At 28.9% G+C, this 57671-nt stretch carries 55 protein-coding genes, 1 tRNA gene and 1 pseudogene (1 of these 57 running past the window's edge); 32 read left to right on the top strand and 25 right to left on the bottom strand.

Annotated elements, in window-relative coordinates:
- The 6 genes from Q0733_RS03975 to Q0733_RS03950 form a co-directional block, all read right to left on the bottom strand.
- Positions 1-515: the 5' portion of a tetratricopeptide repeat protein gene (locus Q0733_RS03975; protein ID WP_298779255.1), read on the bottom strand. It extends 313 nt beyond the left edge of the window; the window shows 515 of its 828 coding nt (coding positions 1-515); it begins with the start codon at positions 513-515; its stop codon lies beyond the left edge, outside the window.
- Between the two features lie 3 nt (positions 516-518).
- Positions 519-1565 carry a VWA domain-containing protein gene (locus Q0733_RS03970; RefSeq protein WP_298779253.1) on the bottom strand — a complete coding sequence of 349 codons (1047 nt, stop codon included), beginning with the start codon at positions 1563-1565 and terminating at the stop codon, positions 519-521.
- Between the two features lie 8 nt (positions 1566-1573).
- A complete protein-coding gene (locus Q0733_RS03965; RefSeq protein ID WP_298779902.1) occupies positions 1574-2581 on the bottom strand; it encodes a VWA domain-containing protein in 1008 nt (335 codons plus the stop codon).
- Complete coding sequence (locus Q0733_RS03960; protein ID WP_298779251.1) at positions 2568-3485, bottom strand: BatD family protein; 918 nt, start codon at positions 3483-3485, stop codon at positions 2568-2570. Before Q0733_RS03960 ends, Q0733_RS03965 begins: the two co-directional genes overlap by 14 nt.
- 5 nt (positions 3486-3490) lie before the next feature.
- A complete protein-coding gene (locus tag Q0733_RS03955; RefSeq protein ID WP_298779249.1) occupies positions 3491-4360 on the bottom strand; it encodes a DUF58 domain-containing protein in 870 nt (289 codons plus the stop codon).
- Positions 4361-4444: 84 nt separating this feature from the next.
- Positions 4445-5434 carry a MoxR family ATPase gene (locus tag Q0733_RS03950; protein ID WP_298779246.1) on the bottom strand — a complete coding sequence of 330 codons (990 nt, stop codon included), beginning with the start codon at positions 5432-5434 and terminating at the stop codon, positions 4445-4447.
- A gap of 232 nt (positions 5435-5666) precedes the next feature.
- On the opposite strand from Q0733_RS03950, the gene Q0733_RS03945 reads away from it, so the two are divergent.
- Together Q0733_RS03945 and Q0733_RS03940 are read left to right on the top strand one after the other, a co-directional pair.
- Positions 5667-8516: a TonB-dependent receptor gene (locus Q0733_RS03945; RefSeq protein ID WP_298779243.1), complete on the top strand. Its 2850-nt coding sequence runs from the start codon at positions 5667-5669 to the stop codon at positions 8514-8516.
- A gap of 129 nt (positions 8517-8645) precedes the next feature.
- Positions 8646-9182: a GNAT family N-acetyltransferase gene (locus Q0733_RS03940; protein ID WP_298779241.1), complete on the top strand. Its 537-nt coding sequence runs from the start codon at positions 8646-8648 to the stop codon at positions 9180-9182.
- On the opposite strand, the gene Q0733_RS03935 is transcribed toward Q0733_RS03940, so the two are convergent.
- The 5 genes from Q0733_RS03935 to Q0733_RS03915 form a co-directional block, all read right to left on the bottom strand.
- A complete protein-coding gene (locus Q0733_RS03935; protein ID WP_298779239.1) occupies positions 9179-9940 on the bottom strand; it encodes a UDP-2,3-diacylglucosamine diphosphatase in 762 nt (253 codons plus the stop codon). The two genes, Q0733_RS03940 and Q0733_RS03935, sit on opposite strands and share 4 nt — an antisense overlap.
- 15 nt (positions 9941-9955) lie before the next feature.
- Entirely contained in the window at positions 9956-11527 is a 1572-nt protein-coding gene (locus Q0733_RS03930) for a S41 family peptidase (RefSeq protein ID WP_298779237.1), read from the bottom strand.
- Complete coding sequence (locus tag Q0733_RS03925; RefSeq protein ID WP_298779235.1) at positions 11520-11945, bottom strand: dCMP deaminase family protein; 426 nt, start codon at positions 11943-11945, stop codon at positions 11520-11522. Before Q0733_RS03925 ends, Q0733_RS03930 begins: the two co-directional genes overlap by 8 nt.
- A gap of 43 nt (positions 11946-11988) precedes the next feature.
- Complete coding sequence (locus Q0733_RS03920) at positions 11989-12570, bottom strand: HupE/UreJ family protein (RefSeq protein ID WP_298779233.1); 582 nt, start codon at positions 12568-12570, stop codon at positions 11989-11991.
- A 131-nt stretch (positions 12571-12701) separates the two neighbouring features.
- A tRNA-Leu gene (locus Q0733_RS03915) sits at positions 12702-12783 on the bottom strand.
- 116 nt (positions 12784-12899) lie between these two features.
- Here Q0733_RS03915 and Q0733_RS03910 point away from each other — a divergent pair.
- The 3 genes from Q0733_RS03910 to pth all read left to right on the top strand — a co-directional run bounded on the left by Q0733_RS03910 (position 12900) and on the right by pth (position 15184).
- Positions 12900-13841 (top strand): ribose-phosphate pyrophosphokinase, encoded by a 942-nt coding sequence (locus tag Q0733_RS03910; RefSeq protein WP_298779230.1) that lies wholly within the window; start codon positions 12900-12902, stop codon positions 13839-13841.
- A 19-nt stretch (positions 13842-13860) separates the two neighbouring features.
- Positions 13861-14457 (top strand): 50S ribosomal protein L25/general stress protein Ctc, encoded by a 597-nt coding sequence (locus Q0733_RS03905; RefSeq protein ID WP_298779228.1) that lies wholly within the window; start codon positions 13861-13863, stop codon positions 14455-14457.
- A gap of 97 nt (positions 14458-14554) precedes the next feature.
- On the top strand, positions 14555-15184 hold the full coding sequence (pth, locus tag Q0733_RS03900; protein ID WP_298779226.1) for an aminoacyl-tRNA hydrolase: 630 nt from the start codon (positions 14555-14557) through the stop codon (positions 15182-15184).
- Between the two features lie 57 nt (positions 15185-15241).
- Here the strand turns inward: pth and Q0733_RS03895 are convergent, their stop codons facing one another.
- The 8 genes from Q0733_RS03895 to Q0733_RS03860 all read right to left on the bottom strand — a co-directional run bounded on the left by Q0733_RS03895 (position 15242) and on the right by Q0733_RS03860 (position 21887).
- The gene (locus tag Q0733_RS03895) at positions 15242-15790 is read right to left on the bottom strand and encodes a hypothetical protein (RefSeq protein WP_298779223.1); all 549 of its coding nucleotides are present in this window, start codon (positions 15788-15790) and stop codon (positions 15242-15244) included.
- 75 nt (positions 15791-15865) lie between these two features.
- Positions 15866-16315 (bottom strand): 6-carboxytetrahydropterin synthase, encoded by a 450-nt coding sequence (locus tag Q0733_RS03890; RefSeq protein WP_298779221.1) that lies wholly within the window; start codon positions 16313-16315, stop codon positions 15866-15868.
- Between the two features lie 104 nt (positions 16316-16419).
- Positions 16420-17916, bottom strand: a complete 1497-nt coding sequence (locus Q0733_RS03885) for a GH3 auxin-responsive promoter family protein (RefSeq protein WP_298779218.1) — start codon at positions 17914-17916, stop codon at positions 16420-16422.
- Positions 17916-18782, bottom strand: a complete 867-nt coding sequence (locus tag Q0733_RS03880; protein ID WP_298779216.1) for a M23 family metallopeptidase — start codon at positions 18780-18782, stop codon at positions 17916-17918. The genes Q0733_RS03885 and Q0733_RS03880 overlap by 1 nt, the downstream gene beginning before the upstream one ends.
- A gap of 47 nt (positions 18783-18829) precedes the next feature.
- A complete protein-coding gene (nadD, locus tag Q0733_RS03875) occupies positions 18830-19414 on the bottom strand; it encodes a nicotinate (nicotinamide) nucleotide adenylyltransferase (protein ID WP_298779214.1) in 585 nt (194 codons plus the stop codon).
- A gap of 82 nt (positions 19415-19496) precedes the next feature.
- Positions 19497-20084 (bottom strand): guanylate kinase, encoded by a 588-nt coding sequence (gmk, locus tag Q0733_RS03870; protein ID WP_298779212.1) that lies wholly within the window; start codon positions 20082-20084, stop codon positions 19497-19499.
- Positions 20085-20939: a DUF1732 domain-containing protein gene (locus Q0733_RS03865; RefSeq protein ID WP_298779899.1), complete on the bottom strand. Its 855-nt coding sequence runs from the start codon at positions 20937-20939 to the stop codon at positions 20085-20087.
- A 51-nt stretch (positions 20940-20990) separates the two neighbouring features.
- Complete coding sequence (locus Q0733_RS03860) at positions 20991-21887, bottom strand: DMT family transporter (RefSeq protein WP_298779209.1); 897 nt, start codon at positions 21885-21887, stop codon at positions 20991-20993.
- 150 nt (positions 21888-22037) lie between these two features.
- On the opposite strand from Q0733_RS03860, the gene upp reads away from it, so the two are divergent.
- Positions 22038-22691 (top strand): uracil phosphoribosyltransferase, encoded by a 654-nt coding sequence (gene upp, locus Q0733_RS03855; RefSeq protein ID WP_298779207.1) that lies wholly within the window; start codon positions 22038-22040, stop codon positions 22689-22691.
- On the opposite strand, the gene Q0733_RS03850 is transcribed toward upp, so the two are convergent.
- Positions 22686-23615, bottom strand: coding sequence for a DUF6427 family protein (locus Q0733_RS03850; RefSeq protein WP_298779205.1), 930 nt, complete (start codon positions 23613-23615; stop codon positions 22686-22688). The genes upp and Q0733_RS03850 overlap by 6 nt on opposite strands.
- 41 nt (positions 23616-23656) lie before the next feature.
- Between Q0733_RS03850 and Q0733_RS03845 the strand changes: the two genes are divergently transcribed.
- The 17 genes from Q0733_RS03845 to Q0733_RS03765 all read left to right on the top strand — a co-directional run bounded on the left by Q0733_RS03845 (position 23657) and on the right by Q0733_RS03765 (position 39794).
- Positions 23657-23878 carry a hypothetical protein gene (locus Q0733_RS03845; RefSeq protein ID WP_298779202.1) on the top strand — a complete coding sequence of 74 codons (222 nt, stop codon included), beginning with the start codon at positions 23657-23659 and terminating at the stop codon, positions 23876-23878.
- A gap of 9 nt (positions 23879-23887) precedes the next feature.
- On the top strand, positions 23888-24559 hold the full coding sequence (gene trmB, locus Q0733_RS03840; RefSeq protein WP_298779200.1) for a tRNA (guanosine(46)-N7)-methyltransferase TrmB: 672 nt from the start codon (positions 23888-23890) through the stop codon (positions 24557-24559).
- Positions 24560-24582: 23 nt separating this feature from the next.
- Entirely contained in the window at positions 24583-24915 is a 333-nt protein-coding gene (locus Q0733_RS03835; RefSeq protein ID WP_298779198.1) for an MGMT family protein, read from the top strand.
- Between the two features lie 165 nt (positions 24916-25080).
- Positions 25081-26220: an Mrp/NBP35 family ATP-binding protein gene (locus Q0733_RS03830; protein WP_298779196.1), complete on the top strand. Its 1140-nt coding sequence runs from the start codon at positions 25081-25083 to the stop codon at positions 26218-26220.
- 5 nt (positions 26221-26225) lie between these two features.
- A complete protein-coding gene (locus tag Q0733_RS03825) occupies positions 26226-26462 on the top strand; it encodes a NifU family protein (protein ID WP_298779194.1) in 237 nt (78 codons plus the stop codon).
- A gap of 19 nt (positions 26463-26481) precedes the next feature.
- A complete protein-coding gene (locus Q0733_RS03820; protein ID WP_298779192.1) occupies positions 26482-26817 on the top strand; it encodes a hypothetical protein in 336 nt (111 codons plus the stop codon).
- Between the two features lie 168 nt (positions 26818-26985).
- Positions 26986-28143 carry a homogentisate 1,2-dioxygenase gene (locus Q0733_RS03815; RefSeq protein WP_298779190.1) on the top strand — a complete coding sequence of 386 codons (1158 nt, stop codon included), beginning with the start codon at positions 26986-26988 and terminating at the stop codon, positions 28141-28143.
- Between the two features lie 36 nt (positions 28144-28179).
- Positions 28180-28539 carry a four helix bundle protein gene (locus tag Q0733_RS03810; RefSeq protein ID WP_298779187.1) on the top strand — a complete coding sequence of 120 codons (360 nt, stop codon included), beginning with the start codon at positions 28180-28182 and terminating at the stop codon, positions 28537-28539.
- A gap of 48 nt (positions 28540-28587) precedes the next feature.
- Positions 28588-29751 carry a 4-hydroxyphenylpyruvate dioxygenase gene (gene hppD, locus Q0733_RS03805; protein ID WP_298779184.1) on the top strand — a complete coding sequence of 388 codons (1164 nt, stop codon included), beginning with the start codon at positions 28588-28590 and terminating at the stop codon, positions 29749-29751.
- 235 nt (positions 29752-29986) lie between these two features.
- On the top strand, positions 29987-30904 hold the full coding sequence (locus tag Q0733_RS03800; RefSeq protein WP_298779181.1) for a tryptophan 2,3-dioxygenase family protein: 918 nt from the start codon (positions 29987-29989) through the stop codon (positions 30902-30904).
- Positions 30905-31036: 132 nt separating this feature from the next.
- Complete coding sequence (locus Q0733_RS03795) at positions 31037-31807, top strand: DUF3108 domain-containing protein (RefSeq protein WP_298779179.1); 771 nt, start codon at positions 31037-31039, stop codon at positions 31805-31807.
- A gap of 101 nt (positions 31808-31908) precedes the next feature.
- Positions 31909-33174 (top strand): peptidoglycan DD-metalloendopeptidase family protein, encoded by a 1266-nt coding sequence (locus tag Q0733_RS03790; RefSeq protein ID WP_298779176.1) that lies wholly within the window; start codon positions 31909-31911, stop codon positions 33172-33174.
- Positions 33175-33177: 3 nt separating this feature from the next.
- The gene (gene pgi / locus Q0733_RS03785) at positions 33178-34743 is read left to right on the top strand and encodes a glucose-6-phosphate isomerase (RefSeq protein WP_298779173.1); all 1566 of its coding nucleotides are present in this window, start codon (positions 33178-33180) and stop codon (positions 34741-34743) included.
- Between the two features lie 196 nt (positions 34744-34939).
- On the top strand, positions 34940-37549 hold the full coding sequence (locus Q0733_RS03780; RefSeq protein WP_298779167.1) for a carboxypeptidase-like regulatory domain-containing protein: 2610 nt from the start codon (positions 34940-34942) through the stop codon (positions 37547-37549).
- Between the two features lie 107 nt (positions 37550-37656).
- On the top strand, positions 37657-38079 hold the full coding sequence (locus Q0733_RS03775) for a hypothetical protein (protein WP_298779163.1): 423 nt from the start codon (positions 37657-37659) through the stop codon (positions 38077-38079).
- Position 38080: 1 nt separating this feature from the next.
- Positions 38081-38809 (top strand): 1-acyl-sn-glycerol-3-phosphate acyltransferase, encoded by a 729-nt coding sequence (locus Q0733_RS03770; RefSeq protein WP_298779160.1) that lies wholly within the window; start codon positions 38081-38083, stop codon positions 38807-38809.
- 4 nt (positions 38810-38813) lie between these two features.
- Positions 38814-39794 carry an acyl-ACP desaturase gene (locus Q0733_RS03765; protein ID WP_298779157.1) on the top strand — a complete coding sequence of 327 codons (981 nt, stop codon included), beginning with the start codon at positions 38814-38816 and terminating at the stop codon, positions 39792-39794.
- Positions 39795-40012: 218 nt separating this feature from the next.
- On the opposite strand, the gene Q0733_RS03760 is transcribed toward Q0733_RS03765, so the two are convergent.
- Positions 40013-40792, bottom strand: a complete 780-nt coding sequence (locus Q0733_RS03760) for an amidohydrolase (protein WP_298779155.1) — start codon at positions 40790-40792, stop codon at positions 40013-40015.
- A gap of 82 nt (positions 40793-40874) precedes the next feature.
- Between Q0733_RS03760 and Q0733_RS03755 the strand changes: the two genes are divergently transcribed.
- The 4 genes from Q0733_RS03755 (at position 40875) to Q0733_RS03740 (ending at position 48163) form a co-directional block, all read left to right on the top strand.
- Positions 40875-43628: a PD-(D/E)XK nuclease family protein gene (locus Q0733_RS03755; protein ID WP_298779152.1), complete on the top strand. Its 2754-nt coding sequence runs from the start codon at positions 40875-40877 to the stop codon at positions 43626-43628.
- A 707-nt stretch (positions 43629-44335) separates the two neighbouring features.
- Positions 44336-45664, top strand: coding sequence for an MATE family efflux transporter (locus tag Q0733_RS03750; protein WP_298779149.1), 1329 nt, complete (start codon positions 44336-44338; stop codon positions 45662-45664).
- Positions 45665-45957: 293 nt separating this feature from the next.
- Entirely contained in the window at positions 45958-47367 is a 1410-nt protein-coding gene (locus Q0733_RS03745) for an ATP-binding protein (protein WP_298779146.1), read from the top strand.
- Positions 47368-47380: 13 nt separating this feature from the next.
- On the top strand, positions 47381-48163 hold the full coding sequence (locus Q0733_RS03740) for an enoyl-CoA hydratase-related protein (RefSeq protein WP_298779144.1): 783 nt from the start codon (positions 47381-47383) through the stop codon (positions 48161-48163).
- A gap of 90 nt (positions 48164-48253) precedes the next feature.
- On the opposite strand, the gene Q0733_RS03735 is transcribed toward Q0733_RS03740, so the two are convergent.
- Entirely contained in the window at positions 48254-48835 is a 582-nt protein-coding gene (locus Q0733_RS03735) for a hypothetical protein (RefSeq protein WP_298779142.1), read from the bottom strand.
- A 431-nt stretch (positions 48836-49266) separates the two neighbouring features.
- A complete protein-coding gene (locus Q0733_RS03730; protein WP_298779138.1) occupies positions 49267-49848 on the bottom strand; it encodes a hypothetical protein in 582 nt (193 codons plus the stop codon).
- Positions 49849-50043: 195 nt separating this feature from the next.
- Here Q0733_RS03730 and Q0733_RS03725 point away from each other — a divergent pair, with 195 nt between their 5' ends.
- Both Q0733_RS03725 and Q0733_RS03720 read left to right on the top strand, forming a co-directional pair.
- Positions 50044-50916, top strand: a complete 873-nt coding sequence (locus tag Q0733_RS03725) for an AraC family transcriptional regulator (protein WP_298779135.1) — start codon at positions 50044-50046, stop codon at positions 50914-50916.
- A 2-nt stretch (positions 50917-50918) separates the two neighbouring features.
- Positions 50919-51104 (top strand): hypothetical protein, encoded by a 186-nt coding sequence (locus tag Q0733_RS03720; RefSeq protein ID WP_298779133.1) that lies wholly within the window; start codon positions 50919-50921, stop codon positions 51102-51104.
- A gap of 2 nt (positions 51105-51106) precedes the next feature.
- Here Q0733_RS03720 and Q0733_RS03715 read toward each other — a convergent pair whose 3' ends face one another.
- Both Q0733_RS03715 and Q0733_RS03710 read right to left on the bottom strand, forming a co-directional pair.
- Positions 51107-51766, bottom strand: coding sequence for an HD domain-containing protein (locus Q0733_RS03715; protein WP_298779130.1), 660 nt, complete (start codon positions 51764-51766; stop codon positions 51107-51109).
- Between the two features lie 340 nt (positions 51767-52106).
- The gene (locus Q0733_RS03710; RefSeq protein ID WP_265726901.1) at positions 52107-52517 is read right to left on the bottom strand and encodes a BrxA/BrxB family bacilliredoxin; all 411 of its coding nucleotides are present in this window, start codon (positions 52515-52517) and stop codon (positions 52107-52109) included.
- A 160-nt stretch (positions 52518-52677) separates the two neighbouring features.
- On the opposite strand from Q0733_RS03710, the gene Q0733_RS03705 reads away from it, so the two are divergent.
- The 3 genes and pseudogenes from Q0733_RS03705 to Q0733_RS03695 form a co-directional block, all read left to right on the top strand.
- Positions 52678-53442: a TerB family tellurite resistance protein gene (locus tag Q0733_RS03705; protein ID WP_298779116.1), complete on the top strand. Its 765-nt coding sequence runs from the start codon at positions 52678-52680 to the stop codon at positions 53440-53442.
- A gap of 100 nt (positions 53443-53542) precedes the next feature.
- Entirely contained in the window at positions 53543-55966 is a 2424-nt protein-coding gene (locus tag Q0733_RS03700) for a DUF11 domain-containing protein (protein WP_298779113.1), read from the top strand.
- 325 nt (positions 55967-56291) lie between these two features.
- Positions 56292-57671: pseudogene (locus Q0733_RS03695) on the top strand (hypothetical protein); the annotation flags it as partial.

Raw genomic sequence — 57671 nt, 5'->3', positions numbered from 1 at the left:
TTATCCTTATCGTCTTTTTTGTCGTCCTTTTTATCGTCTTTGTTTTGCTGATTTTCTTTTTTTAATAAATCTTGAGCAACTGCTAAATTATAACGAGTTTCATCGTCATTAGGGTTGTTTCTTAAAGAGTTTTTATATGCATCTACAGCGCCTTGATAGTTTTTTTGTTCCATCATTGCATTACCAATATTGTGGTAAGCCTCTGCTTTTGTTTTTTTGTTTTCAGCTGTTTTTGCTGTTAATTCATATTGAGGTACGGCTTCTTTAAAATTTTTATTTTGATAAAAAGCATTCCCTAAATTATAACTTGCTTTATCATAATAAGAACTTTTATCTAAGGCTTTTCTATAAGCAACAGAAGCATCTGCATATTGTTTTTGAGCGTATAATTGATTTCCTTGTCTTACCATTTTTCTGGCATTACGTTGCGCTACAATAGAATCTTTTTGAGCTAAAATTTCTTTGGATGAAAATAGCATCAAACAGAAAATAAGAATGTTTAGTAATAATTTCATTTTTTATTTTTTTGCTTTTTCTTCGTTAAATAAATCTACTTTTCTTAACCATTTTGTTTTCTTGTCGAATAAGAAAATATCTAAGACTAAAAATAGAATTCCGATGGCTAAAAACCATTGGAATTGGTCTTTATAATCAGAAAATTGTGTGGTTTCAAATTCGCTTTTTTGCGCATTTGCAATAATTTCTGAAATTTCTTTTACAGGATTTTCAGTAACATTACCATCAATATATTTTCCATCAGCAGCATCTGCTATGTCTTTTAAAACTTCTGGTTTACGTTGTGTAATTACAGTTTCGCCTTTATTGTCTTTTTTGTAGCCAATCATAGAGCCATTTAAACGCATAGGAATTGGGCCACCTTTTTCTGTACCCACACCAATTGTGTAAATTTTTACACCATCGTTTGTTAAATTTTGTGCTACTTGTTTTGTTTCTTCTTGATGATCTTCTCCATCAGAAATAATAATTAAATATCTGTTAGTTTGCTCATCATTATTATAATAGGTTTTTGCCAATTCTAAGGCTTCATTTATTGCCGTACCTTGGCTAGAAACTAAATCTGGATTAGCATTTTGCAAAAACATATTTGCAGCGGCATGATCTGTTGTAATTGGTAAAAGTGGATAAGAATTACCTGCATAAATTATAATACCAACCCTGTCTGAACCTAGTTTATTAATAATTTTAGAGATAATTTGTTTTGCTTTTTCTAATCTATTTGGCGCAATATCTTCTGCCAACATACTTCTAGAAACATCTAATGCAAAAACAATATCTACACCTTCTCTTTTTACAGTTTTTAGTTTAGATCCCATTTTTGGATTTACCAAAGAAATTACCAAAAACGCAATTCCTAATAACAACATAATCAATTTTAATATCGATTTAAATGTTGATGAGTTTGGTGCTAATTTTTCTAATAAATCAGGATTTGAGAATTTACGTTGCGTTCTTTTTTTCCACCATAAAACCAATAGAAAAATAACAATCATTATAGGAATAATTGCTAGTAAATAAAAATAAATTGGTTCTTCTAATCTATACATTTCTTAATTTATATAAAACTTTTAAATAATGTGTTTCTTAATAAAAATTCTAATACTAATAAACCTAAAGCTAAAAAGACTAAAGACCTATACATTTCTTGATAATTGTAATATTTAAATTCTTCAATTTTTGTTTTTTCGAGTTTATCAATTTCATTATAAATTTCTTTTAATGATGTATTGTTTGTAGCTCTAAAATACTTTCCGTTTGTTTCTTTAGCAATTTCTTTTAACAAAGCTTCGTCAATTTCTACTTGTTGTTGCCTAAAGTTTAATTTACCAGTTCTTGGGTCTTTACTCCAAGGAAAATCGGCCATTCCGTTTGTTCCAATTCCTATTGTGTATACTTTAATATTTAATTCTTTTGCAAGTTCTGTTGCTGTTCTTGGATCTATATTTCCTGAATTGTTTACACCATCCGTTAATAAAATAATTACTTTACTTTTTGCCTTACTTTCTTTTAATCTGTTTACACCAGAACCTAAACCCATTCCAATAGCTGTTCCGCCTTCTAATTGCCCCCATTTTAATTCAGAAATTGTACGCTTTACAATGCCTTTATCACTTGTTATAGGTGTTTGGGTAAAACTTTCTCCGGCATAAACTACAATACCAATTCTATCATTAGGTCTTCTATCAATAAAATTTACAGCTACTTTTTTTAGTGCTTCTAATCTGTTTGGTTTTAAATCTCTGGCTAACATACTAGCAGAAACATCAATTGCCATTACAATATCAATTCCTTTATTTGATTTAGTTTTTTTACTTACGGAAACGTTTCTTGGTCTTGCTAGAGCAACAATTACTGCGGCTAAAGCAAGTAATCTTAAAAGATATAAAAGTGGTTTTAATTTTGATAAAAAAGATTTTTCTGCTTTAAAGCCTTTAACACTTGGCATTGTTAAAATTGCTGCGTCTTTTTTACGCATAAAAAAATGCCAAATTGCTAACAAAGGAATTACGGCTAGCAACCAAAAAAACTCTGGATTTAGAAATTCAAAATTACTCCAATTCATCATCTTCAATAGCTGGTTTAGGTTTTAAATTACTAACAATATCTTCAGCATCTTTTCTATCTTCTTCAATTTCTAAAGCTAAAGGTTTCGATTTTGCAAACTTCACTAAATCTGCTTCTTGTAATAAATCTTTTAACTTTTTAATAGTTTCATTTGATGTTAATATTGTGTTTGATGTATTAAAATCGGTTAAAGTTTCTATAATCTCATCGGTTGTTTTTTCTAAAGCAGGCACATGTAATTCTCTTTCAATATAACCTCTTAGAATGTCTGTAAGTTCACTATAATATTCTTTTGTTTTGTTGTTTTGCCACAACAGTTTTTCGTCTAATTCATTTAATTTAAACATAGCTTCATCATAAGGCGGTAAGGCTTTATAAGTTGGTATATCCTCTTCAATTTTACGCTTTCTAAAAACGAAATAATAAATCCAAAATCCAATTATTATTAAAGCTGCAATAAGAATGTAGATGTACATTTTAAAATCATCAAAAACATAAGGTTCTGCTTTGATTGCTTTAATAGGAAATTTCTTAATTTTTGTTGTATCTATAGGTACTGTAACAACATTTATTAATAAAGAATCTGTAAGATATGCTTGGTTTTTTACAAATATTTGTTGTTGCGGAATGTAATATGCGCCGCTATCAAAACCAGTTATAATATACTTTTGAATAAGCACATTATTAAGTGTATCAACCTTTGAAGAATCGATAACTTCTAATCCTTTTAATTCTAATTTAGGTAAAATTACATTTTCAGTTTCATTTACAGTAACACTTAAATTAAATTGTTCTCCAATTCTAATTTGTGAGGTTTCTGATTGCATTTTTACCATGGAATTTTGGGCAAATGCAATAGATGAAATTAATAATAAAAAGATATGTAGAATATATTTTCTCATTTTGTTTACCTTCCTTTATGTTTAAAATATCCTAATAATTTTTTCACGTAGCTTTCATCAACTCTTGTATTGATGGTTCCTGCACCACTTCTTTTAAAGGTATTTGTGTAATAATCAGAAAGTCTTAAAGCATTTGCTTTGTAATTTTTTCTGGTTGATTTTGATGATGTATTTACTACCTGTACAGTTCCTGTTTCTGCATCTAACATTGGTACCATTCCTAAATTAGGAATTTCTTCATCATGTTTATCATAGACTCTAATCCCTGTTAAATCGTGCTTTTTACCAGCAATTTTTAATGTTTTTTCATAATCATCGTCCATAAAATCAGACAGCATAAAAACAATGGCTTTCTTTTTCATCACACTAGATAAAAATTTTAAAGCAGCTGCAATATTAGTCTTTTTACTTTTGGGTTTAAATTCAATTAGTTCTCTAATGATTCTTAAAACATGGCTTTTTCCTTTTTTGGGAGGAATATATAGTTCTACATCATCAGAAAATAAAACTAAACCCACTTTATCGTTATTTTGAGTTGCCGAAAAGGCAAGTGTTGCAGCAATTTCTGTAACTGTATCTTTTTTAAATTGTGTTGATGTTCCAAAAAGTTCTGAACCAGAAACATCTACCATTAACAACATTGTTAATTCACGTTCTTCTTCAAAAACTTTTATGTAAGGTTCGTTATATCGTGCAGTAACATTCCAATCTATTGCTCTTACATCATCTCCAAATTGGTACTGGCGAACTTCAGAAAAAGTCATACCACGTCCTTTGAATGATGAATGGTATTCTCCTCCAAAAATATGATCAGACAAACGCCTTGTCTTAATCTCTATTTTACGAACTTTTTTAAGTATTTCTTTTGTTTCCAAAGTTTAATCGTTTAATTGTGTATTTGTTTAATTGCTTGTTTACCTGCCTTTCAACAGTTAAACAATTCCACGATTTAACAATTTTTAAGGTACTTCAACCTCATTAATAATAGAATTAATAATATCTACAGAAGTTACATTTTCTGCTTCGGCTTCATAAGTAATTCCAATTCTGTGACGTAAAACATCTGTAACTACAGCCCTAACGTCTTCTGGAATTACATATCCTCTTCTTTTAATAAAAGCGTAACATTTTGCTGCTTTTGCTAAATTGATACTTCCACGAGGTGAAGCTCCAAAACTGATTAAATCTTTTAAATTTGACAAATTATATTTCTCTGGATAACGTGTTGCAAAAATGATATCTAGAATGTATTTTTCAATTTTTTCATCCATATAAACCTCAGCAGCCACTTCTCTAGCTTTTATAATCTGATCTACAGTAATTACAGGGTTTACTTTTTCATATCCTCCACTTAAATTCTGACGCATAATAACTTGCTCGTCTTGTAGTTTAGGATAATCAATAACCACTTTTAGCATAAATCTATCAACTTGTGCTTCTGGCAAAGGGTATGTTCCTTCTTGTTCTACAGGATTTTGAGTTGCCATTACTAAAAAAGGCTCATCTAATTTAAAAGTAGTGTCGCCAATTGTAATTTGACGCTCTTGCATAGCTTCTAATAATGCAGATTGTACTTTTGCCGGTGCTCTGTTTATTTCATCAGCTAAAACAAAATTTGCAAAAATTGGGCCTTTTTTAATAGAAAAATCATTGTCTTTCATGTTGTAAATCATAGTTCCAACAACATCGGCAGGTAATAAATCTGGAGTAAACTGAACTCTACTAAAACTGCCTTGTACAGCTTTAGATAAAGTATTGATTGCCAAAGTTTTTGCTAAACCCGGTACACCTTCTAATAAAATATGTCCATTACCAAGTAGACCAATTAACAAACTTTCTATCATTTGTTTTTGTCCAACAATTACCTTATTCATTTCTAAGGTTAGTATGTCTATAAAGGCACTTTCTCTTTCAATTTTTTCATTAATAGCTCTAACATCTACATCCATTATATCTGATAATTAATTAATAATTTGTTCTACTTACAAAGCTACAATTTTAACATTTTTTTTTTTGTTAAAAGAAGGTTAAAGATATTAATAATTTAAAATGTAATTTAATTGTTAAATGATTGATATATTTATTTTTTTTAGGTTTTTTTCTTAATAAAATGTTAAAATTATTTGCCTTATTCAAATAAAACCTTAATATTTGTTTTTATAAACAAAAAATATTTAATATATGAAACAAAAAAACGTATTTAAAATTTTAGCAGTTTTTTTATTGTTCTTACCAATTTCATTGGCAGCGCAAACAATAAAGGGGAAAGTTACAGACACTTCTGGTGAGGTTATACCTTATATGAATGTGATACAAAAAGGTACAAGTAATGGTGCTACTACGGATGATAATGGAGAGTTTAACTTAACAGTAAAAAGTTTACCAGTTACTATTGTAGTTTCTTCTATTGGTTATAAAACTAAGGAAGTAAGTATAACTTCTAACGCAGCAGTAACAATTGTTGTTGAAGAAGGAAGTGAATCTTTAGATGAAATAGTTATTACAGGTTCTAGAACTCCTCAAAGAAGTAATACAAAAAGCCCTTTACCAATAGATGTTGTTTCTGCAAAGGATTTAATATCAACTGGTCAAACAACTTTTGATAAGGCTTTACAATATAAGATTCCATCATTTAACACTGTACAAACACCAGTTAACGATGCAACTTCTTTATTAGACCCTTATGAAATTAGAAATATGGGACCAAGTAGAACCTTAATTTTAATTAATGGTAAGCGTAAAAATTTAAGTGCTTTATTGTATACACAAACTTCTCCAGGTAGAGGAGAAACAGGTTCAGATATTTCTGGTATTCCTACAGATGCTATTAAAACAGTTGAAGTATTAAGAGATGGGGCTTCTGCACAGTATGGTTCTGATGCAATTGCGGGTGTAATAAACATTATTTTAAAAGATACACCAAAAGGAGGTTCTGCTACGTTAAGAACAGGTATAACATCTGAAGGAGATGGAGAAATGTTTGGAGTTAGTATAAATAATGGTTCTTCAATTGGTGATGATAAAGGGTTTATAAACTATACAGTAGATTTTTCTAAAACTAGTTTATCAAACAGACCAGGAACTGTAAACGCAGTAGCTGAGGCTGATGGTGATTTAGGTTTTGGTGCTGATTTAGCTTTTGTACAAGAGTTTTTAACAAGAAATCCTGATGCTGGGAATATTAACGGTTCACCAGAAACTGCTGCCGCTAAATTTTTAGTGAATGGTGAATATAAATTAAGTGAAGAATCTAAACTGTATTTTAATGCTGCTTTTATAAATAAAAAAGTAAATAGTTATGCAAATTATAGAACTCCGTATTGGAGAACAGTAGAGGATATGCCATATTTAGCAGATTTTTTCCCAGGAGATAATCCAACTACAGATGGAGGTTATGATGGATATGTGCCTACTTTTGAAGGAGATTTAAATGATTATAATGCAACCATAGGTTTTAAAACGGTTAAAAATGAATGGAATATTGATGCTAGTTTTACTACTGGTGGAAATTCTCAAACATATAAAATTAATGATTCTCATAATAGAAACCTTGTATATTCTCCTTCTACTTGGGTAGATGCTGATGGTGATGGCATTGTTGATGATGGAGAAATTACCGAAGGGTCTCAATTATATAGAGAAAATAGTAAAAAATCTTTTGATCCAGGAGGAACTGCTTTTTCTCACAATGTTGGTAATATGGATATTTCTAAAATACTTTCTGATAATTTAAGTGTTGCTTTTGGTACGGAGTTTAGATATGAAACTTTTGAAGTTATTGAAGGAGAATTAGCATCTTATGATGGTGGTGGTGCAGATTCATTTTCAGGAAACAGTCCTGAAAATTCAGGAAAGTTTACACGTTACAACTTTGGTGGTTATGCATCATTAAACTGGAACCCTTCTGAAAACTTAACTTTGGACGGTACTATTAGGTCTGAAAATTATTCTGATTTTGGAAATGCTTTTGTTTGGAAAGCAAGTGGAGCATATACAATAAACGACAAGTATACATTAAGAAGTTCTTTATCTACAGGGTTTAGAGCACCAACTTTACATCAAATTTATACTCAAAAAGCGCAATATAGTTTTGTGCCTGGACAAGGAATTCAAGTAGGTGGTTTGGTAAATAACGTATCTACACAAGCAGGTTTATTAGGTTTAGATAAATTAGATGCTGAAACTTCAACAAACTTTACATTAGGTTTTGGAGGTAAAGTTAATAGACATTTAAGTTTTACTTTTGATTACTACAACATTGTTGTTAAAGATAGAATTGTTTTAGGTTCTGAAATTACAGGAACGGCTTTTGATAGTGAAGGTGTTAATATTGGTACTACACCACTTGATGATATTTTAAGAGATAATAATTTATCTGATTTAAGTTTTTTCTCTAATGCAATAGATACTAAAACTTCGGGAATAGATGTAGTAATTGGTTATCAAGGTATTGAAGTTGGTAATGGAAAATTAGGCTTTAACTTATCTGGTAATTATACAATTCAAAATGAAAGAGATGGAGATGTTAAGAATCCAACTCTAGTTTCTGATGCAGGACAATCTGTTGTTAATGATACTCAAGAAGCATTATTTTTTACTTCTAGGCCTCAAACAAAATGGATTTTAGGCACTAACTATGATATTGGTAAATGGGGATTGTCATTAAATAATACATATTTTGGAAAAACAACATTTAAGCAACAAGGTTTAGATTCTAATTTAAGAACAGAATTTACACCTAAGGTTGTAACAGATTTAGGTATTAACTTTAATGCAACAGAAAAACTTACAATTGCATTAAATGTAAATAATTTATTAAATGTATTACCAGAGTGGGCATTTAAAGCTGAAAATGCTACAGGACAAGCTATTATTGATAGTACAGCAATTACTTCTACTGGTCAAACTGAAATTCAAAACCAGTCTGATTTAATTACATTTAACCAACGTTATTCTCAAATGACTTATGATGGTTACCACTTTAGTCAATTAGGAACTATGTTTAACTTATCATTAAACTACAGATTCTAATCAATAATTAAAATTATATATTAGTAAAATGCTACTTTTTCAAGTAGCATTTTTTTATCTTTATTTTTTAATAATTATGGATTATGAATCTACTTTAAAACGGGTATTTACTAAAAACGAAAGGGAGCTATGATAACTTATAAAAAATCTTCTACTAAATCAGAATTAGAGCAAATTTTAAAACTGCAAAAAATTAATTTATATCAAAATCTATCAGAAAAAGAAAGGGTAGAACAAGGTTTTGTAACAGTAGAACATTCATTTGAAATTTTAAAAAAAATGAATGATAAATGTGAACATACAATTGCAATATGTGATAATAAAGTAATTGGTTTTGCACTATCAATGACCTTAGATTTTGCAAATGATATTCCTGTTTTAAAACCAATGTTTAATGAAATGTCAAGTATAATTTCTGATGAAAATTATATTGTAATGGGGCAAATTTGCATTGATAAAAATTACAGAGGCAAAGGTGTTTTTAAGGGATTATATCAATTTATGAAGACTGATGTATGTGCTAATGGGCAATTTAAGTTAATTGTTACAGAAATTGATGTTAAAAATAGTAGGTCTTTAAATGCTCATCAATCTGTTGGATTTATCAAATTGAAAGATTATAATTTTGAAAATAAAATGTGGAGAATTGTTTCTTTAGAGGTTTAATATTTTTTCAATAAAAACTCTTTTTCATCAAATTTACCATACGTAAAATACTGAATCCAATCTCCTAAATTAATGTATTTTGAGTTTTCTTGTAGTTCTATTTCTAAAGGCAAATGTCTATGACCGAATACAAAATAATCATAGTGTTCTTGTGTTAGTTTTTGCTTGCAATATTGCACTAACCATTCATTTTCATCTCCTAAATATTTAGCATCTTCATCACCAGAAATTAGTTTGTTTTTTACAGACATATATTGCCCTAGTTTAACACCTAAATCTGGATGAAGCCATCTAAACATCCATTTAAATAAAGGGAATGTAAACACTTTTTTCATGCGTTTAAAACCTTTGTCTCCAGGTCCTAAACCATCTCCATGACCAATTAAAAACTTTTTATTGTTGATGATAAATTCTTGAGGTTTATGATATACGGGAATATTTAATTCTTTTTCAAAATAATCGTTCATCCATAAATCATGATTACCAACAAAAAAATAAATAGGAATTCCTGAATCTCTAATTTCAGCAAGTTTTCCTAAAACTCTAACAAATCCTTTAGGAACAACCGTTTTATATTCGTGCCAAAAATCGAACAAATCACCTAATAAAAAAATTGCTTCTGCATCTTTTTTAACTTCGTCTAACCAGGCTACAAACTTTTTTTCGCGAGGTAAACTAGCTTCTGGAGTTGGTGCTCCTAAATGTTGATCTGAAGCAAAATAGACTTTTTTGTTTTTAGAGGTAGTGATAGTAATCATTGTTACAAAGAAACGTTATTCCTCTATACTTTCCAACTCTAATACTTTTTGAAGCATTTTATCATCTTTATGGATAATTCTGTAAAACCCAACATCACCAAATAATACATTTGCAATTGATGCCTTTAAGTATTTTTTAATGTTTTGTTTGGTTTTAAAAGATGGAGTTACTTTGTCTTTTTGTTGTTTTAAATAAGTATCAAAAATAGTTTCATCTGCATCAAAATCAGCAATAAAATTATCTACATTCCATTTTTTTAGCTTTTTTCTATTATTGTCAACATAATCAAAAGCAAAGTCGTTTATGGTGTTAAAATAAAATGGAGACATGTAGGAAGTTGTATCCATAGCTACAAAAACATCAGGTACAATGCCTCCACCTCCAAAAACTATTTTACCTTTTGGAGTTGTATATTTTAATGAATCTACTACAGGAATACTGTCTTTGTTCAATAATTCACCATTTGTAAATCTTTTTTGATATTCTTTATAGTAATCTTTGTTATTCTCACCAGAATAAGGTTTTTGAATTGAGCGCCCTGTTGGAGTATAATAGCGTGCAGTTGTTAAACGCACTGCAGAGCCATCTCCTAAATCCATTTCTACTTGCACTAATCCTTTTCCAAAAGAACGACGTCCAATAATGGTTCCTTTGTCATTGTCTTGTAAAGCACCAGCTACAATTTCGGAAGCAGAGGCGGAATTTTCATCAATTAAAACATATAAACCTCCTTTTTCAAAAGCTCCTTTTGAAGTTGCAAAAGATTTTTCTATGTAACCTTTATTGTTTTTTGTGAAAACCATTAGTTTATCGTCTTCTAAAAATTCATCAATAATACTATTGGCAATGTGAATAAAACCACCGCCATTTCCTCTTAAATCTAGTACTAGATCAGACATTCCGTTCTTAATTAAAGAATTTAAAGAGGTTTTAAATTCAGTAAAAGTATTATTTGCAAAACGATCTAATTTAATATAGCCAACGGAATCGTTAATCATATAAGCTAAATCTACACTTTTAATGTTTACTTTTCCTCGGATAATGTTTACTGTAAATAGTGAGTCGTTTGTTTTTCTATAAATTTGAAGTTTAACGTTTGTATTAGGCTTTCCTTTTAAATATTTTGGTACTTTATTACTTCTTATTCTTTTTCCAAAAAGAGTGTCTTTATCAGCGATTAAAATTCTGTCTCCAGCTTTTATTCCAGCTTTAATACTTGGCCCACCTTTTATAGGTTGAATTACGGTTATAGAATCGTTTATCATTCTAAATTGTACACCAATTCCAACAAAATTACCTTGCATATTTTCAGTAACTGCTTGTAAGTTTTCTTTAGGAATATAAACAGAGTGTGGGTCTAATTTACCCAACATTTGCGTAATTGCACCATCTAAAAGATTGTCTGTATTTACAGTATCTACATAATCTTTTTCGATAAAGTTAATTAACTTTTTAATTTTTTGTTCTTGTGATGTATTTTTAGAAAGAGATAATATATTATTAGAACTTCCGCCAAAAAAAGTACCAATTAAGATTCCTAAAATTACTGCAAAAGCAAAATACAAGGGTAAGTTATTTTTATTCATAAGGTAAATGCATTATTTCTACACCTGCTTTTTCTAAGAAATCTAATCCCGAAGAATCTTTATATTTTCTGGCATATACAACACGTTTAATACCTGCTTGATGTATGAGTTTGCTGCATTGTTTGCAGGGTGATAATGTAATATATAAAGTAGCGTTTTTTGCAGATTGAGTGGATGATGCAACTTTTAAAATTGCGTTTGCTTCTGCGTGTAAAACTTCCCACTTAGTTATCCCTTCTTCGTCTTCGCAACAATTATCAAAACCTGTTGGAGTTCCATTAAAACCATCAGAAATAATCATTCTATCTTTTACAATTAAAGCGCCTACTTGTTTGCGTTTGCAATGAGATAATTTACCCCATTCAAAAGCCATTTTAAGATAGGCTTTATCATATTTTAGCTGCTTTTGCTTTGTCATAAAACGAATGTAAAAATATTTGTAAGATTAAGGCGTTAATTTTTTACCAAAAGACTCTTTCAATCATCATTTGGATAGAAATTAATATAACAATTGATGAACAAATAGCAATCCAATATTTTCTACTGTTTTTTATTAATTTTTGAATGATGCTACCAACTATCAAAATTGTTAAAACAATAATTACTTGCGCAAGTTCTATACCTAATGCAAATTCTATTAAAGGTAAAAATTTACTTTCTTCTTCTCCAATCATCAATTTAAAATAATTAGAAAAACCAAGGCCATGGATTAAACCAAAAAAGAACGCGAAAATTAAGTTGATATTTTCTTTTTCATTAATTTTTCCTTTTAGGTTTATAATATTAATTACTCCTGTAATAAATATTGTTAAAGGAATTAAAAACTCAATAATATTAACTTTAAATTTAATGATTTCATAGGCAGATAATGCCAATGTAATTGAATGACCAATAGTAAAAAGTGTTACTAACCACAATACTTTTTTCCATTGTTTATATGTAAAAACTACTGCTAATACAATTAAAAAAAGAATATGGTCGTAGGCAAAAAAATCTAAAACATGGGTTAATCCCATTTTTATATATAATAAAAAATCATCCATTTTTATAGCTAAAAAATTTCCTCAAAGGTATTAAAAAAGAGAAGGTTTTACAAAGGTTAGCAGTATGGGTGTTTTTTACATTTTATTGTGTTCAAAAAAACCTCAACTTTTAAAGTTAAGGTTTTTATCTGTACTCAAGGTGGGAATCGAACCCACACTCCCGAAAGAACTGGATTTTGAATCCAGCGCGTCTACCAATTCCGCCACTTGAGCAAGTAAATAATAGCAATGCAAAGCTAATAAATATTTTTAGTTTTAATATCGAATTTTTCATTCAAACTCATTAAATAATTTATATTTTTGTGGCAACAACAACAAAATACAACTAAATGTCTATAAATCAACTTACACCCAAGCTTTTTGCTTGTTCACAAAGTACTGCTTTAGGAGCAAAGATAGCTAAAGAATATGGTGCAGAATTAGGAAATGTAATTACAACACATTTTAGCGATGGTGAATTTCAACCAGCTTTTGAAGAATCTGTTAGAGGAAGAAGAGTTTTTTTAATTGGTTCAACATTTCCAACAGCAGATAATTTAATGGAAATGTTATTAATGATAGATGCAGCAAAAAGAGCATCTGCAAGACATATTACTGCAGTAATGCCATATTTTGGTTGGGCAAGACAAGACAGAAAAGATAAACCAAGAGTAGCTATTGGCGCTAAATTAGTGGCAAATTTACTACAAGTAGCAGGTGCTACTAGAATTATGACAATGGATTTACATGCAGATCAGATTCAAGGTTTTTTTGAAAAACCAGTAGATCATCTATATGCTTCAACAATTTTTATGCCTTATATAGAGAGTTTAAAACTTGAAAACTTAACAATTGCATCACCAGATATGGGAGGTTCTAAAAGAGCGTATGCCTATTCAAAACATTTACTTTCGGATGTTGTAATTTGTTATAAACAGCGTAAAAAAGCCAATGTAATAGGGCATATGGAATTAATTGGTGATGTAAATGGTAAAAATGTAATTTTGGTTGATGATATGATTGATACAGGTGGAACCTTAGCTCACGCTGCAGATCTAATGATTGAAAGAGGGGCGTTAAGCGTTAGAGCAATTTGTACACACCCAATTTTATCTGGAGGAGCCTATGATAAAATAGAAAAATCAGGATTAACAGAATTAATTGTTTCTGATACAATTCCTCTAAAAAAGGAGACATCTAAAATTAAAGTTGTATCTTGCGCGCCATTATTTGCGGATGTTATGCATAAAGTGCAAGAAAACACTTCAATTAGTGGACAATTTTTAATGTAACAAAATTAATAAAAAAGTAATGAAATCAATTACAATTAAAGGATCAAAAAGAGAAAGCGTAGGAAAGGTAGCAACCAAAGCCTTACGTAATGCTGGTATGGTTCCTTGCGTTATTTACGGAGGAGATAAACCAGTGCATTTTTCTGCAGAAGAAAAAGCATTTAAAAGTTTAGTATATACTCCAAATGTATATACCGCAACAATTAATGTTGATGGAGAAAAAATACTAACAATTTTACAAGACATTCAGTTTCATCCAGTAACTGATAAAATTTTACATGTAGATTTTTATCAATTATTTGATGATAAAGAAGTTACAATGAATATTCCTGTAAAATTAACAGGAACTTCACCAGGTGTATTAAATGGTGGATCTTTACGTTTTACAAACCGTAAATTAAAAATTAAAGCATTACCAGCAAATCTTCCAGATTTTGTTACTGCTGATATATCTGGCTTAAAGATTGGAAGTAAATTAGTTTTATCATCTTTATTTAATGATGATTATACATTTATGCACCCAGAAAATACAGTTGTAGTACAAGTTAGAACTTCTAGAAATGCAACTGTTGCAGCAGATGAAGAAGAAACTGAAGCTACACCAGCTGCAGAATAATTTTATATTCTAAATAAATTATAAAAAGCGTTACTGTTTTAGTAACGCTTTTTTATTGTCTAGAATTTATTTCAGTAACTTATAGTATTTTTGCTAAATGAACTTAAAAGAATTCTTTTATAAAATATTTAGAATTAAAGTTGAAACTAAAGAAGAATTGATGAAGAAATTTTTAATTGTTGGTTTAGGTAATATTGGTGAAAAATACACAAATACACGTCATAATATAGGTTTTAAAATTCTTGATGAAGTTGCAAAAGAACACAATGCTACTTTTGAAACTGAAAAGCTAGGAGATGTTGCTAATTTTAGATTTAAAGGAAGAACTTTTATTTTGTTAAAGCCAAGTACGTTTATGAATTTAAGTGGAAAAGCAGTTAAATATTGGATGCAGCAAGAGAAAATTGCTATTGAAAATATTTTAATTATTACAGATGATATAAATATCGATTTTGGTACCATAAGATTAAAAGCAAAAGGTTCTGCTGGTGGTCATAATGGTTTAAAAGATATTCAAGAGAAATTAAATACCCAACAATATGCTCGTTTTAGATTTGGAGTTGGTGGTAATTATAGTAGAGGAAAACAAGTAGATTTTGTTTTAGGAGAATGGAATAAGGAAGAAACTAGCCAATTAATAGAGCGTTTACCAATATCAGCAAAAGTAATAACTTCTTTTGGTACGGCTGGCTTAGCTAACACCATGAATACTTTTAATGGAAAATAAAAAAAGCTATTTTAATTTAATAAAAACAGCTTTTTAAAATATAGTATATTTTGTAAATTATTGTCTTACAAATTTAACTTCGCCATTAGCTTTAGTTGTAATTGGTTCAATAGTTTTTTCGGCTTCTTGGGTAATCGTAAAAGAAGTTTCATTAAAAACGGTAACATTAAAAGTTTTATCTAAATACTCGTTTCCTAAGAAATCATCTTGAGATGAGTTAAAAGTAATTGTGTTTTCGGTTGCATTCACACTAAATGTTCCAGAATCAGTAAAACTAACAATTGAAGAATCTTCTGTGCTAGTACCACCAACTACACTTGTTGTTGTTGTAACACTATATTGCCCTGAAACAGTGTAAGAACCACTAGAATTTAAAACAAAATCAATCTGAAAAATATCCCCAATAATTTTTATTGTAGAAAATGTTGCAGATACACCTGTAGTTACTTCTGTAGATAAATCTACATCAACATTAAAGCTATTCATATTATAAGTACCCGCAATATTAGATGTTGATAATGTGTAAATAGGTGTTTCATCACTATCACTACAACTTATAAGTGTTAAAGATAAAAATAAAAAGAAAGTAATTTTAAGAAATTTCATGATAAATATTTTTTTGTAAAATATAACTTATTAAAAGTCAAGATATTGTTAGTAATTTGGTTTTTAGATAAATTTTTAATTTTCACTAGCATACCATTCTGCAAAAGAAGTATCTGTTTCTTGTAATTTTATAGAATGCAGCTTAATGTTTTTTGGTAATCTACTTTTAATTTTTTTTGCAAAATCTATTACCATCATTTCACTAGTTGGCTGATAATCAACTAAAATAACATGATGATCTCTTGCTTTTAATTCTTTTGCTAGCTCAATATGAGGCGTGTTTTTATTAAAAACAGTTGCATGATCAAACAAATCAACAATTTCTTCTTTTACAATTTTTTTTAGGTCAGAAAAATCGATAACCATTCCAAATTTTACGTTAGTATTATCTGTAATTGGTTTGCCAGAAACGGTTACAGATAGCTTGTAAGAATGACCGTGAACGTTTTTACACTTGCCATCATATCCGTATAATGCATGCCCAGTTTCAAAGTTGAATTGTTTTGTAATTCTAATAGTACTCATTAACGTCTGTTTCTAAATTTGTTATAAAAATAGACAATAACTAATACTATTGCTAAAACTAAAAATAAATAATCTCCTCCCATTTTTTATAATTTTAAATATAATTAATCAACTAAAAATTTTTGTAAAACATCAGCAATTTTTCTGTTGTCAGATAATTGCGGAATTTTATTTTGCCCACCAAATTTACCAATAGACTTCATATATTCATGAAAACCACCTTTTTTTACCTTACTTATTTTAAGAGGGCGCAGTACTTTTCCTTCAATTAAATCGAAATAATAAATATTTTGTTGCTGCATAGAAGCATCAATTTTTGATGCAAATTCTTCTAAATTTTCTGGTTCATTTTCAAATTCTATAAACCACTCATGATAAGGTAAACCACTTTCTGGATTTACTTGAGGTGCTACTGTAAACTCACTAATATTGGTTGCTGTTCCTAAAATGGAATCATTCAATGCTTTTTCTACTTCTTTACCAATAACGTGCTCGCCAAAGGCAGATATAAAATGTTTTATTCTTCCAGTAACTTTTATTCTGTAAGGTTTTGTAGATGTAAATTCTACTGTATCACCAATATTGTAACCCCATAAACCAGCTGTTGTGTTTAAAATGATTACATAATTAACGCCTACTTTTACATCTTTTAAAGAAATTCTTGTAGGATTTTCATCATAAAATTCTGTTGCAGGAATAAATTCATAAAAGATTCCAGAATTTAATTGCAACAACATTCCTTTTGCTGTTTGCGAATCTTGATAAGCTATAAAACCTTCTGAAGCTGGATACAATTCTATATAATCTATTTTTTTACCAATTAAGGCTTCAAACTTGTTTTTATATGGTTCAAAATTTACACCACCATAAATGAAGAAGTTAAAATTTGGAAAAATTTCTGTAATACTTTTGCCAGTTTTTTCGATTAATTTTTCAAAATACATTTGTACCCAAGATGGAATTCCGCTAATTACAGACATGTCTTCGTTGATTGTTTCATCAACAATTGCATTTACTTTGGTATCCCAATCTTCAATACAGTTGGTTTCCCAACTTGGTAATCTGTTTTTTAATAAATATTTAGGTACGTAATGAGCAACAATACCACTTAATCTTCCTAAGTTAACACCATTTTTATCTTCTAAAATTGGACTTCCTTGTAAAAAAATCATTTTTCCATTTACAAAACTTGCATCATTTTTTTCAAGAATATAAAACAACAAAGCATTTCTTGCAGCTTTAATATGTGTTGGCATAGATTCTTTAGTAATCGGAATAAATTTTGCTCCAGAAGTTGTGCCAGAAGTTTTGGCATAATAGAGTGGTTTTCCTGTCCAAAGAATATCAGATTCTCCAGCAACCATTCTATCAATATAAGGTCTTAAACCCTCGTAATCATTTACTTTTACATTATTTTTAAAATCTTCATAAGAAGAAATATTTTTAAAATTATGGTCTTTTCCAAAAGCTGTATTTTTAGCTTTAGAAATTAGATTTTTAAAAACTTTATCTTGAGTTTTTAATGGATTATTTGCCCATTTAAAAACACGTTTTGTAGCAATTTTTGCAAACGGAATTGCAAATATAGATTTTATGCTCATTATTTAAAATTGATCAAATTTGTTGGATTTATTGCATAACCACCACTCCAAAGTTCAAAATGCAAATGTGGTCCAGTTGTTAAAACTCCTGTAGAACCAACGCTGGCAATTACTTCTCCAGATTTTACAAAATCTCCTTGTTGTTTTAGTAAATTACCATTGTGTTTGTACACAGAAATATAATCTTTGGCGTGTTTTAATATAATAACATATCCGGTTTCTGTGGTCCAGCCAGAAAAAATAACGGTTCCATCTGCAATTGCTTTAATTGGAGAGTTTATTTTAGCAACAATATCTACAGCTAAATGTTTAGAAGTAGCATCGTAATTTTGAGAAATATTTCCTTTTAATGGTGCAAAAAACACAATTTTAACTTTATCACTTGTGTTATTTAAGATTGGAAAACTCTCTTCGCTTTCAATTTTTTCTCTAAATAAAGATTCTTCTTTTGATGCGTTTAATAAGCTATCTTGAACACTAAATTTTTTAGCATCAATTTGAATAGAATCTATAAAACCTGCTTCAATTTCACCTGTTAAAACTGGTTGAATAATTTTAGTATAGTTATTTAAAAGCGTTAATTTTCTTTTTAAGGAATCTGTTTGAAATGCTAATTTTGTTGCTTTTATTTTTAATTCTGTAGATGAATATCCAGGTATAAAGTGCTTTACAGGTGTAAATGTGATAAATGCTGTGGTAAGTAAAATTAACAGGAATGTTAAAATTCCGCCCAGCACAAAAACATTCAACATAGATAGTTTTAAAGAAAAACGTTCTTCAAAAGTTTCTTCATTAAGTACTACTAACCTGTATTTATCAGTTAGTTTTTCTTTTAATTTTCCTTTTTTTTTGTTTTGATGCTCCACAAAATGGGTTTAAAATGCTATAATTAGACAACGTAAAAATAGCGAAACTATTTTTTATAAAAATTCATTTCATCAATGTATTCCCAAACTTCTTTGGTTAACATAGGTTGGATATTCTTTTTTTGTTGAATTCCATTTCTTATCATAGTTGATGAAATTTCAACAACGGGTGCATTAACTAGATGTATTTTTGGATGATTTTCAAATTGAGTTTCTACTTTTCCTACAGAAATTCTTGGATATACATAAATGTGATGATGCTCTAAAATTGTCTCAAAATTTTTCCATTTATGAAAACTTTTCAAATTATCTTCTCCCATAATCAAACAAAATTCTTTATCAGAATACATATCAGAAATATGTGCTAAGGTATGAACAGTATAGTTTGGTTGAGGCAATTTAAATTCAATATTAGATGGTTTCATTTTAGGATAATTCTCTGTTGCTCTGTAAACCAACTCAAAACGATGGTGGTTTTCTAGTAAAGAACTTTTCTTTTTAAAAGGATTATGAGGTGTAACTACCATCCAAATTTCGTCTAAGTCAGAATTTTCAACCATATGATTTGCAATAATTAAATGCCCTACATGAATTGGGTTGAAAGTACCAAAATATAAACCTATTTTACTCATATTTTTAAATTAGAATATAGAGAAGAGTTGAAAGAAAATAGACTTTAAAAACCAACTCTTATTCTTTTATCTTATTTTTTGCCTAATTTTCATTTAACTCCAAAAAACTAGTAACTAAATCTTCTGCTTCTTTTAAGGCAACATCTAATTCGTAGTTTTTAATAATTTTATCAAATTGAGGTGCAGTAGCTAATTCTACAGAAGCTTTTGCAATTCTCATATTTATTTTTTCTTCACTTTCAGTTTTACGTTTTTTTAGCCTAATTTTTAGCTCATCAACACTAGGTGGTTTTACAAAAACCGATAATGTTTGATCTGGAAATTTCTTTTTAATTCGAAGGCCACCAACAACATCAATGTCAAAAATAACATGTTTTTTTAGAGCCCAAATACGTTCTATTTCATTTTTTAAAGTGCCGTAAAAATTATCTCTATATACTTCTTCCCATTCTAAAAAATCATCATTTTTAATATGATTCTTAAAATCTTTTAAAGAGATAAAATAATAATCAACTCCATTTTTTTCAAAACCTCTTGGTTCTCTAGATGTTGCAGAAATTGAAAACTCTAAATTAAATTTTTCTTGCTTTAGTAAATGACGTACAATTGTTGTTTTACCTGAACCAGAAGGTGCAGAAAACACAAATAATTTTCCTTTAAAATCTGACATTTATAATACGTTTAATATCTGTTCTTTAATTTGTTCTAATTCGTTTTTCATTTGAATTACTGCTTTTTGCATCGGTGCAAAATTAGCTTTAGAACCGGTTGTGTTAATCTCCCTTCCCATTTCTTGAACAATAAATCCTAATTTTTTCCCATTAGAATCTGGTGTTTCTAAAGTTTCTAAGAAATAATCTAAATGATTTGCCAAACGCACTTTTTCTTCATTAATATCTAATTTTTCTAGATAATAAATAAGTTCTTGTTCAAAACGATTTTCATCTGTATCAACCTTTAAATCATCAATTGCTTTTTGCAAACGTGTTTTTACGTTTTCAATTCTATCAGCATCTAAAGCTTTTACTTCTTCTAAATATTTTTTGATGTTTGTAATTCTTTCTTTAAAATCAATTTCTAAAGAAGCAGCTTCATCAATTCTATATTGTACAATTTCTTTAATGGCTTCATCTATGTTTTGATTGATAAGATTCCACTCATTTTCATCTAATTCTTCTCGTTCAGTTTTTAACGCATCTGGCATTGAAATAGCCATTTTTAAAAGCTCAACATCTTGGTCAGAACCTACAAAAAGTGTGTTTCTTAATTGTTCAACATATTGTTTAACAACAGCTTTATTAACGGTTGTAGAAGTTTCATCGGCAGTCATTTCAACATAAATTGAAAAATCTACTTTTCCTCTAACTAAAGAACTAGCTAATTTTTTACGAACAGAAAGTTCTTTTTCTTTGTAGTAAGAAGGAATTCTAACGTTTAAATCTAAATTTTTACTATTTAAAGATTTTATTTCTATGGTTACTTTTTTGGTTGGCAATTGCAACACGGTTTTTCCATAACCAGTCATAGATTGAATCATACAATCAATTGTTTTTAAATGAGCAGCAAATATACCTTTTTATTTGGAGGATTTTGGTGCTTGTTTGGTAACAATAAATACTCCTAAAAAAATTAATAGTGCAGCTATTATTTTGGTTTTGTTTAAAGAATCGCTACCAACAATTAATGCATATATAGTAGCAATTAAAGGTTGTAAGTAAATAAAAACACTTACAGAAGTTGGTTTTAATTTAGAAAGTGCAAAAAGATTAAATAAATAAGTTATACAGGTAGTAAATAAAACTATAAAACCTGCTTTTAAATAAATTGATGTTGGCATAATTGCCCAAGAAACTTCGGTTAGTTCTATCAATCCAAAAGGGGTTACAAAAAGTAAACCAAATAAATAAAGCCATTTAATAAACACAATAGGATTGTATTTTGCTATTAGTTTTTTTACCAAAACCAAATACAAACCATAAGAAGCTGCATTAATAAAAACTAAAAAATTACCAAGGTTAGAACTATTTTGATCTGTACTCTGATTACTACCGTAAACAATTAAAATAATGGTACCAATTAAACCAATGATTACTCCAATTATTTTTCTTCTAACAAGTTTTTCTTTCAATAATAAACTAGAAAAAAGTAAAACTAACATTGGTGATGTTACCATCATTACAGAGGCACTTATTGGAGATGTCAAACTTAAACCTTTAAAAAAAGTTAACATATTTAAGCCTACACCAAAAAAAGCGGCTAGTAAGATTTTTTTATAATCGCCCTTTTCTATTTTTTTTGATGTTACAAACAAGCCTAAAAACCAAAATACAGCAGTTGCTCCAATAACTCTTAGCAAAATAAGACCATAAGGTTTTATATATAATGGCATAATATCTTTAGCAATCGTATATGTTACCCCATAAATTAAAGTAGCAATAGAAACTGTAATTAGTGCTAAAACTCTTGTATTCATTGTTTATTTAATGAGACGCAAAGTTGATGATATTTTTCTGATAAGCACAAAAAAAGAGTTTCAAAAAAAAGAAACTCTTTAACTTTTGTTTATTAACAACAAACAACATTATATTGTATTGTGCTACATTTGTAAGAATAACTTACCAAAATGAAAATACATCACTTAGCAAAATCAAATTCTATTTTAAACACTTTTATATCAGAAATTAGAGATTCTAATATTCAGAAAGATTCTTTACGTTTTCGTAGAAATATTGAAAGAATTGGAGAAATTTTAAGTTATGAAATCAGTAAAAAATTAAATTACAATCTAATTAATGTTCAAACCCCTTTAGGAAACAAAAAAGTGAATGTATTTAATAACGACGTTGTTTTATGTTCCATTTTAAGAGCCGGTTTGCCTTTACATCAAGGATTGTTAAATTATTTTGATAAAGCAGAAAATGCTTTTATATCTGCTTACAGGCATCACCCAAATAATAATGAAGAATTTGAAATAGTTGTTGAGTATTTTGCATCTCCATCAATAAAAGGTAAAACCTTGTTATTGGCAGATCCAATGTTGGCAACTGGTCAATCTTTAGTTGCAGTTTATCAAGCTATAAAAAAACATGGTATTGCAAAGGAAATTCATATTGTAGCCGTTATTGGTTCTGAAGAAGGAATCGAATTTATCAAAAATAATTTTCCAGAAAACACCCATTTATGGATTGCAGATATTGATGCTAACTTGAATGATAAAGGTTATATAATTCCTGGTTTAGGTGATGCTGGAGATTTGGCTTTTGGTCAAAAACTATAGCAAAAAATAGATTATAAAGATACTTGCTAAAAACAAATATAAAACTCCATTTTTAATCAGTTTTTTGTTGATTAATTCAATACCATTTGCAATAATAACTGATGTTGGAAAAAGAATAAAAATAAGTTCTGCTACTTTATTTTCCGGAGAAAAAAGTATATAAATAATAGAAATAAATAAATTGATAAGTAGTAAAATCCAACTATTTCTAAAAGAATTACTTACAGAAAATGTTTTTGGTGATTTAAAAAAAACTGAGATAAAACTTAAAACTAAAATGCCTAAAATAAACCACAAATATTTTGTTTCTGTTAAAGAACTGATGTCAAAATTTGTATTTGGTAAGAATAGTGAAGTAAATTCTGTTGTTTTATCGTTCCAAAACAAATAACTAAAGTAGACCATTAACGGAGCTAAAAACCCAGTTAAAGGAACCAAAATTGTGTAAATTGTTACTTTTTGGTGCATATAAATAGCGGCAAGAAGTAATACAAAAAACAACACTGTAAAAGGCTCAATAATAAAAGAAATACCAAGCCAAAAACCACTATCAAACAGTTTTGAGGTTATTACTTTATTAGAGTGTAAACTATAAATTTTTCTTAAAAACAAAAGATTTAAAATACATAAAATCAGTATTTTATATGATTTTAATTCAGGTAGAATTATAATAAGAGAAATTGTAAAAACAAAGTAAGAATATGTATTGTCAAAAGTTAAATTGTTTCTAGTAACAATAAAATTAAAAAAGAAAAAAACACTTAAAAAAATAACTAATAATAAACAAAAATAAAGCAGATTATTAAGAGTAAATCCATCTGTAAGAAAATGACTAATAGAAAAACTTAAAAAAAAGAATAAAAAGAAAATAAGTAAGCTTATAAAATTAATGGGTTTAGATTTATCTAAAAAATTGCCTAGCATTGTTTCTTTTGTTATTTTTGCTGCGTAAAGATAATTAAGTTATGATAGCAAGCAATATTTTTAGATGGATTGGTAGTTTATTTACTGATTTTTTATTCCTACCCTTTAAGTGGTTACGTTTAGATTTAGCAACTGCAGATGCTGGTTGGTGGATTTCAAATGCTGTAAATTGGGGTTTTTTGGTTGTTCTTTTAATTTTGTTTGCATATTGGATGAAAGAATCTAAAAGATTTGTAACTGAAGGTACAGAAGACAGAGCTTAATTTTATACCTTGGGAAGCAAAAACAAATTAAAACGTTTCAAAGAAAATGAAACGTTCCAAAATGTCATTCAACCAACAAGAGAAGAAGTTGTAACTAACTTTTCTTTGAAAGGAAAATGGCATTCTTTTTTTAAAAACAATAATCCAATTGTTGTTGAACTAGGTTGTGGTAAAGGAGAATATACCATTGCTTTGGCAAGAAAAAATCCAAACAAAAATTATATTGGTATCGATATTAAAGGAGCTCGTTTTTGGAGAGGAGCAAAAACTGCTATCGAAGAAAATTTACCCAATGTTGCTTTTGTAAGAACTCAAATTGAGTTGGTAGATTTTATTTTTGCAGAAAATGAAGTTTCAGAAATCTGGATTACTTTTCCAGATCCGCAAATAAAATACCAACGTACAAAGCATAGAATGACCAATGCTACTTTTCTAAAAAAGTACCATCATATTTTAAATGAAGAAGGAATCATGAATTTAAAAACGGATTCTGAGTTTATGCATGGTTATACATTAGGTTTGTTGCAAGGAGAAGGGCATGAAATTTTATATGCAAACCATACAGTATATAAAAACGAAGGCGCACCAAAAGAGGTTACAGAAACGCAAACTTTCTACGAAAACCAATATTTAGCAATTAATAAACCCATTACCTATATTCAATTTCGATTGAAATATTAATACCTTTTTTGTACTTTCACAAAGTGAAAGAATCGGATAATTTTTTTGAAAAAACATACAAAGTAGCACGTTTAATTCCTTTCGGAAGAGTAACAAGTTATGGAGCAATTGCAACTTATTTAGGTGCAGCAAGATCAGCAAGAATGGTAGGTTGGGCAATGAACAAAGCGCATAATTTAGATGATATTCCTGCGCACAGAGTTGTTAACAGAAAAGGATTATTAACAGGAAAACACCATTTTGATGGCACAAACCTAATGCAACAATTATTAGAAAATGAAGGTATTGTTGTGGTTGAAAATCAAATTCAAGATTTAGAACAAGTCTTTTGGAATCCTATGGAAGAGTTGACTTAGTGTTTTCTAATTTGTCTAAAATCAATTTGAAGAATTTTTAAAATTTGTGTTTATTTTTTATTTTATAAATTACACTTATTAAAACATAAATAAACAAAATTTATTCCCTTTATTTTCTTGTAAGTTAGACGTATCTTTGTAATCCAGATTAAATAAAGATAAGACGTGAGTTTTAACAAGCAAGATATATACAAGGCCTTAGAAACGATTACTGCTCCCGGAGAAGGTAAAAGTTTAATAGAAAATAAAAACGTTACCAATGTTGTTATTTTTGGTGATGAAGTAAATGTTGATGTAACAATTAGTAATCCAACTTTGCAAGCAAAAAAGAAGATTGAAACTGAAATTACAAAAGCAATCAAAACAAATGTTGGTGAACATATTGATGTAAAAATCAATTTAAAAGTAGAAAAACCGGCACCAAAAGCAAATCCAAATTTAATTCGTGGAAAAGAAATTCCAAATATTAAAAATATCATTGCAATTGCTTCTGGTAAAGGTGGGGTTGGTAAATCTACAATAACAGCAAATACAGCAATTTCATTAGCCAAAATGGGTTTTAGTGTTGGAGTTTTAGATGCAGATGTTTATGGCCCATCACAACATATTATGTTTGATGTTGAAAAAGAAAAACCGCTTTCAATAAATATAGAAGGCCGTTCTAAAATGAAACCAATAGAAAATTACGGCGTAAAATTATTGTCTTTAGGATTTTTTACAGATCCTAATCAAGCAGTAATTTGGAGAGGCCCTATGGCTTCTAAAGCATTAAATCAATTAATTTTTGATGCAGCTTGGGGCGAATTAGATTTTTTGTTAATTGATTTACCTCCTGGAACAGGTGATGTGCATTTATCAATAGTGCAAGCATTACCAATAAATGGGGCAGTTGTAGTAAGTACACCTCAAAATATTGCGTTGGCAGATGCTAAAAAAGGGGTTGCTATGTTTCAACAAAACAGTATAAAAGTGCCAGTTTTAGGAATCATAGAAAATATGGCGTATTTTACACCAGAAGAATTGCCAAATAATAAATATTATATCTTTGGAAAAGATGGTGCAAAGAATTTGGCAGAAGATATTGATACCAAGTTTTTAGGCGAAATTCCATTAGTACAAAGCATAAGAGAAGCTGGTGATGTAGGTCATCCAGTAGCTTTACAAGAAGGTACAGTTTTAGAGAAATCATTTAATGAAATTACTAAAGAAATGGTTTCAGAATTATTAAAAAGAAATGCAAATTTACCGCCAACAGAAGTGGTAAGAATTACTACAATGAGTGGTTGTAGTTCCGTAAAAAAATAAGAGATATGACAGCAGAAGAAACACTAAGTAATGTAGAAAAAGCGTTAGAGGAAATTCGTCCTTTTTTAATGAGTGATGGAGGAAATATAAAACTACTTTCTATTGAGGATTCTATTGTAAAAGTACAATTACAAGGTGCTTGTACAGGTTGTTCTGTAAACCAAATGACACTTAAAAATGGTGTTGAAGCAACCATAAAAAAGTATGCTCCGCAGATTGCTGAGGTTATAAATGTTGCTTAATTGATAAAAAAATAGAATCATGTTAGCTTTAAATGCAATCCCTTTTTTTCCTTATGAAAATGGCTTAGATTTTTTAGGTTTAATCGGTTTTTCTTTTTTTGCTTTTCTGACAGTCTCAATTCTAATGTGGTACTACAACAAAATCCCAAAAAGCCAATCTTCTAAAGATGAATTAGAAAACCCAATTTATCAAACAAAAGATATATTATTACAATCAAATAGTTTTGATGCCAACTTTATAATTGCTGAAAAAACAACTTCAACTTCGACAAAGCTTATATTATATGTGCTTATTGCTTTTATAGTTGTTATTCCTGTAGATCAACTTTTTAGTGTTGTAAATTCATTCTATTAGGTTTTTCAAAAATCTCCTTTCATTTTTGTATATTTGAGCAATTAACGAAATCGATTGAAATGTTTCTAGATTTATTAATACACTTAAAATTCCTTATAAAGCGCAATCCAGAATGATTGATTAAATGAGTCTTGAATCATTTAATTTTTAATCATTTAATACTAAAACATGCCTTTTTATCATAAATTAGGGAATATACCACCTAAAAGACACACACAGTTTCGTAAAAAAGACGGTAGTTTATATTACGAACAATTGTTTGGTACTATTGGTTTCGACGGAATGTCTACCAACAGTTATCATGAACATAGACCAACAATGGTCAAAAAAATTGGTAAACAATATTCAGTAAAGCCAAAAATTGCCAAAGCAAATAATATTCAATCTTACAGATTTCGAGGATTTCAAGTTGCGCCAGAAAATGATTATTTAGATAGCAGAAAAATTGTTTTAACAAATTCTGATTGTAATATTATTTTATCGGCACCAAAAGAATCGACAAAAGATTATTTTTATAAAAATACAGATGCAGATGAGGTAATTTTCATCCATAAAGGAACCGGTAAATTAAGAACACATCTTGGAAATATCCATTTTAAATACGGAGATTACTTAGTAATTCCTCGCGGAATTATTTACAAATTAGATTTTGATGATGAGAATAACCGCCTTTTTATAGTTGAATCTTACAGTCCTGTTTACACACCAAAACGTTATAGAAACTGGTTTGGTCAATTATTAGAACATTCACCATTTTGTGAGCGAGATTTAAGAAGACCACAAGAGTTAGAAACTTATAACGAGTTGGGAGATTTTTTAATCAAAGTAAAAAAGCAAGGAGAAATTATTGAAATGACCTACGCTTCACATCCTTTTGATGTGGTAGGTTATGATGGTTACAATTTCCCATACGCATTTTCAATTCACGATTTTGAGCCAATTACTGGTAGAATTCATCAACCGCCACCAGTTCATCAAACATTTGAAACCAATGCATTTGTAATTTGCAGTTTTGTACCGCGTTTGTATGACTACCATCCAAACTCAATTCCTGCACCTTATAATCACAGTAATATAGATTCTGATGAAGTTTTGTATTACGTAGATGGCGATTTTATGAGTAGAAATGACATCGATCAAGGTCATATTTCATTACATCCAGCAGGAATTCCTCATGGACCACATCCAGGTACTACGGAAAAAAGCATTGGTAAAACAAAAACAGAAGAATTGGCAGTTATGGTAGATACTTTTAAACCGTTGATGGTTACGGAAGAAGCTATGAAAATTGCCGATGAAGATTACTATAAAAGTTGGTTGGAGTAAATTAGAAAAAAGAATCGAGAAGAAAGAAAACAGAGTGTGAGCGTTAGAAAAAGACATAACTACAAAAATTTAAAGATTTGGAAAATTGGAATCGAAATTGTAGATGATGTTTATTCTATAATTGGAGAATTTCCTAAAGACGAAAAATTTGGGTTAATATCTCAAATTAGTAGATGTTCTGTTTCAATACCAAGTAATATTGCAGAAGGTTCATCAAGAACAGATAAGTCTTTTTCTCATTTTATTGATATCTCTTTAGGTTCTTCCTTCGAACTCGAAACACAACTAATTATAGCATTTAAAAGAAACTACATTAATAAAAAACAATTAACAAAGATTGAATTAAAGATTCAAGAATTTCAAAAGATGACAATGAGTTTTCAAAACAAGCTCTAAAAGGTCTCTTTTCTTGTTTCTCTTTTCTTTCTTCTATAATAGATTAAGATGGATAAAAAAGATATAAAATCAGTAAACTACGGTTTAGAAAAAATATTTGAAGGAGCACAAGATTTCCTTCCATTACTAGGAACAGATTACGTAGAGTTTTACGTTGGTAACGCAAAACAAGCTGCACATTTTTACAAAACAGCATTTGGGTTTCAATCATACGCATATCGTGGATTAGAAACAGGTTCAACGGATTCTGTGAGTTATGTTTTAACTCAAGACAAAATAAAATTAATGCTAACAACTCCATTAAACAGTAAATCGCCAATAAACGATCATATTGTAAAACATGGAGATGGCGTAAAAATAGTAGCGCTTTGGGTAGAAGATGCAAGAAAATCTTACGAAGAAACAACATCAAGAGGTGCAAAATCTTATATGGAACCAACTGTAGAATCAGATGAATTTGGAGAAGTAGTAAGAGCAGGAATATATACCTACGGAGAAACTGTACATATGTTTGTAGAACGTAAAAATTACAACGGTCCATTTTTACCAGGTTTTCAAAAATGGGAATCAGATTACAATCCGCCTACTTCTGGTTTAAAATACATAGATCATATGGTTGGTAATGTAGGTTGGAATCAAATGAACAAATGGGTAAAATTCTATGAAGACGTTATGGGGTTTGTTAATTTTTTATCTTTTGATGACAAACAAATTCACACAGAATACTCGGCATTAATGAGTAAGGTAATGTCTAATGGAAATGGGCGAATCAAATTTCCAATAAACGAACCGGCAGAAGGAAAAAAACGTTCTCAAATTGAAGAATATTTAGATTTTTACGAAGGTTCTGGAGTGCAGCATATTGCTATGGCAACTGATGATATTATTAAAACGGTTTCGCAATTAAAAGCAAACGGAATAGAGTTTTTATCAACGCCGCCAGAAGAATATTACAGAGCAGTACCTGGTAGATTAGAAGAACATAGTCATGAATTAAGAGAAGATATCGAAAAATTAAAAGGCTTAGGAATTATGATAGATGCAGATGAAGAAGGCTATTTATTACAAATTTTTACAAAACCAGTAGAAGATAGGCCAACGTTGTTTTTTGAAATCATTCAAAGAATGGGAGCAAGAGGTTTTGGAGCAGGTAATTTTAAAGCATTGTTTGAATCTATAGAAAGAGAACAAGCAAAAAGAGGAACACTTTAAATAAACGAATATTTACAACGCTAAAAATTAAAATGAACAAGCCACTAAAGTTACTTTTAAAATTAGTTGAAAAACTAACGAAAGGAAATCCTATTCTTAGAATTTTGATTTATACGGTTTTAGTGGCTTGTTTTGTTTTTATCTTGATTTCAATCTTTACTTATTTCAACAAATAAATTAGATTTTCAAAAAAAAGTCTTGTTTCTTTGTTTTTTATCTTGATTCTAATAAAATAATGAACAGAGACGAAATTTTAAAAGCAATAGAAGAAAAGTACGATAAACTTGGAGTACCTGTTGACGCTATGTTAGAGGGTTTGCTTCATAGTACACCAATTACGTATTGGGATTATATACAAACAGATGCCCTTTTAGGCTTACAAACTCCAAGAACTACGCAACCAGATGAAATGGTTTTTATCATGTATCATCAGGTAAATGAGTTGTTGTTTAAAATGATTTTATGGGAAATTGAGCAAGTTGCCAAACCTATAGAAATTTCTGCCGAAAAATTTGCAATGCATTTAGGTAGGGTTAGTAGATATTTTGATATGTTATGCAGTTCTTTTACTGTAATGGCAGACGGAATGGAGCGTGAACAATATCTTAAATTTAGAAACACTTTAACACCAGCAAGTGGTTTTCAATCAGCGCAATACCGTAAAATTGAGTTTGCGTCTACAGAACTAATCAATTTAATAGATGTTCGTTATAGAGATACAATTGATAGAAACTCATCATTTAAAAACGCATACAATCATTTGTATTGGCAAGCAGCAGGTAAAAATTATACAACAGGACAAAAATCGACCTTATTAAATCTTTTTGAAAAGAAATATAAGGGAGATTTTATCAATTTTATGGAAGATTATAATGATATTAATTTATCACTTAAATTTAAGCAATTGCCTAAAGATGTTCAAGAAAATGAAGAATTAATAAAAGCTATGCGTCATTACGATTATACTGTAAATGTAAAATGGGTAATGGCTCATTACAATGCCGCTGGTAAATATATTGGAGGAAAAGACAAAGATTTAGAAGCTACTGGTGGTAGTAGTTGGCGTAAATATATGCATCCTAAATATCAACGAAGAATTTTTTACCCCTATTTATGGAGTGAAGAAGAGTTGAAAAATTGGGGAACATTTTAGGTAGAAAATTTTAGTTTTTTGAAAACAAATTTCTCAACAAAACGTTAAAAAAGGCATTTACAGAATATTGTATATGTCTTTTTTGTTTTTGGAATGGTAATTGTCATTACTTTTTTATAAGTTTGAATTTCTATGAAAAAATATATTTTAACCTTTTTAATTTTATTTTTCTTAACAACGGTTTTTAGTCAAAGAAAAACTTCTGCATATAAAAGTGGTGAATGGTTGCGCTATAAAATGAGTTATAGTGGTTGGTTAAGAGCTGGAACTGCAATTTTAGAAGTTAATGAAAAAAATTTAAGAGGTAAAAAAGTTTTTCATGCTAAGGGTACTGGATGGACTTCTGGACCTATAAAATGGTTTTTTAAAGTTGATGATTTGTATGAATCTTATTTTGATAAAGAGACTGTAAAACCATATTTATTTAAAAGAAAAATTGATGAAGGTGGTTATAAAAAACATAGGATAACTTCTTTCAATTATCGATCTAAAAAAGCATATATACAAGATTTTACTCAGCAAAAAGATACTTCTGTAGCATTTTCTAATGTGCAAGATATGATGTCTTCTTTTTATTATTTAAGAAACTATGATTTTTCAAATCTGAAAAAAGGAAAAGAAATAAAATTAGATATGTTCTTAGATTCTCAAGTTTATCCTTTTAGACTTCGTTTTTTAGGCAAAGAAACTTTAAGTACAAAATTCGGAAAAATTAAATGTTTGATTTTTAAACCTTTAGTTCAGTCTGGAAGAATTTTTAAAGAACAAGAAAGTGTAACTATTTGGATTACTGATGATGCAAATAAAATACCTATAAAAATGAGTGCCTCTCTAGCTGTTGGATCTTTAAGAGCAGAATTAGAAGATTATAAGGGCTTAGCAAATTCTTTTCAAAAAAATTAGAAAAACTTTAACGAAACCCTTGTAGCAAGTTCTGTTATTTGATTCAGAATAAATCAATTTTATTTGTATTTTTGAGTTCTATCCAAAAATACTATAAATCATTGAAAAATATTGTCGTTATTTTAGTACTTATCCTTTCTTTTTCTTCATGTAAAAAAGAAATAGAAAAGACCCATATTAAAGTTGAAGAGAAAATACCTGAAATAAGATTTGGATATAAAATTGATGACTATAAAGTTATTCAAGATACCATTAAAAATGGTGACAGTTTTGGAGCTATTTTAGATAAGTATCATGTACCTTATCCAACAATAAATCAAATTGCAACTTCAATTAAAGATGTTTTTGATGTAAGAAGAGTAAGAACTGGTAAACCTTATACAATTTTAGCAAGCAAAGATTCTTTAGAAAAAGCACAAGTATTTATTTATAAACACGATAAAATAAATGCAACAATTTTAGATTTTAAAGATTCTTTAATTACTGCAACTAATTTTCAAAAACCAATTAAAGTAATAGAAAAAGAGGTGAGCGGAGTTATCAACTCAAATCTTTCTGTTACAATGGATAGCTTAGGTTTAAAACCAAATTTAACATATACAATTGCAGATATTTATGCTTGGACTTTAGATTTTTATAAGCTTCAAAAAGGAGATTCTTTTAAATTTATTTATGAAGAAAAGTTTATAGACGATTCCACTTTTGCTGGGTACGGAAAAGTTAAATCTGCAGTATTTAAACATAAAGGAGAAGATTTATACGCTTTTAGATTTATAGCAGATTCAATAAAAAACATTCCAGAGTTTTATAACGAAGAAGGTAATATGTTGCGTAGTCAATTTTTAAAATCACCCATAAAATTTAAATACAGAATTTCATCAAAATACAATTTAAAAAGAAGAATTGCTCATTACGGTTATAGGGTTAGACCTCATAGAGGTACAGATTTTGCAGCTGCAAACGGTACTCCAATTATGAGTACAGCAAACGGAACTGTTGTAGAATCTAGAAGAAAAGGCGGTAATGGTATTTACGTAGCAGTAAAGCATAATAGTATTTATACTACTAAGTATTTTCATATGAGTAGAAGAAAAGCAAAAGTTGGCGATTTTGTAAAACAAGGAGATATTATTGGTTATGTTGGTTCAACGGGTAGTAGTTCTGGAAATCATGTATGCTATCGTTTCTGGAAAAATGGTAAAGAAGTAGACCCATTTAAAGAAAAACTTCCTACAGCAGAGCCCTTAAAAGAAAGTATAAAACCTAGGTATTTTGAGTATATAAAACCATTAAAAAATCAATTAGATTATAATAAAATGCCTGTTCAAGAACCAGAATTTATTAAAGAAACTATTGCAGAAAATTAAAAAATGGCATTACAAAACATCAACCCAACTTCCACCATTGCTTGGAAAAAATTAGAAGATCATTTTAATGAAATCCATAAAATTAATATTAAAGATTTAGCAAAAGAAGAGAATAGAAAAGAAAAGTTTTCTTTAGAACTTAATGATTTATTTGTTGATTTTTCTAAAAATAGAATCACAGATAAAACAATAAGTTTGTTAGTTGATTTAGCAAAAGAAGTAGGATTAAAAGAAGCAATTGAAAGTCAGTTTTTAGGAGAAAAAATTAACGTTACAGAGGGTAGAGCGGTAATGCACACTGCTTTAAGAAGCAATAGTGATGAGCCTGTTTTGGTTGAAGGTAAAAACATAAAACCTCAAATACAATCTGCCTTAAGAAAAATAAGAAGTTTTAGTAATAAGGTTATTTCAGGGAAATGGAAAGGGTATACCGGAAAATCAATAACTGATATTGTAAATATTGGAATTGGAGGTTCTGATCTTGGACCAGATATGATTGTTGAGTCATTAAAATTCTATAAAAATCAATTAAACACTCATTTTGTTTCTAATATTGATGGAGATCATGTATCAGAAATCATTAAAAATTTAAACCCAGAAACGACCCTTTTTGTAATCGTTTCAAAAACATTTACTACACAAGAAACGATTTCAAATGCTGAAACTATAAAAAATTGGTTTTTAAAATCGGCAACCATTTTTGATATTCCAAAACATTTTGTGGCAGTTTCTACAAATTTAGTAGCAATAGATAATTTTGGCATCAATAAAAGCAACGTTTTTCCAATGTGGGACTGGGTTGGTGGTCGTTTCTCTCTTTGGTCTGCAGTTGGTTTATCAATAAGTTTGTCTGTAGGTTTTAATAATTATAGAGCACTTTTAGATGGAGCTGAAGAAATGGATCTTCATTTTAGAAATGAAGAATTTGATCAAAACATTCCAGTTATTTTAGCATTATTAAGTATATGGTATAATAATTTTTATGGAGCTGAAACTGAAGCTGTATTACCCTACTCTCAATACTTAAAAAAAATACCAGACTATTTGCAACAAGCAATTATGGAAAGTAATGGAAAAGGAGTGGATAGAAATGGAAATAAGGTAAACTATCAAACTGGTACTATTGTTTGGGGAAGTACAGGTACAAATATGCAGCATGCTTTTATGCAATTGGTGCATCAAGGTACAAAATTAATTCCTGCAGATTTTATAGGGTATAAAGAATCTTTATATGGTTTAACCGATCATCACAAAAAATTAATGGCAAACTATTATGGACAAATGGATGCTCTGGCTTTTGGTAAGTCAAAAGAAGAAGTTCATTTAGAGTTAAAGGTTTCTGGCAATGAAGATAAAATAGCAACATTATTACCATTTAAAGTTTTTGAAGGTAACAGGCCAAGCAATGCTATTCTTTTTGATAAGTTGACACCTAATTCTTTAGGTAAGTTAGTTGCTTTATATGAACATAAAATATACACACAAGGTGTTTTATGGAATATTTACAGTTATGATCAATTTGGAGTGGAATTAGGCAAAGAATTGGCAAAAAAATTATTAAATCAATAAAATTTAAAATTTAACATTTGTTTTTAATTTTGTTAATAAGGTTGTTGATATTTAACTAATTAGTAAACAGTAATTAAAAGCCAGTTTATTTACTTTTAAATATCTTAATTTTTTGTTAAAGCTTAACGTTAAATTAACATACGAGTGATGCAAAAGCTAGAATTTTGCAGAACATTTAATAATATAAATTCAAATAATGAAAAATTTTAAAAACTTATTATTTATAGCTTTGTTTTTTGTAACAGCTACAATTTTAGGACAAACTAGAATTACAGGTACAGTTGTAGACGAATCAAGTCAACCTTTACCTGGAGCAAGTGTTTTAGTAAAAGGAACTACTATTGGAATAAATACAGATTTTGATGGAAAGTTTACTTTAAAATCTACATCTAATTCTGGTGTTCTTGTAATTTCTTACATAGGGTACAAATCAAAAGAAGTTTCTTTTACTTCTTCAAATTTTGTTTTAGGTTCAATTCAATTAGATGTTGATGCTGATTCTTTAGATGAAATTGTGATTGTAGGTAAAGGGGTGATTGATTTAGCAGGTGGAAGAAAAACACCTATAGCCGTATCAACAATTAAAGCTGCAGAAATTCAAAAGAAAATAGGAACACAAGACGTTACTATGGCTTTAGTGAACACTCCTTCTATATATGTAGCTGGACAATCTGGAGGTTTTGGAGATTCTAGAATTTCTGTACGTGGTTTTGATCAAACAAATACAGCTTTCTTATTAAATGGACAACCAATTAATGGGATGGAAGATGGAAAAATGTACTGGTCTAACTGGACTGGAGTTAATGATATTGCTACTGCAGTTCAAATTCAGAGAGGTTTAGGAGCTTCTAAATTAGCAATTTCTTCAGTTGGTGGTACAATGAACTTTGTAACAAAAACAACAGATAAAAATGAAGGTGGTTATTTTTATTCTGGTACAGCAAACGATAACTTTTACAAGGTAACAGCTTCTTATAATACAGGTGTAAAAGAAAATGGTTGGGGAGCAAGTGTTATGTTGTCTCACTGGCAAGGTGATGGTTATAATGAAGGTAATAAAGGTCAAGGACAAACTTATTTTATCTCATTTGGTTATAAACCAAATGATAATAATAATTTTAACTTCTTAATTACTGGAGCACCACAATGGCATGATCAAAACTATACTAAAAGTCTTAGTAATTATGCAACTTATGGAAACAAGTATAACAGCAATTGGGGTACTTATAATGGTGAGTACATGACAGAAAGAAGAAACTTTTATCATAAACCAGTATTAAACTTAAACTGGGATTATACTATTTCTGATGCTTCTACTTTATCAACTGTTTTATATGCTTCTTTTGGTACAGGAGGTGGAACTGGTAACAGAGGTAGCAGAGTTAGAACTGATGAAGGTAGAATTGATTATGATGCAATTTATGCAAACAACGCAGCTTCAGGTGGAGCTGGAACATGGGGTAATGATACTTATATAACTAGAGCTTCAATGAATAACCATGCTTGGTATGGTGTGGTATCTAGTTTTGAGCATGAGCTTAATGAAAACTTAACATGGAATATAGGTGCTGATTTAAGAACTTATTACGGTACTCACTTTAGACAAGTAGAAAATTTTCATGGTTTAACTTCTTGGACAGAAGATAGAACTTTAAAAGACAATACTCATAATAGAGTTGGTGCTACTGTTGAGGTAACCGCTACAGAAAGTTTTAATGCTAACCCGTGGGAGACTATGTTTAGTTCTGCTGGTGAAGATCAAAGAATAGATTATGATAGTAGTGAAAGAATTTCCTATGGTGGTATATTTACTCAATTAGAATATTCAGATGAAATAATTTCTGCGTTTTTCCAAGGTTCTATATCGTCTCAAAATCACCAAAGGTTTGATAGATATGATTACGAAGCAGAACACCAAGATTCTGAAAAAGTAAACAATATTGGATATAACCTAAAAATTGGTGCTGGGTTTAAATTATCAGAAATTAGTAATGTGTATATGAATACAGGTTATTATTCTCGTCAACCTTATCATGATAATATTTTTAATAATTATGATAATTCTATTAACCCAGTTTCTCAGAATGAAAAGATTTTTGGTTTAGAGATGGGGTATAATTTAAAAACAGAATTTTTTAGCGCAAACCTTAACTTATATAGTACAAGTTGGAGGGACAGAGTTGATGGAGCTACAGATGTTGATGCTACAACAGGTGCAATTGAAATTACTCAAACTACTGGTCAAAGTCAATATCATAAAGGAGTTGAGTTAGATTTTATAGCAAATATTTCATCTAATTTTAAATTAAAAGGATTTGTTTCTGCTGGTGATTGGGAGTATGTGGGAGAAGTAACTTCTGTAACTTTAGATGAAGATAGAAATATTATTGGAGCTTCTTCTTCTGTAGATGTTGACGGAGGAAAGGTTGGTGATGCAGCTCAATTTACAGCAGGTTTAGGTTTTGATTATCAAATAGTTGATAACTTCAGTATAGATTCAGATTATAGATTTTACGATCAATTATATGCAAATGTTGGTGCTGTAAAAGATAATTTAGAGTTACCTTCATTTGGTTTATTAGATGTTGGAGCTTCATTCAAATTAAACCTTGGAGAAGATAAATCTAAATCTCTTAACTTTAGAGCAAACGTTAATAACGTTCTAAATAAAGAATATATATCTGAATTATCAAGTAATATTGCTACTACAAGTGCTAGTGATACTTATTTAGGAGTAGATGCTTCTAATAGAGGTTTTATTGGTTTGGGTACTACTTGGAACTTTAGTGTTAGATATAACTTCTAAGAAGAAATTTTTTAAAATCATAATTTTTAAAACCACCTCAAACGAGGTGGTTTTTTTATGCATAAAAATTAGTAACTTTGTAAGAACTAAAAAAACCAACTATTATTATGAAAGATATACACTCTTATTGGGCGTATTTAGTTTTAGTCATTCTTATTTTTGCAGTTGTAAATGCAATAATTGGACTAACTCAAAAAAAACAATTTACAGACAAAGATTTACGTTTAGGGTTATTTACACTGATAGTTTCTCATATTCAATTATTAATAGGTTTAGGATGGTATTTTATGTCACCATGGTATAAATCCTTAAAAGATAACGGAACTGAAGTTATGAGCGAAAAAACAACTAGACTTTTAGCTATAGAACACCCAATTATGATGATATTAGCAATTGTATTAATAACAATTGGTTGGTCTAAGCATAAAAAGAAAACAACAGATTCTTCTAAGTTTAAAACCTTTGCCATTTTTTATGGTATAGCTTTACTTTTAATACTTTCAAGAATTCCTTGGAATAACTGGTTCTAACATGAAAGTTTTAAGTCATATATTATCACCAATTTTTGTATTGGTGTTTTTTTTACTACTACTTATTTTTCATCCTTTGCAATGGATTGGATTAAAACTTTTTGGTCAAAATGGGCATCAAAAAGTAGTAGATATTATGAATTGGTTTCTCATAAAAAGCTTACTTATTTTAGGAATTACAGTTCGTTTGAAAAACGAGCAACAAATACCTGAAAATACAAATATCATTTTTGTGTCCAACCATCAAGGAATGTTTGACATTCCCCCAATTATTTGGTATTTCAGAAAACATATCCCGAAGTTTGTGTCAAAAAAAGAATTAGGTAAAGGTATACCAAGTATATCATTCAATTTACGACATGGAGGTGCAGCTTTAATTGATAGAAAAGATTCAAAACAAGCCATTTCTGAATTAGTCAATTTTTCAAAAAGAGTACATAAAAATAAATGGTCAGCAGTTATTTTTCCCGAAGGAACACGAAGTAGAAATGGCAAGCCCAAAACCTTTGCAATTAACGGATTAAAAGTGATAACAAAATATAATAAAGATTCATACATAGTACCTTTAACTATTAATAATTCTTGGAAAGTGTTTAAATATGGAAAATATCCTTTAGGTGTTTTTAGCCCAATTACTATAACAACACATGCACCAATAAAAATAAGTTCGTTGCCTTTTGATGAACTTCTTTCAGAAACAGAAAAAATAATAAAGGAACACATAAACTAAAAAAATGTCCATACAAAATATTAGAATTGAAGTGATGTTAACACTTGAAAAAAAAATTGACTCTTTTGTAGAAAAATTTCTAATTCCGCCAGAAAAAATTTGGCAACCAACAGATTTTTTACCGAATTCTCAAAAAGATAATTTTATATCTGAGATAGAAGAAATTAGAGAATTATCTAAAGAGTTACATGACGATTTTTGGGTCGTTTTAGTCGGTGATACGATTACAGAAGAAGCTTTACCAACATATGAATCTTGGTTATTAGATATAGATGGAGTAAGTCAAAAACCAGATAATGGATGGGCAAAATGGTTAAGAACTTGGACCGCTGAAGAAAATAGACATGGAGATGTTTTAAACAAATATTTGTATTTATCAGGACGTGTAAATATGCGCGAAGTAGAAATTTCTACACAGCATTTAATTGCAGATGGTTTTGATATTGGTACAGCTTCAGATCCATATAAAAACTTTATTTATACAAGTTTTCAAGAACTAGCAACGTACATTTCTCATAATAACGTAGCAAAAATTGCAAAGAAAAAAGGACATAAAGCATTGGCAAAAATGTCTAAAATTATTGCAGGTGATGAAATGCGTCATCATATTGCATATGCAGAGTTTGTAAAAGAAATTTTTAAGATAGACCCTTCAGAAATGATGTTGGCTTTTCAGCACATGATGAAATATAAAATAGTTATGCCAGCCATGCATTTAAGAGACTCTTTTGGTGCTAAAGGTAGTTTATTTGATAATTTTTCTACAGTGGCACAAAGAATAGGTGTGTATACAGGTTTCGATTATGTAGATATTTTAAAAAAGTTGACACAAATTTGGGAAATAGATAAGATCACAAACCTAACTCCAGAAGCAGAAAAAGCAAGAGATTATTTAATGAAATTACCTGATAGAATGTACAGAATTACAGAAAGAATAGTGGTTCCAGATACAAAGTTTCAGTTTAAATGGATGTTACCAGCTTAAAATTTTAAGAAGCTATTTCCTGCTTTTCGCACTCGCTTTTTTTCGTACCTCAAAAAGAGCTCAAACAGTTGCTTCAATCAGGGCTAAGCTTATCTATGAGCAAATAGAAAAATCCAAAGATTCTTTAGTTTTCAAAAAAACTGAAGGGTCTTTTTTTATATTAGCATAAATCTGCATAAAAGTCAGAAAACTTATAAGGATTTTAAATCTCATGTTTATTACAAATCAAGGGTAAAAGAATCTCTATCATTTAAAAAACCAAGTTTATTTCTAACAGCATCTTGTTTTTCTTTATGAAAAGTAGCCTCTAAAATGCCAACTTCATTTTGTTGTAAACTAGTAATTTCTTCACCTAAATAATCAATAAGTAAAGAATTTCCAGAGTATTGATAATTATTAGCATCTAAACCAGTTCTATTTACACCAACAACAAAACACATGTTTTCAATTGCTCGCGCTTTTAAAAGCGTTTCCCAAGCTTTTATTCTAGTTACTGGCCAATTTGCCATAAAAAGCAAAACGTCGTAATTTTCGCTATTTCTAGCCCAAACAGGAAAACGTAAATCATAACAAATTAGCGGACAGATTTTCCATCCTTTATAGTTTACAATTGGCTTTTTATTGCCAGAGGTATATACTTTATTTTCGCCAGCCAAAGTAAAAGAATGCCTTTTATCATAAAACTCAATTTTTCCTGATGGATGTACAAAAACTAACCGATTATAAAAGTTTTCGTTGTCAGAAATTACCAAACTTCCACAAATAGCAACTTGTTTTTTAGATGCTATTTTTTGCATCCAAGAAACCGTATTTCCATTCATTTTTTCAGCCACATTTTCAGGATTCATAGTAAAACCAGAAGTAAACATTTCTGGTAAAACAATTAAATCTACATTTATTAGCGGATTAATTTTCTCTTCAAAAAAAGCTAAGTTTTTTTGTGGATTTTCCCAAACTAAATCAGCTTGAATACCAACAATTTTTAATTCATTTTGCATCAGAAATTAAATTAGATAATTTGTCTAACTATAAAAGTAAGTTTTTGTAATTTAGAAATCCAAAATTGACTACCAAAATTCTATGCAATCTTTTATTTCAGAAACTTTAGATGATATTTTAAAAACCACAACTTCATTTAATGATGTTGTTTTTGTATTGCCTTCACAAAGAGCAAAAGTCTTTGTAAAACAAAGCTTAAAAGATAAAATATCTGTTGGTTTTTTGCCTGAAATAGTAAATATAGAACAGTTTGTACAACAAATTTCTGGTTTAGAAAAAACAGATTCCATTCAGTTATTATTTCATTTTTATACAATTTATTGTCAGTTAGAAAAAGAACCAGATTCTTTTGACGTTTTTTCTTCTTGGGCATTTACAGTTTTGCAAGATTTTAATGAAATTGACCAACATTTAATAAATACACAAGACATTTTTGTGTACTTAAGAGATATACAACGTTTAAAAAAATGGTCTGTAAAAGGGACATTTAAAGAAACAGAATTGATAAAAGACCATTATGTTTTTCTTGAAAAACTCAATGATTACTATAAAGCTTTTTATCAATTTTTGATTGAAAAAAACACAGGTTATCAAGGTATAATGTACAGAGAAGCTTGTAATAAAATCGATAAGTTTCTTGTAAAAAACACATCAAAAAAGTTCTTTTTTATTGGTTTTAATGCCTTAAATAAAGCAGAAGAGTTTTTATTTCAAAAAGTATTAGAAACCCAAAATTCAGAAATTTATTGGGATTTAGATATCGCTTTTTTCAAATCAAATCATCAAGCAGGTAATTTTATTAGAAAGTATAAAAAGGAGTGGAAATATTACGAAAATCATGCAATCAAAACGTTGAGTAATTCATTTTCATCACCCAAAAATATACAAGTAATAGGTGCGCCAAAAAACAATTCTCAAATAAAATATGCAGGAGAAATTTTAGAAAATTTATCTAATTTTAAGAATACAGCTTTGGTTTTAGCTGACGAAACTTTGTTGCCAATTACCTTAAATTCTCTGCCTAAAAAAATTGAAGCAATTAATATTACAATGGGTTATCCTTTAAAAGATATTCCAACAACAAATTTTATTTTTTCCTTTTTTAAGTTGTTTACTTCTCAAGAAAAATTGCAAAAACAGCAAAAAAACGAGTTCTATTATAAAGACATTATTAATTTTTTTAAGCAACCCAGTATCTTTAAATTTTTAACGCAAGAAGATGTGTTATTAATTGATAATTTCTGTAATGTTATTGCTCAAAATAATACATCATTTATAGCAAAAAGTACAATTTTAAATTATTTTAAAGATTCTAAAATTGAAATACAAGAAACACTTACAATTTTATTTAGCAGTTATGTTTCTGTAACAGATTTCTTAGATAGAGTTTTACATATTATTGATGTTTTAAAAGAAGATGTAAATGCTTTAGAAAAAGAATATTTATTTCGATTTTTTACAGCTTTTAACCAGTTAAAAACGTTGGATGTAAATTTTAACTATGTAAAAGATTTAAAAACATTAGCGTTGTTTTTTAGACAATTAATTACATCAGAAAGTATGTCTTTTCAAGGTGAGCCTTTAAAAGGATTACAATTAATGGGAATGTTAGAAACACGTGTTTTAGATTTTGAAAACATTATTTTAACATCAACCAACGAAGGTATTTTACCCGCAAATTCTCAACAAAATACTTTTATTCCTTTTGATGTAAAAATATCTTTTGGTTTGCCAACTTATAGAGAAAAAGATGCTATTTTTTCATATCACTTTTTTAGATTAATGCAAAGGGCAAAAAATGTTTTTATTCTTTATAATACAGAAAGTGATGTGTTTGGAAGTGGAGAAAAAAGCCGATTTGTTACGCAATTAGAAATGATGAGAACAGACATTGTTCAGAAGATTATTTCGCCAAAAGTGGTTACAGAAAAATCAACTTTTAAAGAGATAAAAAAAACAGATGCAGTTTTAGAAAAATTAGAAATATTGGCCAAAAAAGGAATTTCGCCATCTGCTTTAACTAATTATTTATACAATCCAATTGCGTTTTACAAGCAGAAAATTTTGGGTTTAAAAGAGTTAGATGATGTAGAAGAAACCGTTGCTTTTAATACGTTAGGTACTGTTGTTCATGAAACTTTAGATGAATTATACACACCTTTTGTAAATAAATTTTTAACCCTAAATGATGTGCTAGATTTTGATAAAAAGGCAAAAGGTTTAGTTGAGAAACATTTTAAAATTCATTTTAAAAATGGCGATTTATCCACAGGAAAAAATCGATTAATATTTGAAGTTGCTAATAGATTTGTGGCCAATTTTTTATCACAAGAAAAAAAGTTGTTGAGTGATGAAAATAATCAATTAAAAATTATTGCTACTGAAGAAAATTTATCTGCAGAAATAGAAATTGAAGGTATAAATTTTCCTATAAAAATTCATGGTCAAGTTGATAGAGTGGATGAATTAAATGGCGAAATTAGAATTATAGATTACAAAACAGGTAAAGTAGATACCCCAGATTTAAAAGTACTCGATTTTCAAAAATTAAGAGAAAAAGAACAGCACAAAGCTATTCAAGTTTTGTTGTATGCTTTTTTATATGCTGAGAATAAAAAGTTCGATTTTTCTAAAAACTTAAAAGCAGGAATTTTTTCATTTAAAAATTTGAAAAAAGGGTTTTTATCAATTAATTTTTCCTCAAATTATAGAACACCAGACTCCAATATTACTCAAGAAAAACTAGATGAATTTATTGATGAAATTAAAATTTATATCAAAGAAATTTATAGCCATGAAACCTCTTTTATTGAGCCAGAGGGTTTAAAATATTAGAAAATGTTATTTTATCAGAGCGTGATTGGTTAGTAGCTTTCTTTTTTTATTACTTAAATCGTTACTTTCTATATTATTGATTAAGAGATGGTTATATTTTTAATTTTGCCAGCCAGATGCTAAACCAATTATAAATAGACTTATTAAACCCGTTGTAATTAGTAAAATTATTGAAACAATCAGTATTATTTTGGTGAATATACTTTTCTTATTTATTAATGATAGTATTAATGGAATTAAAAAAAATAATGGGAGAAATAATGCTGAATCACCTGGAAAAATTTGCCAACTTAAAGGGCTATCATTGCTTATCAATAAAAAAAGGCATAATAAAATTAATAAAGTTAGTATCGATATGAAATTTAATATCTTACTCTTGTTTTTTATCATATCAGTTTTTTATTAATTATAGTTAATGAAATTAAATCGAGATGTATTTTTGTTGAAAAATAAATGCTATTTCCACTTTCAAAATAATAAAGGAACATTTGTAAAAAAAAATTCTTCTAAAATAAAGATTTCTGTATTTATTTAATCAGTAAAATTATTGGATATTTTAAGGCGCTTTGCGCGTTTTGGGCGGATCCTATTGGAACTAAAATATGTTTCATAGCTTAAAATTTATTGCTATAAAGTTACTGATTTTTTCAAAGATTAATTTCATATCTAATTTTTAAGATATGTACCTTTGTCTTAAAATTATTTTTTTGAAAACCAGCCTTAGCTTTAAAAATATAAATAAATTAGCAATTCCTGCTTTAATTGCTGGTATTGCTGAGCCAATTTTATCTATAACAGATACAGCAATTATTGGTAATATTCCTGAAAATGCTACAGAAAGTTTAGCTGCTGTTGGTATTGTTGGCGCATTTATTTCTATGTTAATTTGGGTTTTTGGTCAAATTAGAAGTGCAATTTCATCGATAATTTCTCAGTATTTAGGTGCCAACAAGTTGGATGAAATTAAAACTTTACCAGCACAAGCAATTGCCATTATTGTCTTAGGAAGTTTATTTGTTTTATTTATTTCTTATCCATTTTCGAAGCAAATTTTTGAGTTTTATAATGCTTCTGATGATATTTTAGAATATTGTATTAGCTATTTTAAAATTAGAATTTTCGGTTTTCCTTTTGCACTTTTTGTATTTGCTGTTTTTGGCATTTTTAGAGGTTTGCAAAACACATTTTATCCTATGGTTATTGCCATTACTGGCGCTTTATTAAATATTTTATTAGACATTATTTTTGTCTACGGAATTGAAGGTTATATACCAGCAATGAATATTGAAGGTGCTGCTTATGCAAGTATAATTGCGCAAATAACAATGGCAATTATTGCAGCAGTTTTATTGATGAAAAAAACAGATATTTCCTTAAAATTATCATTTGAGTTTCATCCTGAAATATCAAGGTTATTAGGTATGATTGGTAATTTATTTATAAGAACCATCGCCTTAAATGTAGCTTTGTATTTTGCAACTTCTTATGCTACAGCTTATGGTAAAGAATATATAGCTGCTTATACAATTAGTTTAAACATATGGCTTTTGGGTGCTTTTATGGTTGATGGTTATTCTAGCGCGGGTAATATTTTATCAGGTAAATTGTTAGGGGCAAAAGATTATAAAACATTAATAGAACTTAGTAAAAAATTATTTATTTATGGTGTTTTTACAGGAGCAATAATTGGTGTCATCGGTTTTATTTTTTATGAATCAATTGGTAAAATTTTTACAAAAGAAGCACTTGTTTTAAAAGAGTTTTATACTATTTTTTGGATAGTTTTAATAACGCAACCCTTAAACGCAATTACTTTTATTTTTGACGGAATGTTTAAAGGAATGGGAGAAATGAAGTATTTAAGAAACCTGTTAATTCTTTCTACACTGTTTGTTTTTTTACCAACACTCTTCTTTTTTGATTGGTTAGATTATAAATTAGTGGCTATTTGGATTGCTTTTACTTTTTGGATTTTAGCAAGAGGGCTTCCATTAATTTTTAAGTTTAGAAAAATGTTTTTGCCTTTGGTTAAGTAGTAATTAATTTTAAAAATGGAACTCGATAATTGAATTTGTTTTTCATATTTTATATTTACTTATCTTGGTGTTTTTAATATTTTAATTAATTTGAAAATAAAATATTTTTTTAATTATAAATTTTCGGAATGTTTTTTGCTAATTGTAAATCAGATTTTAATGCAAAATTAATTTATGATTAATGTAATAATAATGCATTGGAAAACATACTTTTAATTAAAAATAAACCAATTAAAATAAAATAATTGTTCAATTTTAAAAACATATCTTTAAAAATACGCATCTTTTTATCAATGATTTTATTGGTATTATTAGCGTCAATATTAATTTTGGGAGTTACAGTTTATCAATATGATGAACAAACAAAAGACTACAATATTCAACGTTTTGAACGTAAAGAAGCAACTACAATTCAAACTATCGAGTTAGAATTAACCAATAAAACTACTTATCCTGTTAAAACAGAAAATTTAGCAAAAATTTTTAAAGAACGCATTAATGAAATTTCTTCCATTAATAAATTAAATATCGCAATTTATGATTTGAATGGGGTATTATTAAAATCTTCTACAGAAAATGCGTTTGAAAAATTAAACAAAAAGCCAATTCCAGAAAAAGTAATTAAGGAATTGTCTCAAAATTCTAATCACAGAATTTTAAAAACAAGTGAAGAGGATGGAGTTGGGTTTCAATCATCTTATTCATATATAAACGACCCAAAATTTAAAAGAATTGGTATTTTAGAATTACAATTTACACAAGACAATTCTGAAATAGAAAAAGAGTTAAGAGAGTTTATAGCCAGACTTAGTTTGGTGTACATTTTAATGTTTTTAATAGCAATTGCCTTGGCTTATTTTTTATCAAGTTATATTACTAGATCTATAAAAACTATTTCTGATAAAATGACGCAAACACGTTTAAATGAACGTAATGAAAAAATTATTTTAAATGCCGCAAGCTCAGAAATTGAAGTTTTGGTAAGCGCTTACAATAATATGATTGATCAATTGGAAGAAAGTGCTGTAAAATTAGCAAAAAGTGAGCGTGAACAAGCTTGGCGAGAAATGGCAAAACAAGTTGCCCATGAAATTAAAAACCCTTTAACGCCAATGCGTTTAACAGTGCAAAGTTTTGAGCGTAAATTTAATCCTGAAGACGAAAATATTAAAGATAAATTAGCTGATTATAGTAAAACTTTAATTCAGCAAATAGATGTTATGAGTTCTATTGCATCTGCATTTTCTGATTTTGCAAAAATGCCAACTCAAAAAAGAGAAAAAATAGAAATAATTAGTGTTGTAAAATTGGCTTTGGATATTTTTAATGAAGATCCAATAAAATACGTACCCGAAGAAGAAGAATTGTATGCCAATTTAGACAAAACACAATTAATTAGAATTGTGACTAACTTGGTTAAAAATGCTATACAAGCATCAGAAAAGAAAGAAAATCCTATTATTGAAGTAAAAGTTATATCACAATTAAACAATGTAAAAATTATAGTTTCGGATAACGGAAAAGGAATATCGGAAGAAGTAAAAGATTTAATTTTTGAACCTAAATTTACCACAAAATCTAGTGGAATGGGGTTAGGTTTACCAATGATAAAAAATATAATTGAAGCTTATGATGGTAACATTTCATTTACATCTACAGAAGGAATTGGAACCGTTTTTACAGTAATTTTACCTAAAACTTAAAAAATATTATAATATGAAGTTTAACAATATATTAGTTTCAAAAAACAACAATTTAGCAACAGTAACTATTAATAGGCCTAAAAAATTAAATGCTTTAAACAAAGCCACAATTGAGGAATTAAATGAAGCTTTTGAAACCTTACAAGATGCGAATGATGTAAAAGTAATTTTGTTAACAGGAAGCGGTGATAAAGCTTTTGTTGCAGGAGCAGACATATCTGAATTTGCACATTTTTCTGTAGATGAAGGTGGTTTTTTAGCAAGAAAAGGACAAGAAATGTTGTTTAATTTTATTGAAAATTTATCAACTCCAGTTATTGCAGCTGTAAATGGTTTTGCATTAGGTGGCGGATTAGAGTTGGCTATGGCTTGTCATTTTAGAATTGCATCAAATAATGCAAAAATGGGTTTGCCAGAAGTTTCTTTAGGTGTAATTCCTGGTTATGGAGGTACGCAAAGATTACCTCAATTGGTTGGCAAAGGAAAAGCTATGGAATTAATTATGACTGCTGGAATGATTCCTGCTGACGAAGCCAAGGCTTGTGGTTTGGTAAATTATGTTGTTACTCCAGAAGAACTATTACCTTTGGCCGAAAAGTTAGCAGCTAAAATTATGCGTAATTCACCTGTTGCAATTTCATCAGCAATTAGAGCTGTTAACGCTAATTTTGAAGATGGTGTGAACGGGTTTGATGTTGAAATTGAGGCATTTGGAAAATGCTTTGGAACTCAAGATTTTAATGAAGGAACAACTGCATTCTTAGAAAAAAGAAAACCTATTTTTCCTGGTTTATAAAAAATAAAATTTGATTTTAGTGTAATAAAAAACGAGCCTTTTACAGCTCGTTTTTCAACCAAAAAAATATTTAATTTAACCAATTAATATTTAAATTTTAAAGTTGTTATAAAACTTTCTATTGTTAGTAGATATAATTACTTTGTAATTACCTTTTAATTTTTTGTCTAACTTGTAAGTTCTATTGGTAATATTTTTGCTATTTACAGTTTCAGTGTAAATAGAATTATCATTATAAAATAATTCTACTTTAATAGGCTCTTTGTCAAAAGAAACTCTAGAGATCATTAAAACATTTTTATTGTTTCTAACAATAGGTTTAAAAATTGTTTTTTCTAATTCTTTATTAAAGATTACATTTTTGTTAACTACGGTAAAAGGTTTAACTACAATTTCAAAATCTTTTTGTAATTCAATTTCGTATGTACCATTATTTAAAGAAGATAAATCAAATACTTTTGTTAAATAACCTTTTTTAGTAACTGTTTCTTTATGTAAAACAAAACCAAATTTATCTTTTATTGTTAATGTTTGTCCTTTATTAACGTTGTTAAATACTACTCTTACTTTTTTAGCATTAACGTTTGTAAATTCAGTTTCATTGTTTGCGTAGTTTATTAATGTTCCCAACATAAAAATTACTACTAATACTTTTCTTTTTATTGCTTTCATAATGTATAAATTTATTAGATTTATGCTGCAAAGGTAAGATGGTAATACAGTTTAAAAGACAACAGAATTGGCATATTTATATGCTAAATTACCCGCGTTAATAATATGAATTTCTACTAAGGTTAAAATAGTTCACATTTGTGTTAATTTTGCATATATTACTATTAATAAATTATACCTGTAATTTACTAATAGTAAACTTTAAAATATTATTTAAAGAAAATAGTAAATGGTTTTTATACTTAAAAATGAAGTATTTAGATACTTTATTACAGATGATTTTAAAGAATGTATAATTGCTTTTTTTAGTAAAAAAAATCTAATTATTAGTTTTTAGGTTATTTTTCTTAAAGTTTAGAGCATAAAAAAACGAGCTTATAAAAAGCTCGTTTTATTCTAACATAAAATTAGAATTGTCAAACAAACAAGTTTTATATTTTAAAATTGTTAAAGTAACTTCTTCCATTATTAGTTATAACTACTTTGTAATCACCTTTTAGTTTTTTGTCTAATTTGTATGTTCTATTAGCAATTTTATTGCTATGTATAGTTTCTGTGTAAATAGAGTTATCATTATAAAATAATTCTACTTTTATAGGTTCATTATCAAAAGTAATTTTAGAAATCATTAATACATTTTCTTTATTTCTAATTACTGGTTTAAAAATTACATTTTCTAGTTCTTTATTAAAAATTACTTTGTTTTTTGTTACTTGAAAAGGCTTTATAACTATTTCAAAATCTTTATTTAATTCAATTTCATAACTACCATCAATTAAAGAAGATAAATCAAATATTTTAGTTAATTTTCCTGTTTTAGTAACTTCTTCTTTATGAAGAATATATCCGTTCTTATCTTTTACTGATAAAAAATGTCCTTTATTAACGTTATTAAATACTACTCTTACTTTTTTAGCATTAACGTTCGTAAATTCAGTTTCATTGTTTGCGTAGTTTATTAATGTTCCCAACATAAAAACTACTACTAGTACTTTTCTTTTTATTGCTTTCATAATTTATAAATTTATTAGATTTATGCTGCAAAGGTAAGATGGTAATACAGTTTAAAAGACAACAGAATTGGCATATTTATATGCTAAATTATCAATTTATAGGGTGTTAAATTAAGGTTAAGTTAAAATAGCATATATTAGTGGTAATTCTATACAGATTACTATCTTAATCTGTTGTATTTTTGCAAAATAGTTATGATAACAAAAAAACCTACATTAGAAAAAATAACGCCTAGTTTTGGAAGCTCTTTATTGGTAAAACAGCATGTTGAGTTTTTAAAAACAATTACCCCTTTTTGGCATTTTCACCCAGAAATAGAATTGGTGTATGTAAATAAAGGTAAAGGAAAAAGACATATTGGTAACCATATTAGTTACTTTAACAATAGTCAATTAGTTTTAATTGGATCTAATTTGCCGCATGTTGGTTATTTAGATCGATTGACAACCAATGGTAAGGAAACATTAATACAGTTTAAGCCAGAATTTTTAGGAGAACAGTTTTTTACAATTCCTGAAATGACAGAAATTAGTCAATTATTTGAGCGTGCAAAACAAGGTGTTCGTTTTAATATTGAAATTAAACAAAGTATTGGACCAAAAATTGAAGACTTAGTAAACCTTGAAGGAGCAAACAGAATTATTTCTTTTTTAGAGATTTTAAGAGATTTAGCTACAACAAAAGATTATACTTTATTAAATGCAAATGGTTTTGCTTTTGAAACCATACCACAAGACAGCGATAAAATTGAAGTTATTTACAAACATATAAATGAAAATTTTAACGAACATATTAGTTTAGATGAAATTTCTGAACTAGTAAGTATGACAGTACCAGCGTTTTGTAGGTATTTTAAAAAATCGACAGGAAAAACATTTACAAAATTAGTTAATGAATACAGAGTTGTACACGCAACAAAATTATTAGCAGAAAGCACAATGAGTATTGCTGATGTTAGTTTTGAGTGTGGTTTTAATAATTTTTCTCACTTTAATAAATTATTTAAAGAATTTACTGGAAAGAGTGCATCAAAGTATAGAAATGAAATGAAAAATTTAATTCAATAATTATGGGTGTAGTACAAGAATGTAAAATTGAAAAAGCGTTAGAATATTACAATTTTAAAAGTAATCAAATTAAAGATTTTATAAATAGTAGTAAAGATTTAACTGTAGATGAAATTATTGAATACGGACAGTCGTTATCTGTTTTAGAATCTAAAATAACAGCTTTAGAAGTAGCCTTAGAAAATTAATTTTATTTTATTCCCTTCCACTCATCATAAAATTGTTTTAAGAAATTTTCCATATATAGATGTCTTTCTTGGGCAATTTTTTTACCTGTTTCAGTATTCATTTTGTCTTTTAAAAGGAGTAATTTTTCATAAAAATGATTAATTGTTGGTGCTTCAGAATTTTTATATTGTTCTTTTGTCATTTTTAAATTTGGTAGTATTTCAGGATTGTATAAAGCTCTGTTTTTAAATCCGCCATAATTAAAACAACGTGCAATACCAATAGCGCCAATTGCATCTAATCTATCTGCATCTTGAACAACTTGTAGTTCTTTAGAAGTAAATTTTTCACCCTTTTTATCAAATGAATTTTTAAAAGAAATATGTTTAATAATATTAATTACATGTTTACTGGTTTTTACATCTACGTTATGGCTTTTTAAAAATTTCATTGCAATTTTTGGACCAATAGTTTCATCACCATTATAAAATTTAGGATCTGCAATATCATGTAATAATGCCGCTAAAGAAACCACAAAAGCATCTACTTTTTCTTCTTTAGCAATTAAAATAGTGTTTTTAAAAACACGCTCTATATGAAACCAATCATGACCACCTTCTGCATTTTTGAGTTCTTTTTTTACAAATTGAATGGTTTTTTCTATGATTATTTCTTTACTCATTTTACTTTTTTGTTGCTAATTTTTCTTTTATTTTCTTTTTTTCATACAGCATTACAAATATCATTGGTGTAAAAAATAATGGTAAAAATGTTTGAAAAGAAACCCCTTTTTCAAGGGTAGAAAAAACTGAAAAAACACACATTAAAATCACAATTATTATTTGACTGATTAAAAGGATGTTTTGTTTTTTTAATTTTTTAGTAAGCTCTTTTTTTGTGTAAGTAGAGTGCATTTTTTTAAAATTACTTTATTTAGATTGAGTATATGGGAAAAATAAAAACCATACAAATTTGCATGGTTTTTATATTATTTTAATCTTAAAATATTATTTATTAGCATTTTAACAGTGCTCATCATAAGCTGCAGCAAGATTTTGTGCAATCATTTGAGCAGATCTACCTTCAATATGATGACGCTCTAACATATGTACCAAATTACCATCTTTAAATAAGGCAATTGCTGGTGATGATGGAGGAAAAGGAATCATGTATTCTCTTGCTTTTTGAGTAGATTCTTTTTCAACTCCTGCAAAAACAGTAGTTAAATTTGTAGGAAACTTATCTGCACCTAAAGAAGCAATTGCTCCTGGTCTTGCAGTACCTGCAGCACAACCACAAACAGAGTTTACCATTACTAAAGTTGTTCCTTCTTTTGCTAATGCTTTATCAACATCTTCACTTGTATATAATGCTTCAAAACCAGCGTTAATTAATTCGTCACGCATTGGTTTTACTAATTCTTCTGGATACATAATCTTATTTAATTTAAGATACAAAGATAAAAATAAAAATTATGCAATTCAACTGTAAAACAAATTCTTATTTTGATAGATATATCAATAAAATTGATATTATAAAATTTTTAATCAAACCAATGGTTTCAGTATATTTGAGCAAATATTTTTTAAGTTTATGGGAAATTTCACAAAATGGTTGGGAGCAGGTTTAGGATTTACATTTGGAGGTCCAATTGGAGCAGCAATTGGTTTTGCAATTGGTAGTTTTGTAGACGGTTTTTCTGTTGATGAATTTAATCAAGAACAAATTGATTACAAAAGAGAAAGACAAGATGCCAGTAAAGGTCGTCATGCAAATACACAATCTGGCGATTTTGAAATGAGTTTGCTTGTTTTGGCATCAATAGTAATAAAATCTGATGGTAAAGTTGATAAAAGAGAACTTGATTTTGTGAGAAATCAGTTTTTATCAATGTATGGTAAACAAAGGGCAAATAATGCATTTAAATTATTTAAAGGTGTTATTAAAAAAGAAGTTTCTGCCCGTCAAGTTTGTATACAAATTAGAGAACACATGTCTCATGCTTCGCGTTTACAGTTACTACACTTTTTATTTGGTATTGCTAAAGCAGATGAATTTGTTTCAGAGAGTGAAGTTGAACAAATTAGAAAAATATCTGGTTACTTATACATCAATCAAAACGATTTTGAATCTATAAAAGCTATGTTTTATGATGCATCGGGAAATGCATATAAAATTTTAGAGATTACCAAAAATGCAACAGATGATCAAGTAAAAAGAGCTTACAGAAAAATGGCTAAAAAATACCATCCAGATAAAGTTCAAGATTTGGGTACCGAACACATAAAGGGTGCGAAAGAAAAATTTCAAAGTATACAAGCTGCCTACGAAAAAATAAAAAACGAAAGAGGTTTATAGAATTTACTAATTAAATTTTAAATTCCTTATTATATAGTTAAATAACTATATTTTTTTTTTAATAAAAAATGGTATTTTTGTTATTATATATCTGTTTAATATGCTAAGTATTAATAAAACTTTATCCTCTCTTTCATTTTTTATTATTGTATTGTTTACTATTCAAACAAATGCTCAGTTAAGTAACGAGCATTATTTGCCACCTTTAAAACAAGTATCTAATAATCAAGCAATAAAAGAACAAGCAATATATTTTTCTACACCCGAAACTACCGCTTTTCCAATAGAAATTTATAGAGGATCTGGTACAAGCCCAATTGTAACACTTACTGGTTTAGAAAAAGGAAATCCAGTAATTTTTGATTCTTCTACAGTAGTTACAGATCCAACTAATAGTTTAACAGACGGTGATAATAATATTACTCTGGTTACAAATGCAAATACGGGCATTGTATTATCCAATGCTGGTTTACGTATAGTATCTCCAGGAGGCGAAAAATTTTATGTTAATTACCGAGGTAGATCACCATATCAAGCTGGCTCTTTAACTTCTAAAGGAGACAAAGCAAAAGGGGTAAATTTTAGATGGGGAGGCATACCCAATGTAGCAATTGGTTCACTTATTTCTACAAGTTTAGGTATGATGGCAACAGAAGATGGAACCACGGTGCAAGTATATGGTTATGATACTGCTTGTGAGTTTCGATTAGGAGCCGATGCAGGAGGTATAACAGCAGACACACAAACCATTAATTTAGAGAAAGGAGAAACCTTTGTTTTAGAGGCGGTTAAAAATAATACAGCAGCCAGTATAGATGGTTGGTTGGGTACTACTATAACCTCTAATAAACCTATAGTAATTAGTAATGGGGGGTTAAATTTTGGTACAAGACCTAATTCTCAAAATAGAGATGTAGGTATAGATCAGCCTGTTGGGGTTGCAGCTTTGGGTAGAGAATATGTTTTTGTGAGAGGTAATGGAGTTAATGGAAGTTCTTCTGATATGGGTTCAGAATTTCCAGTTATAGTTGCCACAGCAGATGGTACAGAGGTTTTTGCGGGAGGTGTTTCTCAAGGAATTATCAATGATGGAGATTATATGGTTATTGATGGCAGCAATTATACGTCTAATGTAGCAGGGGCAAGTATGTTTGTTACCACCACTAAAGATGTTTATGCTTATCAGTGCTTGCAAGGTGAAATAAATAAAAGATTTACAGTGGGTATGAACTTTATTGCGCCTGTAAATTGTTTATTGCCAAGTGTTATGGATGAAATTTCTGCTGTTGATGAAATAGCAAATCTAACAGCTACATCTGCCGCTACTATTATTGCTTCCACTTCAACACCAAATGAAAATATTATTGTAAATCAGACAGTTAATGGCGTAACCACACAAGTTGCTTTACCTACACCGATTTTTCCTGATGGTACATCTGATTGGAAAACATTTTATGTACCCAACTTAATAGGTGAAATAGATATTAATTCTACAGGTAATATTGCGGTCGGTATTTTTATGAGAGATGGTGGCTCTGCAGGTTTAGCAGGTTATTTTTCTGGTTTTGATACCGTACCTGTTGTAGAAGTAGAAATTACTGGTGGAGGTTGTTTTCCTTCTGGAGATTTGCAAGAAGGTACAGGTGGTTTTGATGCCTATCAATGGTATTTAGATGGTAGTCCTATAGCAGGTGCTACCAATCAAGTACATACACCGGTGGCTTTAGGTACTTATTATGTTTTAGTAACCAAAGGAGCCTGTTCTTACTCATCAGGAACATTAGATTTGTATAATTGCGATCCAGATATTGTACTTACCAAAACGGCAGATACTAACACAGTTACGGATGAAGATACAGTAACTTTTACCGTACAAGTAGAAAGTTCTGGCATAGATCCTGTAACAAATTTAGTCATTAATGATGCTTTTCCGAGTGAGTTAAATTTAGTAAGCGCTACACCAAGTTATGGTACTTGGTCTAACCCAAATTGGGTTATTGGAAACATGTTTTCAGGTCAAGTTCATACAATGACTGTAGTTGCAAAAGTACCTCAAAAACCAACAGAAGGCGCGTTTATCAATACCATATCAAATACCCAAGATCAAGTAGATAGCAACTATTCTACAGACGATTTAGTGGAAAGTGTAACCATAACAGCAAAAAAAATAGATTTAAGTTTGTTAAAAACAGTAGACAAACCTATTGTTAAGGTAGGTGACACCGTTATTTTTACACTAACACTTAAAAACAAAGGCCCGCAATCTGCTACGGGTATTGAGGTAAAAGATTTATTACCAACAGGTTTAACCTATGATTCTAATAACTCAACAATACCAAATAATACCACTTATACAGAAAGTACGGGTATATGGGATTTAAGTGGTGTAACCTTAGCTAGTGGAGAAACAGTTGTAATACAAATAGCAGCTACTGTTAGTACAATAAACTTTAAATTAAACACAACAGAAATATATACAACAGAACAAATAGATTTAGATTCTAACCCGAATAGTTCTAATTGATCTTCTTTTTTCTAAAATAAGATATAACATATAAAAAAGGTTAATATTAAACAGCTTTCACAAAGTATTAATTGTTTGTGGTAAGAAAAAAGTGTCTTTGTTTAACATTGTAAGTTGTTGTTTAACTTTAATAGTATAACTAATTTTTATCAAATTTTTGTGTAACTGACTATAAATTTGTACTTTAGATTTTTTATAGGTAGTTTCGTATTTGTTTTTAAGTATAAAAACATAATAAATATAATTTTTTTTTTTACCTTCCTCCATTAAAATCTTATTAAGATTTATTATTTTCTAATCATATTTTAAATTTTTACATTAATAAATGGTAGTATTTTTACATAAATATAAAAATTTTATAGAATTAGCACCTAAGAGTATAGTAAAAAACCTAATGCTGTTATGTATTGTTTTTTCTTTATTTTCTCAAGAAACATTATCCCAAGAGTTTAATGAAATAAATCCTGAATTTTCTGATGAAGCCTATGAGACTTTAGAAGAAGAGTTTTATAGAAATACTTTTTATGTTTCAAAAGAGGTGAATGTTAATGAAGTGGAAAATATTGTTTCGAGTAATAATGTTTTAAAACTAAAAAATAATACTACAGTAACTACCCTTAATGAGTTTGCATGTGCAGGTGTAGTAGGAGGTCAAGGTTATGGAGATGATTTTGATGGAGATGGGGTTTGTAATGAAGACGATATAGATGACGATAATGATGGTGTTTTAGATACGGATGAAGGTTGTGTGGTAGCACCGGAGGCTAGAAATGTGATGTGGTCTAGTGCTGGAAAAAATGCGGCAGGAGAATCTGTAGAACAAACGATAACTGGGTTGGTCGTTGGGCAAACATATGATGTGGAAATTGCTTATAAAACCGCTCAATATAATGCAACGGGCTCTACCTACAAAGGAGATGTAGTCTTTCAACTTGAATTAGGTTCTCAGGTTATAAGCACTCCAGCAATAAGTTGGGCTAATAGTACAATGCCTGAGTATCAAATTTGGTATTCTTTTACGGCAACTTTTACTGCAACTAGTACAAGCGAATTATTTGTTGTAGGGCTGGGCGCTACGCCCGGAGCTTCTGGGGGAATAGCCATGTTTTTAGACGGAACAACTTTGCCTATTCAAGATCAAAGTTTCGAAACCGTAACTCTTCATGTGGTAGGTACAGCAGCCAATATGGGTAATTTTTGGTCGCCTCATAATGCTACAGTTGAATTTGGTACCCTAGGTACTTCAAATTCTTTCAGAGATTTTGCTGTGCAACCTCTGTCGCCTTTTGTTTCGTCAGTTTGTGATGGAATAGACACAGATAATGATGGTATTCTTAACCATTTAGATTTAGATTCTGATGGTGACGGATGTACAGATGCATACGAAGCAGGAGTAAGCCCAACTACAAATTTAGGCAATGGAGATGTTGTAAATGGAGACGGAACCACCAATACTACAACAGCTACGGATAATGCCCAATTTACATTTACTGCAGCAGAAGATACAAATGGCGATGGATTGATAGATTCTGTAGATACAAATGGTGGATCGGGTACCTTAGACGGTGCTACGGAGTACACATCTACCTATACAACAAATGCATTAGATGCAAATATTGCAACTTGTTCGTTTACCGGAACAATAGAAATTTCAGAAGCTTTAAGTGTAGGAGAAACAGCTATTGTTTTTGTTACAGACGGAGAT

The sequence above is a fragment of the uncultured Polaribacter sp. genome, assembly GCF_947500975.1.
GTDB lineage: Bacteria > Bacteroidota > Bacteroidia > Flavobacteriales > Flavobacteriaceae > Polaribacter.
Note: the sequence above shows the minus strand (reverse complement) of the source record. Positions and strands in the feature narration are given on the sequence as shown.

Coding starts and splice junctions, on each gene's coding strand:
- Q0733_RS03780 (WP_298779167.1), top strand. CDS start 34,940: ATGAAAAATTTTAAAAACTTATTATTTATAGCTTTGTTTTTTGTAACA.
- Q0733_RS03860 (WP_298779209.1), bottom strand. CDS start 21,887: ATGAATACAAGAGTTTTAGCACTAATTACAGTTTCTATTGCTACTTTA.
- gmk (WP_298779212.1), bottom strand. CDS start 20,084: ATGTCAGATTTTAAAGGAAAATTATTTGTGTTTTCTGCACCTTCTGGT.
- Q0733_RS03925 (WP_298779235.1), bottom strand. CDS start 11,945: ATGACAAAGCAAAAGCAGCTAAAATATGATAAAGCCTATCTTAAAATG.
- Q0733_RS03950 (WP_298779246.1), bottom strand. CDS start 5,434: ATGGATGTAGATGTTAGAGCTATTAATGAAAAAATTGAAAGAGAAAGT.
- Q0733_RS03970 (WP_298779253.1), bottom strand. CDS start 1,565: ATGTATAGATTAGAAGAACCAATTTATTTTTATTTACTAGCAATTATT.
- Q0733_RS03720 (WP_298779133.1), top strand. CDS start 50,919: ATGGGTGTAGTACAAGAATGTAAAATTGAAAAAGCGTTAGAATATTAC.
- Q0733_RS03825 (WP_298779194.1), top strand. CDS start 26,226: ATGACAGCAGAAGAAACACTAAGTAATGTAGAAAAAGCGTTAGAGGAA.
- Q0733_RS03960 (WP_298779251.1), bottom strand. CDS start 3,485: ATGAGAAAATATATTCTACATATCTTTTTATTATTAATTTCATCTATT.
- Q0733_RS03740 (WP_298779144.1), top strand. CDS start 47,381: ATGAAGTTTAACAATATATTAGTTTCAAAAAACAACAATTTAGCAACA.
- Q0733_RS03745 (WP_298779146.1), top strand. CDS start 45,958: ATGATTTTATTGGTATTATTAGCGTCAATATTAATTTTGGGAGTTACA.
- Q0733_RS03725 (WP_298779135.1), top strand. CDS start 50,044: ATGATAACAAAAAAACCTACATTAGAAAAAATAACGCCTAGTTTTGGA.
- Q0733_RS03920 (WP_298779233.1), bottom strand. CDS start 12,570: ATGGATGATTTTTTATTATATATAAAAATGGGATTAACCCATGTTTTA.
- Q0733_RS03965 (WP_298779902.1), bottom strand. CDS start 2,581: ATGAATTGGAGTAATTTTGAATTTCTAAATCCAGAGTTTTTTTGGTTG.
- Q0733_RS03945 (WP_298779243.1), top strand. CDS start 5,667: ATGAAACAAAAAAACGTATTTAAAATTTTAGCAGTTTTTTTATTGTTC.
- pth (WP_298779226.1), top strand. CDS start 14,555: ATGAACTTAAAAGAATTCTTTTATAAAATATTTAGAATTAAAGTTGAA.
- Q0733_RS03940 (WP_298779241.1), top strand. CDS start 8,646: ATGATAACTTATAAAAAATCTTCTACTAAATCAGAATTAGAGCAAATT.
- Q0733_RS03935 (WP_298779239.1), bottom strand. CDS start 9,940: ATGATTACTATCACTACCTCTAAAAACAAAAAAGTCTATTTTGCTTCA.
- Q0733_RS03910 (WP_298779230.1), top strand. CDS start 12,900: ATGTCTATAAATCAACTTACACCCAAGCTTTTTGCTTGTTCACAAAGT.
- Q0733_RS03850 (WP_298779205.1), bottom strand. CDS start 23,615: ATGCTAGGCAATTTTTTAGATAAATCTAAACCCATTAATTTTATAAGC.
- Q0733_RS03765 (WP_298779157.1), top strand. CDS start 38,814: ATGTCCATACAAAATATTAGAATTGAAGTGATGTTAACACTTGAAAAA.
- Q0733_RS03885 (WP_298779218.1), bottom strand. CDS start 17,916: ATGAGCATAAAATCTATATTTGCAATTCCGTTTGCAAAAATTGCTACA.
- Q0733_RS03795 (WP_298779179.1), top strand. CDS start 31,037: ATGAAAAAATATATTTTAACCTTTTTAATTTTATTTTTCTTAACAACG.
- Q0733_RS03815 (WP_298779190.1), top strand. CDS start 26,986: ATGCCTTTTTATCATAAATTAGGGAATATACCACCTAAAAGACACACA.
- Q0733_RS03760 (WP_298779155.1), bottom strand. CDS start 40,792: ATGCAAAATGAATTAAAAATTGTTGGTATTCAAGCTGATTTAGTTTGG.
- Q0733_RS03730 (WP_298779138.1), bottom strand. CDS start 49,848: ATGAAAGCAATAAAAAGAAAAGTACTAGTAGTAGTTTTTATGTTGGGA.
- Q0733_RS03895 (WP_298779223.1), bottom strand. CDS start 15,790: ATGAAATTTCTTAAAATTACTTTCTTTTTATTTTTATCTTTAACACTT.
- Q0733_RS03735 (WP_298779142.1), bottom strand. CDS start 48,835: ATGAAAGCAATAAAAAGAAAAGTATTAGTAGTAATTTTTATGTTGGGA.
- hppD (WP_298779184.1), top strand. CDS start 28,588: ATGGATAAAAAAGATATAAAATCAGTAAACTACGGTTTAGAAAAAATA.
- Q0733_RS03710 (WP_265726901.1), bottom strand. CDS start 52,517: ATGTATCCAGAAGAATTAGTAAAACCAATGCGTGACGAATTAATTAAC.
- Q0733_RS03775 (WP_298779163.1), top strand. CDS start 37,657: ATGAAAGATATACACTCTTATTGGGCGTATTTAGTTTTAGTCATTCTT.
- Q0733_RS03715 (WP_298779130.1), bottom strand. CDS start 51,766: ATGAGTAAAGAAATAATCATAGAAAAAACCATTCAATTTGTAAAAAAA.
- Q0733_RS03800 (WP_298779181.1), top strand. CDS start 29,987: ATGAACAGAGACGAAATTTTAAAAGCAATAGAAGAAAAGTACGATAAA.
- Q0733_RS03865 (WP_298779899.1), bottom strand. CDS start 20,939: ATGACTGGTTATGGAAAAACCGTGTTGCAATTGCCAACCAAAAAAGTA.
- pgi (WP_298779173.1), top strand. CDS start 33,178: ATGGCATTACAAAACATCAACCCAACTTCCACCATTGCTTGGAAAAAA.
- upp (WP_298779207.1), top strand. CDS start 22,038: ATGAAAATACATCACTTAGCAAAATCAAATTCTATTTTAAACACTTTT.
- Q0733_RS03705 (WP_298779116.1), top strand. CDS start 52,678: ATGGGAAATTTCACAAAATGGTTGGGAGCAGGTTTAGGATTTACATTT.
- Q0733_RS03930 (WP_298779237.1), bottom strand. CDS start 11,527: ATGAATAAAAATAACTTACCCTTGTATTTTGCTTTTGCAGTAATTTTA.
- Q0733_RS03905 (WP_298779228.1), top strand. CDS start 13,861: ATGAAATCAATTACAATTAAAGGATCAAAAAGAGAAAGCGTAGGAAAG.
- Q0733_RS03755 (WP_298779152.1), top strand. CDS start 40,875: ATGCAATCTTTTATTTCAGAAACTTTAGATGATATTTTAAAAACCACA.
- Q0733_RS03700 (WP_298779113.1), top strand. CDS start 53,543: ATGCTAAGTATTAATAAAACTTTATCCTCTCTTTCATTTTTTATTATT.
- nadD (WP_298779214.1), bottom strand. CDS start 19,414: ATGAGTAAAATAGGTTTATATTTTGGTACTTTCAACCCAATTCATGTA.
- Q0733_RS03770 (WP_298779160.1), top strand. CDS start 38,081: ATGAAAGTTTTAAGTCATATATTATCACCAATTTTTGTATTGGTGTTT.
- Q0733_RS03820 (WP_298779192.1), top strand. CDS start 26,482: ATGTTAGCTTTAAATGCAATCCCTTTTTTTCCTTATGAAAATGGCTTA.
- Q0733_RS03845 (WP_298779202.1), top strand. CDS start 23,657: ATGATAGCAAGCAATATTTTTAGATGGATTGGTAGTTTATTTACTGAT.
- Q0733_RS03890 (WP_298779221.1), bottom strand. CDS start 16,315: ATGAGTACTATTAGAATTACAAAACAATTCAACTTTGAAACTGGGCAT.